At 63.4% G+C, this 54,219-nt stretch carries 57 protein-coding genes, 1 pseudogene and 1 riboswitch (1 of these 59 only partly in view); of the genes and pseudogenes, 30 read left to right on the forward strand and 28 right to left on the reverse strand.

Annotated elements, in window-relative coordinates:
- The first annotated feature begins 167 nt into the window (after window positions 1–167).
- Together NKJ26_RS25960 and NKJ26_RS25965 are read left to right on the forward strand one after the other, a co-directional pair.
- On the forward strand, window positions 168–530 hold the full coding sequence (locus tag NKJ26_RS25960; RefSeq protein WP_352698169.1) for an ArsR/SmtB family transcription factor: 363 nt from the start codon (window positions 168–170) through the stop codon (window positions 528–530).
- Window positions 527–1,012: an SRPBCC family protein gene (locus NKJ26_RS25965; protein WP_352604643.1), complete on the forward strand. Its 486-nt coding sequence runs from the start codon at window positions 527–529 to the stop codon at window positions 1,010–1,012. Before NKJ26_RS25960 ends, NKJ26_RS25965 begins: the two co-directional genes overlap by 4 nt.
- Window positions 1,013–1,037: 25 nt before the next feature.
- On the opposite strand, the gene NKJ26_RS25970 is transcribed toward NKJ26_RS25965, so the two are convergent.
- The 3 genes from NKJ26_RS25970 to rpmB form a co-directional block, all read right to left on the reverse strand.
- Window positions 1,038–1,718 carry a spermidine synthase family protein gene (locus NKJ26_RS25970; protein WP_352698080.1) on the reverse strand — a complete coding sequence of 227 codons (681 nt, stop codon included), beginning with the start codon at window positions 1,716–1,718 and terminating at the stop codon, window positions 1,038–1,040.
- A gap of 22 nt (window positions 1,719–1,740) precedes the next feature.
- Window positions 1,741–2,427, reverse strand: a complete 687-nt coding sequence (locus NKJ26_RS25975) for a queuosine precursor transporter (protein ID WP_352698082.1) — start codon at window positions 2,425–2,427, stop codon at window positions 1,741–1,743.
- A gap of 161 nt (window positions 2,428–2,588) precedes the next feature.
- A complete protein-coding gene (rpmB, locus tag NKJ26_RS25980; protein WP_027023326.1) occupies window positions 2,589–2,888 on the reverse strand; it encodes a 50S ribosomal protein L28 in 300 nt (99 codons plus the stop codon).
- 256 nt (window positions 2,889–3,144) lie between these two features.
- Between rpmB and NKJ26_RS25985 the strand changes: the two genes are divergently transcribed.
- Genes NKJ26_RS25985 through NKJ26_RS25995 form a run of 3 tightly spaced genes read left to right on the forward strand, consistent with a single transcriptional unit; the run spans window position 3,145 to window position 4,795 of the window.
- Window positions 3,145–3,933: a DUF3108 domain-containing protein gene (locus tag NKJ26_RS25985; protein ID WP_352698085.1), complete on the forward strand. Its 789-nt coding sequence runs from the start codon at window positions 3,145–3,147 to the stop codon at window positions 3,931–3,933.
- Between the two features lie 23 nt (window positions 3,934–3,956).
- Window positions 3,957–4,124, forward strand: a complete 168-nt coding sequence (locus NKJ26_RS25990; protein WP_352698087.1) for a hypothetical protein — start codon at window positions 3,957–3,959, stop codon at window positions 4,122–4,124.
- The gene (locus tag NKJ26_RS25995) at window positions 4,121–4,795 is read left to right on the forward strand and encodes a lysoplasmalogenase (RefSeq protein WP_352698088.1); all 675 of its coding nucleotides are present in this window, start codon (window positions 4,121–4,123) and stop codon (window positions 4,793–4,795) included. Before NKJ26_RS25990 ends, NKJ26_RS25995 begins: the two co-directional genes overlap by 4 nt.
- Here the strand turns inward: NKJ26_RS25995 and NKJ26_RS26000 are convergent.
- On the reverse strand, window positions 4,792–5,220 hold the full coding sequence (locus NKJ26_RS26000) for a cupin domain-containing protein (RefSeq protein WP_352698090.1): 429 nt from the start codon (window positions 5,218–5,220) through the stop codon (window positions 4,792–4,794). The genes NKJ26_RS25995 and NKJ26_RS26000 overlap by 4 nt on opposite strands.
- A 21-nt stretch (window positions 5,221–5,241) precedes the next feature.
- Entirely contained in the window at window positions 5,242–6,009 is a 768-nt protein-coding gene (gene gloB / locus NKJ26_RS26005; RefSeq protein ID WP_352698092.1) for a hydroxyacylglutathione hydrolase, read from the reverse strand.
- A 175-nt stretch (window positions 6,010–6,184) separates the two neighbouring features.
- Here gloB and NKJ26_RS26010 point away from each other — a divergent pair, with 175 nt between their 5' ends.
- The 4 genes and pseudogenes from NKJ26_RS26010 to NKJ26_RS26025 all read left to right on the forward strand — a co-directional run.
- The gene (locus NKJ26_RS26010) at window positions 6,185–6,967 is read left to right on the forward strand and encodes a class I SAM-dependent methyltransferase (RefSeq protein ID WP_352604661.1); all 783 of its coding nucleotides are present in this window, start codon (window positions 6,185–6,187) and stop codon (window positions 6,965–6,967) included.
- A 122-nt stretch (window positions 6,968–7,089) separates the two neighbouring features.
- The gene (locus NKJ26_RS26015; protein WP_352698094.1) at window positions 7,090–8,910 is read left to right on the forward strand and encodes an ABC transporter ATP-binding protein/permease; all 1,821 of its coding nucleotides are present in this window, start codon (window positions 7,090–7,092) and stop codon (window positions 8,908–8,910) included.
- 85 nt (window positions 8,911–8,995) lie between these two features.
- Window positions 8,996–9,799: a DUF1194 domain-containing protein gene (locus NKJ26_RS26020; RefSeq protein ID WP_352698096.1), complete on the forward strand. Its 804-nt coding sequence runs from the start codon at window positions 8,996–8,998 to the stop codon at window positions 9,797–9,799.
- 418 nt (window positions 9,800–10,217) lie between these two features.
- Window positions 10,218–10,355: pseudogene (locus tag NKJ26_RS26025) on the forward strand (DUF1330 domain-containing protein); the annotation flags it as partial.
- 9 nt (window positions 10,356–10,364) lie between these two features.
- Here the strand turns inward: NKJ26_RS26025 and metW are convergent.
- Window positions 10,365–10,979: a methionine biosynthesis protein MetW gene (gene metW, locus NKJ26_RS26030; protein ID WP_352604669.1), complete on the reverse strand. Its 615-nt coding sequence runs from the start codon at window positions 10,977–10,979 to the stop codon at window positions 10,365–10,367.
- Between the two features lie 58 nt (window positions 10,980–11,037).
- A complete protein-coding gene (gene metX / locus NKJ26_RS26035; protein ID WP_352698098.1) occupies window positions 11,038–12,204 on the reverse strand; it encodes a homoserine O-acetyltransferase MetX in 1,167 nt (388 codons plus the stop codon).
- A 106-nt stretch (window positions 12,205–12,310) separates the two neighbouring features.
- A riboswitch (SAM riboswitch) is annotated at window positions 12,311–12,388 on the reverse strand.
- 134 nt (window positions 12,389–12,522) lie between these two features.
- Between metX and hisC the strand changes: the two genes are divergently transcribed.
- Entirely contained in the window at window positions 12,523–13,632 is a 1,110-nt protein-coding gene (hisC, locus tag NKJ26_RS26040; RefSeq protein WP_352698100.1) for a histidinol-phosphate transaminase, read from the forward strand.
- Window positions 13,633–13,638: 6 nt separating this feature from the next.
- Window positions 13,639–14,574, forward strand: coding sequence for a prephenate/arogenate dehydrogenase family protein (locus tag NKJ26_RS26045; RefSeq protein ID WP_352698102.1), 936 nt, complete (start codon window positions 13,639–13,641; stop codon window positions 14,572–14,574).
- A gap of 114 nt (window positions 14,575–14,688) precedes the next feature.
- On the opposite strand, the gene NKJ26_RS26050 is transcribed toward NKJ26_RS26045, so the two are convergent.
- Together NKJ26_RS26050 and NKJ26_RS26055 are read right to left on the reverse strand one after the other, a co-directional pair.
- A complete protein-coding gene (locus tag NKJ26_RS26050) occupies window positions 14,689–15,615 on the reverse strand; it encodes a sugar kinase (RefSeq protein ID WP_352698104.1) in 927 nt (308 codons plus the stop codon).
- Window positions 15,616–15,622: 7 nt separating this feature from the next.
- Window positions 15,623–16,621: a DUF2125 domain-containing protein gene (locus tag NKJ26_RS26055; protein ID WP_352698106.1), complete on the reverse strand. Its 999-nt coding sequence runs from the start codon at window positions 16,619–16,621 to the stop codon at window positions 15,623–15,625.
- A 185-nt stretch (window positions 16,622–16,806) separates the two neighbouring features.
- Here NKJ26_RS26055 and NKJ26_RS26060 point away from each other — a divergent pair, with 185 nt between their 5' ends.
- On the forward strand, window positions 16,807–17,322 hold the full coding sequence (locus NKJ26_RS26060) for a gamma-glutamylcyclotransferase (protein WP_352698107.1): 516 nt from the start codon (window positions 16,807–16,809) through the stop codon (window positions 17,320–17,322).
- On the opposite strand, the gene NKJ26_RS26065 is transcribed toward NKJ26_RS26060, so the two are convergent.
- Window positions 17,312–18,292, reverse strand: coding sequence for a quinone oxidoreductase family protein (locus NKJ26_RS26065; RefSeq protein WP_352698109.1), 981 nt, complete (start codon window positions 18,290–18,292; stop codon window positions 17,312–17,314). The two genes, NKJ26_RS26060 and NKJ26_RS26065, sit on opposite strands and share 11 nt — an antisense overlap.
- A gap of 124 nt (window positions 18,293–18,416) precedes the next feature.
- Between NKJ26_RS26065 and NKJ26_RS26070 the strand changes: the two genes are divergently transcribed.
- Both NKJ26_RS26070 and NKJ26_RS26075 read left to right on the forward strand, forming a co-directional pair.
- Entirely contained in the window at window positions 18,417–19,397 is a 981-nt protein-coding gene (locus NKJ26_RS26070; RefSeq protein WP_352698113.1) for an AraC family transcriptional regulator, read from the forward strand.
- A 160-nt stretch (window positions 19,398–19,557) separates the two neighbouring features.
- Window positions 19,558–20,505: an aldo/keto reductase gene (locus NKJ26_RS26075; protein ID WP_352698115.1), complete on the forward strand. Its 948-nt coding sequence runs from the start codon at window positions 19,558–19,560 to the stop codon at window positions 20,503–20,505.
- Window positions 20,506–20,552: 47 nt separating this feature from the next.
- On the opposite strand, the gene NKJ26_RS26080 is transcribed toward NKJ26_RS26075, so the two are convergent.
- Together NKJ26_RS26080 and NKJ26_RS26085 are read right to left on the reverse strand one after the other, a co-directional pair.
- Window positions 20,553–21,341, reverse strand: a complete 789-nt coding sequence (locus NKJ26_RS26080; RefSeq protein ID WP_352604688.1) for a lysophospholipid acyltransferase family protein — start codon at window positions 21,339–21,341, stop codon at window positions 20,553–20,555.
- A gap of 118 nt (window positions 21,342–21,459) precedes the next feature.
- A complete protein-coding gene (locus NKJ26_RS26085; protein ID WP_352698117.1) occupies window positions 21,460–22,362 on the reverse strand; it encodes a LysR family transcriptional regulator in 903 nt (300 codons plus the stop codon).
- Window positions 22,363–22,478: 116 nt separating this feature from the next.
- On the opposite strand from NKJ26_RS26085, the gene NKJ26_RS26090 reads away from it, so the two are divergent.
- Together NKJ26_RS26090 and NKJ26_RS26095 are read left to right on the forward strand one after the other, a co-directional pair.
- Window positions 22,479–22,949 (forward strand): nuclear transport factor 2 family protein, encoded by a 471-nt coding sequence (locus tag NKJ26_RS26090; RefSeq protein ID WP_352698119.1) that lies wholly within the window; start codon window positions 22,479–22,481, stop codon window positions 22,947–22,949.
- 26 nt (window positions 22,950–22,975) lie between these two features.
- Complete coding sequence (locus NKJ26_RS26095) at window positions 22,976–23,608, forward strand: pyridoxamine 5'-phosphate oxidase family protein (protein ID WP_352698121.1); 633 nt, start codon at window positions 22,976–22,978, stop codon at window positions 23,606–23,608.
- An 18-nt stretch (window positions 23,609–23,626) separates the two neighbouring features.
- Here the strand turns inward: NKJ26_RS26095 and NKJ26_RS26100 are convergent, their stop codons facing one another.
- From NKJ26_RS26100 to ftsE, 3 genes are all read right to left on the reverse strand, one after another.
- The gene (locus NKJ26_RS26100) at window positions 23,627–24,349 is read right to left on the reverse strand and encodes a YdcF family protein (protein WP_352698123.1); all 723 of its coding nucleotides are present in this window, start codon (window positions 24,347–24,349) and stop codon (window positions 23,627–23,629) included.
- Between the two features lie 119 nt (window positions 24,350–24,468).
- Entirely contained in the window at window positions 24,469–25,452 is a 984-nt protein-coding gene (locus NKJ26_RS26105; RefSeq protein WP_352698124.1) for a cell division protein FtsX, read from the reverse strand.
- Window positions 25,445–26,104 carry a cell division ATP-binding protein FtsE gene (gene ftsE, locus NKJ26_RS26110; RefSeq protein ID WP_027023302.1) on the reverse strand — a complete coding sequence of 220 codons (660 nt, stop codon included), beginning with the start codon at window positions 26,102–26,104 and terminating at the stop codon, window positions 25,445–25,447. Before ftsE ends, NKJ26_RS26105 begins: the two co-directional genes overlap by 8 nt.
- A gap of 304 nt (window positions 26,105–26,408) precedes the next feature.
- On the opposite strand from ftsE, the gene NKJ26_RS26115 reads away from it, so the two are divergent.
- The 3 genes from NKJ26_RS26115 to NKJ26_RS26125 all read left to right on the forward strand — a co-directional run bounded on the left by NKJ26_RS26115 (window position 26,409) and on the right by NKJ26_RS26125 (window position 28,176).
- Window positions 26,409–27,053 carry a hypothetical protein gene (locus NKJ26_RS26115; protein ID WP_352604700.1) on the forward strand — a complete coding sequence of 215 codons (645 nt, stop codon included), beginning with the start codon at window positions 26,409–26,411 and terminating at the stop codon, window positions 27,051–27,053.
- A 134-nt stretch (window positions 27,054–27,187) separates the two neighbouring features.
- Window positions 27,188–27,730, forward strand: a complete 543-nt coding sequence (gene hpt, locus NKJ26_RS26120) for a hypoxanthine phosphoribosyltransferase (protein WP_352698126.1) — start codon at window positions 27,188–27,190, stop codon at window positions 27,728–27,730.
- Between the two features lie 74 nt (window positions 27,731–27,804).
- Window positions 27,805–28,176, forward strand: coding sequence for a response regulator (locus NKJ26_RS26125; RefSeq protein WP_352604704.1), 372 nt, complete (start codon window positions 27,805–27,807; stop codon window positions 28,174–28,176).
- On the opposite strand, the gene NKJ26_RS26130 is transcribed toward NKJ26_RS26125, so the two are convergent.
- Complete coding sequence (locus NKJ26_RS26130) at window positions 28,177–29,124, reverse strand: DMT family transporter (protein ID WP_352698128.1); 948 nt, start codon at window positions 29,122–29,124, stop codon at window positions 28,177–28,179.
- A 198-nt stretch (window positions 29,125–29,322) separates the two neighbouring features.
- On the opposite strand from NKJ26_RS26130, the gene NKJ26_RS26135 reads away from it, so the two are divergent.
- Window positions 29,323–30,186, forward strand: coding sequence for a LysR family transcriptional regulator (locus NKJ26_RS26135; protein ID WP_352604708.1), 864 nt, complete (start codon window positions 29,323–29,325; stop codon window positions 30,184–30,186).
- On the opposite strand, the gene NKJ26_RS26140 is transcribed toward NKJ26_RS26135, so the two are convergent.
- The 3 genes from NKJ26_RS26140 to NKJ26_RS26150 form a co-directional block, all read right to left on the reverse strand.
- Window positions 30,183–30,554 (reverse strand): glyoxalase superfamily protein, encoded by a 372-nt coding sequence (locus NKJ26_RS26140; RefSeq protein WP_352698131.1) that lies wholly within the window; start codon window positions 30,552–30,554, stop codon window positions 30,183–30,185. The genes NKJ26_RS26135 and NKJ26_RS26140 overlap by 4 nt on opposite strands.
- 54 nt (window positions 30,555–30,608) lie before the next feature.
- The gene (locus tag NKJ26_RS26145) at window positions 30,609–33,206 is read right to left on the reverse strand and encodes a TIGR02302 family protein (protein WP_352698133.1); all 2,598 of its coding nucleotides are present in this window, start codon (window positions 33,204–33,206) and stop codon (window positions 30,609–30,611) included.
- A gap of 116 nt (window positions 33,207–33,322) precedes the next feature.
- Window positions 33,323–34,261, reverse strand: coding sequence for a threonine/serine dehydratase (locus tag NKJ26_RS26150; RefSeq protein ID WP_352698134.1), 939 nt, complete (start codon window positions 34,259–34,261; stop codon window positions 33,323–33,325).
- 50 nt (window positions 34,262–34,311) lie between these two features.
- Here NKJ26_RS26150 and NKJ26_RS26155 point away from each other — a divergent pair, with 50 nt between their 5' ends.
- Window positions 34,312–34,614, forward strand: a complete 303-nt coding sequence (locus NKJ26_RS26155) for an ArsR/SmtB family transcription factor (protein WP_352698136.1) — start codon at window positions 34,312–34,314, stop codon at window positions 34,612–34,614.
- 52 nt (window positions 34,615–34,666) lie between these two features.
- Here NKJ26_RS26155 and NKJ26_RS33630 read toward each other — a convergent pair whose 3' ends face one another.
- The 4 genes from NKJ26_RS33630 to argH all read right to left on the reverse strand — a co-directional run bounded on the left by NKJ26_RS33630 (window position 34,667) and on the right by argH (window position 38,586).
- Complete coding sequence (locus tag NKJ26_RS33630) at window positions 34,667–35,326, reverse strand: BrnA antitoxin family protein (RefSeq protein ID WP_502903200.1); 660 nt, start codon at window positions 35,324–35,326, stop codon at window positions 34,667–34,669.
- 236 nt (window positions 35,327–35,562) lie between these two features.
- Complete coding sequence (lysA, locus tag NKJ26_RS26170) at window positions 35,563–36,831, reverse strand: diaminopimelate decarboxylase (RefSeq protein ID WP_352698138.1); 1,269 nt, start codon at window positions 36,829–36,831, stop codon at window positions 35,563–35,565.
- A gap of 54 nt (window positions 36,832–36,885) precedes the next feature.
- Complete coding sequence (locus NKJ26_RS26175) at window positions 36,886–37,092, reverse strand: lipoprotein (RefSeq protein ID WP_352604722.1); 207 nt, start codon at window positions 37,090–37,092, stop codon at window positions 36,886–36,888.
- Between the two features lie 93 nt (window positions 37,093–37,185).
- Window positions 37,186–38,586, reverse strand: a complete 1,401-nt coding sequence (gene argH, locus NKJ26_RS26180; RefSeq protein ID WP_352698140.1) for an argininosuccinate lyase — start codon at window positions 38,584–38,586, stop codon at window positions 37,186–37,188.
- A 35-nt stretch (window positions 38,587–38,621) separates the two neighbouring features.
- On the opposite strand from argH, the gene tlpA reads away from it, so the two are divergent.
- From tlpA to NKJ26_RS26210, 6 genes are all read left to right on the forward strand, one after another.
- Window positions 38,622–39,302 carry a thiol:disulfide interchange protein TlpA gene (tlpA, locus tag NKJ26_RS26185; RefSeq protein ID WP_352698141.1) on the forward strand — a complete coding sequence of 227 codons (681 nt, stop codon included), beginning with the start codon at window positions 38,622–38,624 and terminating at the stop codon, window positions 39,300–39,302.
- 348 nt (window positions 39,303–39,650) lie between these two features.
- Window positions 39,651–41,003, forward strand: a complete 1,353-nt coding sequence (locus tag NKJ26_RS26190; protein WP_352698143.1) for an extracellular solute-binding protein — start codon at window positions 39,651–39,653, stop codon at window positions 41,001–41,003.
- A 155-nt stretch (window positions 41,004–41,158) separates the two neighbouring features.
- Complete coding sequence (locus tag NKJ26_RS26195; RefSeq protein ID WP_352698145.1) at window positions 41,159–42,043, forward strand: carbohydrate ABC transporter permease; 885 nt, start codon at window positions 41,159–41,161, stop codon at window positions 42,041–42,043.
- A 7-nt stretch (window positions 42,044–42,050) separates the two neighbouring features.
- Window positions 42,051–42,965: an ABC transporter permease subunit gene (locus tag NKJ26_RS26200; protein WP_352698147.1), complete on the forward strand. Its 915-nt coding sequence runs from the start codon at window positions 42,051–42,053 to the stop codon at window positions 42,963–42,965.
- Between the two features lie 17 nt (window positions 42,966–42,982).
- Entirely contained in the window at window positions 42,983–44,083 is a 1,101-nt protein-coding gene (locus tag NKJ26_RS26205; protein ID WP_352698148.1) for a sn-glycerol-3-phosphate import ATP-binding protein UgpC, read from the forward strand.
- 63 nt (window positions 44,084–44,146) lie between these two features.
- The gene (locus tag NKJ26_RS26210; RefSeq protein ID WP_352698150.1) at window positions 44,147–44,977 is read left to right on the forward strand and encodes a phosphodiesterase; all 831 of its coding nucleotides are present in this window, start codon (window positions 44,147–44,149) and stop codon (window positions 44,975–44,977) included.
- Window positions 44,978–45,029: 52 nt separating this feature from the next.
- Here the strand turns inward: NKJ26_RS26210 and NKJ26_RS26215 are convergent, their stop codons facing one another.
- The 3 genes from NKJ26_RS26215 to NKJ26_RS26225 form a co-directional block, all read right to left on the reverse strand.
- Window positions 45,030–46,112, reverse strand: coding sequence for an ABC transporter ATP-binding protein (locus NKJ26_RS26215; protein ID WP_352698152.1), 1,083 nt, complete (start codon window positions 46,110–46,112; stop codon window positions 45,030–45,032).
- Complete coding sequence (locus NKJ26_RS26220) at window positions 46,109–47,689, reverse strand: ABC transporter permease (RefSeq protein ID WP_502903201.1); 1,581 nt, start codon at window positions 47,687–47,689, stop codon at window positions 46,109–46,111. Before NKJ26_RS26220 ends, NKJ26_RS26215 begins: the two co-directional genes overlap by 4 nt.
- A gap of 174 nt (window positions 47,690–47,863) precedes the next feature.
- Window positions 47,864–48,871: an iron ABC transporter substrate-binding protein gene (locus NKJ26_RS26225; RefSeq protein WP_352604740.1), complete on the reverse strand. Its 1,008-nt coding sequence runs from the start codon at window positions 48,869–48,871 to the stop codon at window positions 47,864–47,866.
- 304 nt (window positions 48,872–49,175) lie between these two features.
- Between NKJ26_RS26225 and NKJ26_RS26230 the strand changes: the two genes are divergently transcribed.
- The 3 genes from NKJ26_RS26230 to NKJ26_RS26240 all read left to right on the forward strand — a co-directional run bounded on the left by NKJ26_RS26230 (window position 49,176) and on the right by NKJ26_RS26240 (window position 52,499).
- Entirely contained in the window at window positions 49,176–49,712 is a 537-nt protein-coding gene (locus NKJ26_RS26230; protein WP_352604742.1) for a sigma-70 family RNA polymerase sigma factor, read from the forward strand.
- A gap of 1 nt (window position 49,713) precedes the next feature.
- Entirely contained in the window at window positions 49,714–50,352 is a 639-nt protein-coding gene (locus NKJ26_RS26235; RefSeq protein WP_352698154.1) for an NrsF family protein, read from the forward strand.
- Between the two features lie 167 nt (window positions 50,353–50,519).
- Window positions 50,520–52,499, forward strand: coding sequence for a PAS domain S-box protein (locus NKJ26_RS26240; protein WP_352698155.1), 1,980 nt, complete (start codon window positions 50,520–50,522; stop codon window positions 52,497–52,499).
- 73 nt (window positions 52,500–52,572) lie between these two features.
- Here the strand turns inward: NKJ26_RS26240 and NKJ26_RS26245 are convergent, their stop codons facing one another.
- Window positions 52,573–53,451 carry a 3-hydroxybutyryl-CoA dehydrogenase gene (locus tag NKJ26_RS26245; RefSeq protein WP_027023277.1) on the reverse strand — a complete coding sequence of 293 codons (879 nt, stop codon included), beginning with the start codon at window positions 53,449–53,451 and terminating at the stop codon, window positions 52,573–52,575.
- A gap of 117 nt (window positions 53,452–53,568) precedes the next feature.
- On the reverse strand, window positions 53,569–54,219 hold the 3' portion of the coding sequence (locus NKJ26_RS26250; protein WP_352698157.1) for an electron transfer flavoprotein subunit alpha/FixB family protein. 279 nt of this gene lie beyond the right edge of the window; the window shows 651 of its 930 coding nt (coding positions 280–930); its start codon lies off the right edge, out of view; the stop codon is at window positions 53,569–53,571.

The following is a 54,219-nucleotide window of genomic DNA, read 5'->3' on the forward strand; positions in this document are numbered from 1 at the left end:
TATCAACCCACACCCCGCCAACCAACCCCACCCCCGGTCGCGTGGGCCCGTACATGTTAAAATCACCCTGGTGTCCACCTAACCGGGACGGAGTGGGGGACGACGACTGTTCGAAATACTTTAGTGCTAACTTGACAATTCTTCTTATCGAGACAATACTCAAGCCCATGCTTAACTATTCCGAGATTGATGGCATTCTCCGTGCGCTAGTCGAGCCGACCCGTCGCCAGATCCTGGAACGGTTGAGCCGCGGACCGGCCACGGTCAGCCAGCTGGCGGAGCCGTTCGGCATGACGTTCGCGGCCGTGCTGCAGCATCTCCAGGCGCTGGAGGCCTGTGGGCTTATCCGCAGCGAAAAGACCGGGCGGGTACGCACCTGCCGGATCGACCTGGGCGGGCTCGGCCCGCTCGCCGACTGGATTGCAGAGCGCCGCATACCGGCGGAACGTCACCTCGACCGTCTCGGCCAGATCCTGGCGGAGACAGACCAATCGCCCCCGAAAAATCAGGAAAAGGACGAACAGCAATGAACCAGATCGCCCCTGTCAAAGACGAGCATTCCGTCATCCACTCCACCTTCAACATCGAGCGGATCTACCCGCAGTCGCCGGCCCGCGTTTTCCATGCCTTCGCCGACAAGGCGACGGTCCGGCGCTGGAGGATCGAAGGTGATGGCTTTGCCATCGCCGAATTCAGCTTCGATTTTCGCGTTGGCGGCGGCGAGGTGTCGCGCTTCAGCTATGGCGGTGGCCCAGAGGTCAGGCTTGATGCTCAGTTCCAGGACATCGTTGCGGACCAGCGCATCGTGTTTTCCTACAGGATGGCAATCGGATCGCAGCCGATGTCGGCATCGTTGACTACGGTTCAACTGACACCCTCGGGTGGTGGCACAAGGCTGACCTATACCGAGCAGGGCGCCTTTTTCGACGGCGTCGATTCCGCGCAGGGACGTGAGGAAGGAACCCGCGGGCTGTTGGAAGCCCTTGCGGCGGAACTCCAGAAGTCGAAGTAAACCGATCCGCTGCCCGGCTCTCCGGTCAGGATAGCGAGCCGTTGGTGGCGATCCAGATGACATGGCGCGCGCCGCGCTTGCCGTTGGCGCGCGTGTTGACCTCCTCGACTGTGAAGCCGGCCTGCTTCAGCCGCCGGGTGAAGCCGCTGTCGGGGCCTTGCGACCACACCGCCAGCATGCCGCCCGGCTTGAGGGCGGCGCGAGCGGCGCCAAGGCCGGCCAGGCTGTAGAGCGCGTCATTGGATTTGTGGACGATGCCTTCCGGGCCATTGTCGACATCGAGCAATATAGCGTCATAGCTCGATGCTTGCGACCGTATCAGCTGCCCGACATCGGTCTCCTGGATGGTGACACGCGGATCGTCGAGACAGCCGCCAAAGACATCGGCCATCGGGCCGCGCGCCCAGGCGACCACGGCTGGCACCAGCTCGGCGACCACGACGCTGGCATCACTGCCGAGTTCGGCGAGGGCGGCGCGCAAAGTAAAACCCATGCCAAGCCCGCCGATGAGAATTCTTGGCCGGCGATGGCCGGCAATCCTCAGGCAGGACAGTTTTGCCAACGCTTGCTCGGAGCCGCTGAGACGGCTGTTCATCAGCTCGTTGGTGCCCAGCATGATCGAAAATTCTGACCCGCGCCGTTTGAGGCGAAGCTCCTGCGCGCCGTCGGGCGTCTTTGCAGAGTCTAGCTGAACCCAGGGAATCATTGCCTGGTTCCCCTGTTCGGAATCACGGCGATGCGGCCAGTGCCGGCTGGCTCCAGCGGGTAGCGAGCAGCCGGTAAGGGATGAGCGCCACCACGGCGATGATCAGCTTCACGCTGAGATCGCCCAATGCCCAGGAAACCCAACGCATGGCGTCGACATTGAAAACGCCCATCAAGGGCGCAGTTTCGAGCGCGAAACTGTCGTTCGGACCAGCGAAGGCGAAAGCGGTGGAAAAAGCGACAGTAAAGAAAACGGCGGTGTCGAACACCGATCCGACCAGCGTGCCGACGATCGGCGCGCGCCACCAGCTTTGCCGGCGCAGCCGGTTGAACACGGTCACATCGAGCAATTGCGCACTGAGGAACGCCGCGCCGGATGCCGCCGCGATGCGCACCAGCCGGTCGGCGGCGGTCTCGAATTCGATGAGACCATGGCGGAACAGGAAGGGTGGGACAAGGATCGAGCAGACCACCGCCGTCATGAAGCCGACAAAGACGATCCTGCGCGCCACGGCGGGGCCGTAGCGGCGGTTGGCGAGATCGGTGACCAGGAACGAGAAAGGGTAGGTGAAGGCGCCCCAGGTCAGCAGGTCGGCCAGCGACAGGCCGCCGACCTGGCCCTGCATCGGGAACTGCACGAGAATGTTCGATGCCACGACGACAAGCGCCATGGCGGCCACGAAGGGCAGGTATCGCGAGAAGGAAGTCATTTTTTTATCCTGGGTAATGGAACCAGCGGAGCACGATGCCCATCCGGGCGATGCTCGCTTCGTATCCGGGCATCGGATTGTCGAACCTTGCGGTTGCTATCCGATGCCCACGGGCCAACAAGAAGTTGGCTAGGGCGGTCGTCCCCCGCCTTGAAAGGGTGTCAGGCTGCGACGGACTGCTCTGCGAGCTTCTTGGCGATCTGCTTCTTCAAGAGGCGCGCGCGCTGCGACAGCTCCTTGACGTCGGCCTTCGCCAGGAAGGCGTCGAGACCGCCGCGATGTTCGACCGAACGCAGCGCGTTGGCGGAAATGCGCAGACGCACATTCTGGTTCAGCGCTTCCGAGATCAGCGTCACATTGACGAGGTTGGGCAGGAAGCGACGCTTGGTCTTGTTGTTGGCGTGGCTCACATTATTGCCGGTCTGGACTGCCTTGGCAGTGAGTTCGCAGGTGCGGGACATGGTTCTACCTTCAGTTCTCTCGGCCCTGTCAAACCTTTGTGCCCACGCCGGGTGGCGCGCGGTTCTGGTCAGGCGGCCTTATGGAAAAAGTTGGCGTTCCATAGTTGCATTTCGCCAATGCGTCAAGCTCCGGCTTGCCTTCGCTTGCGACGGGCATTTCACATTAAGGCCGGATTTCATCCTATAAGCGGTCCAACAGGGACATGCCAAGCCGGAGTTGCATACCTCCGGCCGAAAATCGAGGACCGATCCCGCCATGCTTCGTTCGTCGCCTGCCCTTGTCGCCGTGCTTGCCATCGCCTTGCCATCGGCTGCGTCCGCCGCTTCGCCGCAGTCCTTCAAAGGCGAATACACCGTATCGTTTCTCGGTCTTTCGATAGCGAAATCGACCTTTTCCAGCCGTTACGAGAACGGCATCTATTCGATCGACGGAAGCGTCTCCGCGGCGGGTCTCGCCAGACTGTTCGACGATACGCGCGGCACGGTCTCGTCCAAAGGCACGATTTCGGGCCAGAAGATGGTGCCGCAGGCGTTTCGTGCCGACTACACCTCGGGCAAGAAAGCGTCCGCGATCGACATCCGCTTCGCCAATGGAAACGTGATCTCGACGCAGGTCATTCCGGCGCCTGGCAAGCGCGACCCCAAGAGCTGGGTGCCAATCAGCGCCGGCGACCTGGTATCGGTGCTAGATCCGATGGCGGCGACCGTCATCCATGCCGACAGTCTCGATAAGGTCTGCGGCCGCACGGTAAAGTTTTACGATGGCGAGATGCGCGCCGACCTGACGCTGACCTACGCCTCGAAAGGCACGATCTCGGTGCCGGGCTATAAGGGCGAGACCGTCACCTGCCGGATGGGCTTCGAGCCGGTGGCGGGCTACCGCAAGGGCCGCAAGGCGCTCAATTATCTGAAAAACCGCAGCCGCATGATGGTGACGTTTGCGCCGCTTGGCCAAACCGGCGTATATGCGCCGATCCACGCCACGGTCGGAACGCAGATCGGCACCTTGACCATTAGTGCCCGGCGTTTCGAAGCGGTACAATAAGGCCAGGCGCGCCGGAGGCGGGAATGGGGCGCGCAATGTTGATCGGCTTTTCAGCGGTCGCGGGCATGTGGGCCAAGCCTTCGCTGCGCATCCTTGCCGCCAGCATGCTCGTCGCGGGGGGCGCGGGGCTGCCGGGAAGGTCGCTGTTCCTGCGCAAGCCGGCCACGGCCGGGGACGGAGCCAAGGCATGACGATGCCGTTCGCCGGCGACATCGACGCCAATGCCAATGCGACGCTGATCTTTTCGCTTGTAGCGGCGGTGATCTACGCGTTCACCCTGGGCATGCCGCCGACGCTCGCCCGCTCGGCGGCGAAGACGCTCGCCGTAGCGATGCTTGCCGTGCTGGCGGCCCTGCAAGGCGGCCCACCGCTTTTGGTCGCAGCCCTCGCGTTCAGCGCCGTTGGCGACGCGTTCCTGTCACGTGACGGCGAAAAGGCGTTTCTCGGCGGGCTGGCCAGTTTTCTCGTCGCCCACATCGTCTATATCGCGATTTTCCTGCGCAGCGGCGGCGGGCTGGAATTGCTCGGCGCCGAATCGTGGCGTGGCGCGATCGCGCTGGCCATGGCGGTGTTTGCGGCGGTCCTGCTTACGGCGCTTTGGCGCCGCACCGGTCCCGGCCTGCGTCTTCCGATCGCCGTCTATGTCGCAGCGATCCTGGCGATGGGCATGTCGGCGCTGACGACAAGCAATCTATCGCTGATCGGCGGCGCCATCCTGTTCATGACTTCCGACGGGCTGCTCGCGACGGATAAATTCCTGGTGGCTGCCATCTCGCCGCATCGCGTCTGGATGCGCTTTGCCGTCTGGGCGTTGTACTACGCTGCTCAGCTCGCGATTACGCTTGGTTTCTTGCTGAGCTAGGATTGTTTCGGCTGCCAGCCCGGCGCGGCCAACTCGAAGGCCGCGAAATCAAAGCCCGGCGCGACGGTGCAGCCGACCAAGGTCCACTCGCCCAGGCTGCGCGCCGATTGCCACCAGCCCGCCGGCACGACGACCTGCGGCCGCTCGCCCGCTGCCAATTCGGCGCCGAGCACCTGTTCGATCACCGCACCGCCTTCATCCCATATCGACAGCGCCAGCGGGGCGCCGGTATAAAAATGCCAGACCTCGGCGGCGTCCTTGACCCGGTGCCAGGCTGAAACCTGGTGCTGCTCCAGCAGGAAATAGATGGCGGTCGAATGGCCGCGCATGCCGCCGGCTTCGTCGCGAAAGGTCTGCGTGTACCAGCCTCCCTCCGGATGCGGCTTCAGCCCAAGCGTCGCGATAATTTCGGCGGAACTGGTCATGGGTTCGACAATACCACCAGGCTAGAAATTGTCCTTGCGCTTGCGGATCTCGGCGAAGACTTCGGCATCCGAAGCTTTCTCCAGCCCAAGATGTTTGCGGATCGCCGGATCGTGCCAGCGCAGGAACGGATTGGTCGACAATTCCTCGCCGATCGTCGTGGGCAGCGTCGGCTTGTTGTCGGCGCGCAACGCCTCGATCCGGGCAGCCCGTTCCTTCAGCGCCGAATTGCTCGGGTCGACGGTCAACGCGAAACGGGCGTTGGCGAGCGTGTATTCGTGGCCGCAATAGATGACGGTCGCGGCCGGGAGTGCGGCAAGCTTCTTCAGCGAGTCGTACATCACTGGCGGCTTGCATTCGAAAAGCCGCCCGCAACCAAGCGCAAACAGCGTGTCTGCGGTGAACGCCACTTTCGATGCAGGCAGGTAGTAGGAGACATGGCCGGCGGTATGGCCGGGGGTGGCGATCACCTCTATCCGCTCGCCGCCGAGATGAAGGACCGAACCCTCTTCAACTGTCTCATCAATGCCGGGGATCTTGGTCTTTTCCGCTTCCGGGCCAACGATGCGCAGCTTGAAACGCTCCTTCAGCGCCAGATTGGCCTCGACATGGTCGATATGGTGATGCGTGGTCAGGATCATCGTCGGCGTCCAGCCGGTGCGCTTGATCGCGGCCAGGATCGGCGCCTCTTCAGGGGCATCGATGATAGCGGTCTGCCCGCTTTCCGGGTCATGCACCAGCACGCCGAAATTGTCGGTGCGGCAGGTGAATTGTTCGATTTCAACGGGCATCGCATCTCTCCATTGTCGCCGCAGACATAGGGTCCCAACGCGCCGATGTCATCACGAGAAGTCAAATGTCATCCCGGGATGTCGAACGCCGCCCCAGGGGCTCCCAAGTCATCCTGCAATGTCGGCGGCACCGGCCTTTGTTGAAACCCGCGCGCTTCACGGCTACATCCCTCACATGCATTCCGACATCGTCGATCTCCGTTCCTTCTACTCGACAACGCTCGGCAGGTTCGCCGAACGCTCGATCACCATGGCGCTATCGTCGATATGGGCCGCCGTGCCCAATGAACGGCTGGTTGGCCTCGGCTACACCTTGCCCTGGCTGGAGCGTTTCGGCACCGATGCCGAGCGAGTCTTTGCCTTTATGCCGGCGACCCAGGGCGCCGTGGTCTGGCCGGCGGTCGGCCCGACGGCGACGGCACTGGTCTTCGACGAGGAATTGCCGCTGGTCGATTCCTGCATCGACCGCATGCTGCTCGTCCATTCGCTCGAACATGTCGAGAATCCGCGCGAGACGCTGAACGAGATCTGGCGGGTGTTGTCGCCCGCCGGGCGCGTCGTCATCGTCGTGCCAAACCGGCGCGGTGTCTGGGCGCGCTTCGAGCACACGCCGTTCGGCAATGGGCGGCCTTTCTCACGCGGACAGCTCACCGAATTGCTGCGCGAGGCGAATTTTACGCCCGCGGCATGGTCCGATGCGCTGTTCTTCCCGCCATCGCGGCGGCGCTTCATGATGCGGTTCCACAACGTGCTGGAGCGGGCCGGCCGGCGGTTGTGGCCGATCTTTTCCGGCGTTATCGTCGTCGAGGCGCAGAAACGGCTTTATCAAGGCGTGCCGGTCGTCCAGCGCGCGTCTCGCCGCGTTTTCGTGCCGGTGCTGTCGCCGCATGGCGCGACACGGCTCGGCCGCCGGGCCGTGGAGACCACGCCGCCGGCTCCGCAGATGACACCTTCGTGATCATGACAGGAACTTGCGCCGCCCGGCGTTTCCCGACCTATCTGTCGCTTGCGGCTCATTGAGACCAATGCGGCCGACCATCAGCGGTTTCAGCACTCAAACTGAACGCAAGGACCTTGGGTATGGCTTACCATCCGGACAACGATGCCTCCGCCCTGCCGGTTGCGGTCGAAGCCAGCAGTCTGCGCGATCAGGTGGCGACGATCAGGCAGGCGCTGGCGGAATCGCCGGTTCGCAAGTGGCTGTTCTGGACGTCGGTCGGCATGATGGCCGTCATCGTCGCGACCTCGATCGGCCAAGTTCTGCTCAACCGCTGGAACCAGCCTTTCTACGATGCGCTCGCGCGCCGCGACATGGCTGCCTTCCTGCACCAGCTTCTCGTCTTTGCAGTCATTGCCGGCGGGTTGCTGGTGCTCAACATAGGGCAGACCTGGCTCAACCAGATGATTAGGCTGAAACTTCGCGAGGCGCTGACGCTCGATCTGATCGACCAGTGGATGCGGCCGGCGCGCGCTTTCCGCCTGGCCAATGCCGGCGCCATCGGCGTCAACCCCGACCAGCGCATGCAGCAGGACGCCGCGCACCTCACCGATCTGTCCACGGATCTCGGCGTCGGCCTGCTGCAGTCGTTGATCCTGCTGGTGTCCTTCGTCGGCGTGCTGTGGGAGCTGTCTTCGGGCTTCGTCTTCCATATCGGCGGGACCTCGCTTGCGATACCGGGCTACATGGTCTGGGCCGCCATCCTTTACGCAGGCACCGCGTCATGGCTGAGCTGGCTGGTCGGACGGCCGCTGATCCGCCTCAACAGCGACCGTTATACGCGCGAAGCCGAGTTGCGCTCCTCGATGGTGCGCGTCAACGAGAATGTCGATGCCATCGCGCTGTACCATGGCGAGGCGGATGCCAGGCGACGGCTCGGACTCGACCTCGGCACTGTGCTGGGCGCCATGCGGCGCATCTACACCGCCCAGATCAATCTGTCCTGGGTGACGGACACCTATGGCTGGATCACCGTCGTGGCCCCCATCCTCGTTGCCTCGCCGGTCTATTTTTCGGGCGACATCAGTTTTGGCGGGCTGATGATGGCGGTCGGCGCCTTCAATCAGGTGCATTCCTCATTGCGCTGGTTCATCAACAACATCGGCAGCATCGCCGACTGGCGCGCAACGCTGATGCGCGTTGCGGACTTCCGCATCGCGCTCGCTGAAACCGATGTGCTGCACGACAAGGAAAAGCGCATCGAGTTCGGCGACAACGCCAATGGCAGCCTGACTTTCGAGAAGCTCGAAGTGGCCTCGCCGGACGGATGCACCAAGCTCGCCGACCAGCATGTCGAGATACGTCCCGGCGAGCGCGTCATGATCACCGGCGATCCCGGCGCCGGCAAGACATTGTTCTTCCGCGCCATTGCCGGCCTATGGCCATGGGGCAGCGGGCGAATCGGCCTGCCCGCGGGAGAAACGCCCATCTTCGTGCCTCGCGTCCCGTATTTCCCGACCGGTACGTTGCGCGAGGTTCTCGATCACCCGAATGGACCCGACCCGGCGAGCGATGCCGAGATTTCGGCGGTTCTTGCCGAGGTCGGCCTGCAACGGCTGTCGTCCTCGCTCGACCGCTCCGCGCGCTGGGAGCGTGAGCTGGGCGATGACGAACAACGCTCGCTCGCCTTCGCCAGGCTCGCCTTGCGGCAACCAAAATGGATAATCATCGACGAAGCCCTGGATGCGTTCGACGGGCCGTCGCTGCGACGGGTGTTGTCGATGCTGGAGAAGCGTCTGCCCGGAGCCGCGGTGCTCAACATCGGACGCGGCCAGCACAACAATCATTTCTTTCCACGCGCTTTTACAATCGTGAAGGATGCCGGCGTGCCGGCGCTGAAACCGGTCCGCGTCAGGGCCGGCGCCATCGAGCCGCCCCCCGCCGCTGCCCGCCGCAAGGCGTAGCCATTGTTCCGGTCCCTGGCGCGAAGCTTTATTTTGCCGTGATCGCGAGGGAATATCCGCAGGAGAAACAACCCCGGCGTCGGCCATGCTTGATGCTCTGCGCCTGCTTGCCTGTCTTGCCTGCGCCCAGGCAGTCCCCGTTGCCTCGCCGCCGGATGCGCTGGCCGTCGATGTCGAACTGGTGCTGGCGGTCGACATCTCCCTGTCGATGGACGAGAAGGAGTTCGCCCTGCAGCGCGCCGGCTATGTCGAGGCGCTGCGGCATCCCGATTTCATCCAGGCGGTCCGCGCCGGCAAAACTGGCCGCATCGCGCTCGCCTATTTCGAATGGGCCGGCACGGTGCGCGACGACGCCGTCATCGGCTGGCAGATTGTCGACAGCGCCGACAGCGCCGGCGCCTTCGCCGACAAGGTGGCGGCGCGGCCGTTCAGGAGCTTCCGAGGCACTTCGATCTCCGGTGCGCTTGCCTTCGGCGCTAAGCTTTTCGATCGCACGGCTTTCGAGGGCGATCGCAGCGTTATCGATATTTCCGGCGACGGTCCGAACAATATCGGGCCGCCGGTCACCACGACGCGTGACGCGGCAATCGCCAAGGGCATCGTCATCAACGGCCTGCCGATCCTGGTCAATCCGTCGCCCACGTTCAGCCATCTCGATCAGTATTATGCGCAGTGCGTCACCGGCGGGCCCGGTTCCTTCGTGCTGCCGATCTACGCGGCCGCCGAATTCTCGACGGCGATCCGGCGCAAGCTGATCCTCGAAGTGAGCGGCATCCAGGACAGGGCCGGGTTCATCCCCGTGGACACCGACGCGCCCGTCGACTGCCTGCGGGGCGAGCGGGACAGGCGGTTCTTGTCCGATCCGTATTTCCCAGAACTCGACCGCTGAGCCTCTTGGCCCGACCAGCCTAGATGGGAGGTTCATTGTTTCACGGAAACGGTGAACCGCTCTAACTCTTTGTTTCAACGCAATTCCCTAGGGAAAGCGCTACGCGCTTTTCCCGGAAAAACCGTTTCACACCTTTTCCTGGACTTCCCCTTTTCTCGGCCCCTCGCCATATCCGCCTCGACGCTAAAAAATCGCCGCTCATGTCATCCGCCGCACTGCCGTCCAACCGCCGCCAAATGACGATTCCGGGGCCTAGCGCCTCAATTGCAACACCCTCGCCAATAGATGACGTCTGAACGCCATCGCGAAGCCGGCCCGGCCCTGCCTGCGATCGCATGGAATCCTACTACGTCTGGGGCAATCGCCTTGCGGCCGGCGCCGGGGCAGATTGCGCTTGCGAGGCCGGCTGAAGAGGCTTCGGCAGCATGCGCGCCGCTGGTACCATTCACCAGCCTACCAGGCGATATTATCGCTGCGGACCGATAATTCCGAGGCTGACGTGGTATTCGCCGACGGTGTCGAACATCCACACAAGGCCACGGATATCCTGGAGTAGGACTAGGCTTTATCGCTTCAGCAAAAACACTGCCTGCTGGCCGAAGAAATTCCAGAACCACCACGGCATCGACAGGCCGATCTTCTGGCCGTTGGCGTCGAGCGCGGTTGCCCTCTCCACCGTCGCGCCAAGCTCGTCGCACAGATTGACGAAGTCGCGGATGGTGCAGAAATGGATGTTGGGCGTGTCGTACCAGGAATAGGGCAGGTCCTTGGTCACCGGCATGCGGCCCTTGACGAACAGCGACAGGCGCACCCGCCAATGCCCGAAATTGGGGAAGGAAACGATGGCGCGGTTGCCGATCCTGAGCAATTCGTCGAGCACCAGTTTCGGATTGCGGGTCGCCTGCAAGGTCTGCGACAGCACGACGAAATCAAAACCCTTGTCGGGATAGAATTGGAGGTCCTTGTCGGCATCTCCCTGAATGACCGAGAGGCCGCGCGCCACGCATTCGTTGACGCCGCGCTGCGACAGTTCAAGACCGCGGCCGTCGACCTGCTTGGTGTCCTGCAGCAATTCGAGCAGCAAACCATCGCCCGAGCCGACATCGAGCACGCGGGATCGCGGCGGGATGAGGTTGGCGACGACTTCGAGGTCGACGCGCTGGTCGCGGTTGACGCTCATGGTTCTTTCCTTGGCCAGGCACATTTTCCCAATTCGGACGATGCCCGATTTTGCCGGATCATAGACTTAGCCCTCTCGCCCTCGCGGCCGAGCCGATGAAGCCGTTGATGGCGGCAAACAGTTCCGGTTCGTCGAGCAGGAAGGCGTCATGGCCGCGATCGGTCTCGATCTCGACGAAGGACACCGATGCGCCGGCGGCGTTGAGCGCATGCACGATCGAGCGGCTCTCCTCGGTCGGAAACAGCCAATCCGAGGTAAAGGACACCAGGCAGAAGCGGGTTTTCGTGCCGGCGAAGGCGTCGGCCAACAGGCCGCCATGGTCGGCGGCGAGGTCGAAATAGTCCATCGACCGCGTCATATAGAGGTAGGAGTTGGCGTCGAAACGATCGACGAAGGTCATGCCTTGGTGGCGCAGATAGCTTTCGATCTGGAAGTCGGCGTCGAAGCCGAAGGTGAGCGCCTCGCGATCCTGCAAATTGCGGCCGAATTTGCGGTGCAGGGCAGCTTCCGAAAGATAGGTGATGTGGGCGGCCATGCGCGCCACCGCCAGCCCTTTTTCCGGGCGCTTGCCGTGTTCGAAATATTTGCCGGCATGCCAGTCCGGGTCGGCCATCACGGCTTGCCGGCCGACCTCGTGGAAAGCGATGTTCTGCGAGGAATGGCGGGCGCCAGTGGCTATCGGCAGCGCCGAGAAGACGCGCTCCGGATAGCTCGACGCCCATTGCAGCACCTGCATGCCGCCCATCGAGCCGCCGAGCACGCAAAACAGCTTTTCGATGCCGAAATGGTCGATCAGCATCTGCTGCGCGCGCACCATGTCGCGGATGGTGATGACCGGCAGGTCGAGCCCGTAGGGTTTGCCGGTGACGGGGTTGGTCGAGGCCGGACCGGTGGAGCCAAGACAGCCGCCGATGACGTTGGAGCAGATGACGAAGAAGCGATTGGTGTCGATGATCTTGCCGGGGCCGATCAGCACTTCCCACCAGCCGGGTTTGCCGGTCACCGGATTGGTGCTGGCGACGTGCTGGTCGCCGGTCAGCGCATGGCAGACGAGGATGGCATTGGAGCGGGCGCCGTTCAGCGTACCGTAGGTCTGGTAGGCGATCTGGAATGGCGACAGCAGCGTGCCGGCGTCCAGCTTCAGCGGCTTGTCCGCCCCAAAGCGCAATACCGGGCTCGACGGTTGGTCGGCCTCGTTGGTCTTCCCAGCGCGCAGAGCGGCCATTCGCATCTCTCTTGCTGCACCTTGCCCTGCGAAAATCGCCGCCGATGCGTTCGTCCGGCCGGCAGCGGACAACAAAAAACCGGCATTTGCCTTCACAAAGCCGGTTACGTCCACGCAAACGGCCCTTTAGCGAATTGTTTAACGTGGCTGCAAGCCGACCGGCCAAATCACCACGGAACTGATGCTGCCCTTCTAGAACTCGCCCGCCTTGCCGTCAATGCCGAGGCTGGCCTCACCGCCAGCTCTCGACATTGCCGGTCACGGCTTGTATTTCCGCTGCGGCTTCCCTGCGGAAGCGTTCTCGACGGATTTTGCGACATGAGCCAGATACCGGACAAGGCACGTCCAACCCCGCGCGCGGGCATCATGGATATCGATGCCTATGTGCCGGGCAAAAGTGCCGCGCCCGCCGGCGTCGCCAAGGTGTACAAGCTGTCGTCGAACGAGAATCCGCTCGGGCCCTCGCCCAAGGCGATCGAAGCCGCGCGCGAGGTCGCCGGAAAGCTCGACGTCTATCCCGATGGCACCGCCCGGCGGCTACGCGAGGCGATCGCCGAGGTGCATGGCCTCAACGCGCAGAACATCATCTGTTCCAACGGTTCCGACGAGATCCTCGGCCTGCTGGCGCAGACCTATCTCTCGCCCGGCGACGAGGCGATCTTCACCGAACATGCTTTCATGGTCTACAAGATCTACATCCAGTCGGCAGGCGCCACGCCGGTCGCGGTCAAGGAGACCGACGAGCGAGCCGACATCGACGCGATGCTTGCCGCCGTCACGCCGCGCACCAAGATCGTCTTTCTCGCCAATCCCAACAATCCGACCGGCACCTATGTGCCGTTCCAGGAAGTGCGTCGCCTGCATGCGGGCCTGCCGCGCAACGTGCTTCTGGTGCTCGATGCCGCCTACGCCGAATATGTCCGCCGCAACGATTACGAGGCCGGCATCGAACTGGTCGGCAGCGCCGAAAACGTGGTGATGACCCGCACCTTCTCCAAGATCGGGCTTGGCGGCGCGCGGATCGGCTGGATGTATGCGCCGATGCGCATCGTCGACGCGATCAACCGGGTGCGCGGCCCGTTCAACGTCAACGCGACGGCGATCGAAGCCGGTATCGCGGCGATCCGCGATCGCGACCATGTCGAGCGCAGCGTCGCGCACAACGAGACCTGGCTGGCATGGCTGAGCGAGGAATTGACCAAGCTCGGATTGCGGGTGACGCCCAGCGTCGGCAATTTCATCCTCATCCATTTTCCCGACGACCAGAGGCATTCGGCAGCCGCGGCGGACGATTATCTGACGGCGCGCGGCTATATATTGCGGCGCGTTTCCGGCTATGGCTTTCCCAACGCGCTGCGCATGACCGTCGGTACCGAAGAGGCCAATCGCGGCGTTGTCGCCGCACTCACGACATTCCTGAAAAGCTAGAACGCCATGACATCACCGATGTTCGAAAAGATCGCGCTGGTAGGCATCGGCCTGATCGGCTCGTCGTTGGCCCGCGTCATCCATCGCGAGGGCCTAGCCCGCCACGTCGCCATCTCGACCCGCAGCGCCGCGACGCTGATGCGGGCGAAGGAGCTCGAGCTTGGCTCCTCCTACACCACCGATGCGAAAGAGGCGGCCCGCGACGCGGATCTGATCATCGTGTCTGTGCCAGTCGGCTCGTCCGGCGCTGTGGCGGCGGAAATCGCGCCGGAGCTGAAGCAAGGCGCGATCCTCACCGATGTCGGCTCGACCAAGGCATCGGTCATCGCGCAGATGCAGCCCTACGTGCCGGCAGGCGTCCATTTCATTCCCGGCCATCCGCTGGCGGGTACGGAGAAATCCGGTCCGGATGCCGGATTCGCCGATTTGTTCGACAATCGCTGGTGCATCTTCACGCCGTTGCCCGAGACCGACCCGGATGCGCTGGAGAAGCTGTCGGAATTCTGGCGCCGCTGTGGCGCCAATATCGACACGATGGACCCGCAGCACCATGACATGACGCTGGCCATCGTCTCGCATCTGCCGCATATCATCGCCTACAATATCGTTGGCACCGCCGACGATCTGGAATCGGTGACCAAGACTGAAGTGATCAAGTATTCCGCCTCCGGCTTTCGCGATTTCACCCGTCTCGCCGCATCCGACCCGACCATGTGGCGGGATGTATGCCTGCACAACAAGGACGCCATCCTCGAAATGCTCGCGCGGTTCTCGGAAGACCTGGCGTTCCTGCAAAGAGCAATCCGCTGGGGCGACGGCGAAAAACTCTTCGATCTGTTCACCCGCACCCGTGCCGTACGCCGTTCGATCATCGAGGCCGGCCAGGACATCGACGTGCCTGATTTCGGCCGTCAGGCGGTCGAGCATCCGGCAAAGAACTAGGTGTTCCCCGCCTAAAGCGCGTCGCGTTTGAACGGATTCATGCGACGCGCTTGGGTTCTTGTTCTAATGCATGTCGTTATCGCAAAACCGCTGCGCATTTTTGCGCGACAGGCGTTAGCTCGCTGGCCAGTGGCTTTCCATCATCGCCAGCGTCTCAGTCCGGTCTGGCGCGCCCAGCCTGCCGCCGAAGCGCAGGCATTTGAGCGCGGCGGCGGCACTGGCAAAACGCAAGGCCTGCTCCACCGGCAGGCCTTCCGCCAGCCCGACGGCAAAGGCGCCGTGAAAGACGTCCCCGGCGGCCAGCGTGTCGACTGCCTCGATCCTTGGCGCCGCGACATGACGGGACGCTCCCGCCGTTCGATCGAACCACCAGCTTCCCGCCGCGCCGCCGGTCACCGCGACAAATGCATCGGTGCGCCCGGCCAGCACCTCGCAGGTCAGGCGTGGATCGAGGTGCTGACCGCACAGAATGCGCGCCGCCGGCTCGGAGGCCACGATGTGCGATGCCAGCGGCAACAACTGCTCCAGCACATCTCGCGGCGCGGTGTCGGCATCGAGGATCGCCGGCCGGCCGATGGCGCGTGCCGCCTCCAGGGCAAGAGCAGCCGCACCCGGCCAGCGCACGTCGACCAGCACGGCATCGAATGCGGAGAGATCGGCGACCGGTAGAGCCTCGGGATCGGCCTGCGCGAGCCTGTCGTAGAAAGGCACGATGATGCGTTCGCCTTGCGCATCTACCAGGATCGAGGCCAGTGCCGAGCGGGCGCCAGGAACGCGGCGGACATGAGTGCAATCGACGCCCTCGGCCTCGATCGCGGCAACCAGATGGTCGCCGACCAGATCATCGCCGGCGCTTGCCCACAACGACACTTCGGCTCCCAGCCGATGCGCGGCGCAGGCAGCACTGGTCGCCATGCCCGAGGCGATCTGGATGCCGTCGGAGGCGATGAACTTCCCCTGATTGGCGGGCAGGGTCTCGACGCGCAAGATGGTGTCCAGCGTCAGCGCGCCAACACTCAGCAGCTTCACGGGTCTGGCCATGGCAGCGCTATTCCACCGGCTTGATCTTGCCCAGCGGGATGAAGCCGAGCGACGCCTTGCCCTTGACCACCTTCAGCGGCAACGACGGTGCGTTGCCGAGCATGGCCAATGCGGAAAAACCCTGTTCGATCGCATTCTTCTGCTCGGGTATGGCGCCAGCAAGGATCGATGCCACCGCCTTCGGATCCTTGATTCTGATCATCAGATCGGCATCGACGAGGCCCCCGGCATCGACCGACAGCGGTCCCGAAACGGTGACGCGCGCCGTGCCCGACGACAGGTCGAGGTTGCGGATCTCGATCATCTGGCCGCGCAGGCTTTGCACATGCGTGCCGATCAGAGCAACGCCGTTTTTCAGCGTGACGTCGCCGCTGGCATCGAACGGCGGCAGCACGCGTCCGCCGACGGCATCGGGATCGATCTCAAGATCGATGAAGCTGCCGAGATAATCGAGATCGCCTCCGTTCGGCTGCAATTGGCCGGCCGCCTTGCCGGCGCTGAACAGTTCCACCGGATCGGCGTCGTCAGCCGGATCGGTCTGACCGGACAGGCCCTCCGCCCGCAGCGAAATCCGCCGTGGCAGCGGCCATGACAGGTTGATATTGGCCTGCAGACTGTCCCAGTCGATCCACAGCGGCACCATGCCCGGAACCGAGGTTCTGAGCGGACCGCGCATGTCGGCCACCGGCGACAGAGGCTGGATGATTTGGGCGACGGCATGGATGGAGCCGGCGGATGCCGCGATGTTCCTGGTGTCGTCCTGATAGGCAAGGCTATCGCAGGAGACGACAAAGCTCAGGGGATAGCCGCTGACCTGGAGATTGGCGCAGCCGGCCTCGACGCCATTCTTGTTGAGCGCGGCAACTGCCTTGTCTGCTTCGCTCCTGACCCTGTCGGCCAGATAGAACCAGCCGCCGCTATAGACGGCGAACAGCACGACGATGAACGCCGCAAGCCACCACAGACGGCGACGGTTACTCGGTTGGCGCTCGTCGCTTGACGTCATGCTTTGGCTCTCATTAACGCAGGTGTTGTGAAACGTATGGGGTGTCGTGAAAACGCATGGGGGTGTTGCGGACGGATTTTCGATTCCGACGACAATAGGTAGACAGAGACGGACGGAAAAAACACCGATTCCCTTGCGGTGTTGCCATTCTTTGCAATCAGGCGCGGCGATATGGGCGTTTTTGGGTGTTTGGCTATGGTTCGCTGATATGGCGGCCGGGTTTCGCGCATGTGGAGACGCAGCGCGCGCGCCTTTACGGCCATCGACGCTCGCTTTGCGTTTATTCCTTCGTGCACCGCGGCACGCGCCGCCGCCCGGGCCTGGTGCTCGGCCTCGACTGTGGCGGCTCCTGCGTGGGCCTGGCGTTCCGCGTTCCCGGCGAACTGCGTGACGAGGTCATGGCCTACCTGCGCGAGCGCGAACTGGTCACCAGCGTCTATCTCGAACGCATGCTCAAGATCCGCCTCGACGATGCGCGCATGGTCGAGGCGGTGGCTTACATCGTCGACCGCAAGCACCAGCAATATGCGGGCGCGCTGGACGTCGCGGATGCGGCGACCGTGGTGCGCGGCGCTGTCGGCCAGTCCGGCAACAACGAGGAATACGTGCTCAGCACGCTGAAGCACCTAGAGGCGCTGGGCATCCGGGACCACTGGCTGGAAGAGGTGGCCAGGCTGGTCGCGCCCGACGCTACATGGTGAAGATCTGCTTTCCGAGGTCGGCGTGGTCCAGGCTGTTGGCGATGGCAAGCTTGAACGATGCCAGCGGATGAAGCCCGCCAACTGGAACATGAAAATCCGGTTGGCCGAAGACGTCGACAATCTCGCGCAGGGTCGGACTGTCGGCTTTCACCGGTGGCGAGAAGAAGTAGCGGTAGATATTGGCCCTGATTTCGACGCCGCTCAGCAGCACGTCGAAATTGTGCAGTTCGTAGCGTTCCGTGCTCATGCCGCCATTGATGACCATCTGACCGCCAAGCGCGAGGCTGCGGATCAGTTCGCCGCTGACAGGCCCGCCGACATTGTCGACGATGCCGTTCAATCCGGTACCGCCGGTGATGTCCAGAACCGTCTCGCGGACACCGGCCTTGAGGTCCGAGAGGTCGAGGACGGCGGTTGCTCCAAGCGTCTTCAGATCCAGGCCTTCATGGAAGCGGCGCACCACCGACAGCACGTTGATGCCGCGCCGCTGGGCGAATTGCATGACCATTGTCGATATCGACGAATAGCCGGCCGTGACGGCCAGCCACTGGCCCGGCTGGACGCGGGAATCGGCCAGCAGATCCCAAGCCGTAATCGGGTTGACCATCTGCCCGGCGCGTTCGAGCGGATAGTCGGCCGGCAATGGGATCAGCCATTCAGTCGGCACGGCGGCATACTCGGCCCAACTGTTGTAGTAGCTGAACGCGACCAGCGTGCCGGGCCGCAGGGCGACATTGGCGCCCACCCGCTCGACAATGCCGGCACCGTGGTTTCCGGCGACCTGGCGCGGAAAGAGCGGTTTCTTCGGTTCGGGGTAGAGGTTTTGAATGAACAGGAAATCGCCCGGGTTGACCGACGCCGAGACCATCCTGACCAGCACCTCATTGTCGCCGATCTGCGGGACGGGAATGTCGTCGAGATAGAGAACGTCGCGCGGGGAACCGATCCCGTCGAACACGATTGCCTTCATTTTCAGTCTCCAACGGCAAGCCCGGCGCCACACCCGCATCGGCGATGCCGGAAAGCTAGGATCGTCTCGAAGGAATTCGAATTGGCAGATTTGACAATCTATGTGCTAAAACTGTCAAATTCGTATGGTCTGCGGAGAGGAACCTGGTGGCCACTGTTCACGCCGCGATCTGGCTACCGTCGACCTTCTATTCGGCGGTCGCCGCCACTCTTGTCGAGATGTTCGATCTGGTGAACACCATCCGGGGCGAGCCGGCGATCTCCTTCGAATTCGTGGCGCGGCAGCCGGACGCCACCACCACGCCCGGGATTTCCTTTCAAACCAGGCGCGAGCCGTCCAGGCGGATGGACGTGCTGATCCTGCTCGCCATGCCCGGCATGCAGATACCCGAACTGGTGGCGTCGCTGGAGAAAGAGGCGCGCCATGCCGCGTCCATCATCGCCAGGGCGCAACGCGAGGACGCCATCATCGCCGGACACTGCGGTGCCGGCTACTTCCTCGCCGGTGCCGGTCTTCTCGACGGCAAGCGGGCGACGATCTCGTGGTGGCTGAAGACCGACGCACGTCGCCGCTTTCCGAAGGTGCGCTGGGACGCCTCCCGCGTCCTCGTCCAGGAGGGGCGCATCTACACGTGCGGCGGGGGCTTTTCCGGCCTCGAACTTGGCCGGGCCCTGCTCAGGGATCTTGGCTTTGCCGAGGAAGAACGCCTCGTGCGCAAGCTGCTGGTGCTGCCGCCGTCGCGGCAGGTGCAAACACCCTACGAGTTTCCCTGCCGGACCTGCCGTCGCGGGAACCTTTTCGCGACCGGGTCGAAGCGTTGGCGAAAAAACAACTGCGCAGGCTGGATCTCGCTCTTCTCGGCAGGGAGCTCGGCCTCGCTCCGAGGACGCTTGCCCGTCGGTTCTCCGACGAACTGCACACGACACCCGGACGCTGGATTCAGGACCAGCGCATCGACGCGGCGAAATCGCTGCTGGAAAGCACCAGGCTCGGAATTGTCGAAGTCTGCTATCAGGTCGGCTATCAGGATGCGGCGTCTTTCAGCCGGCTGTTCATGCGTGCGGTCGGGCTGTCACCCGGCGAATACCGGCGTCAGAATCAGTAACCCGAAAAATTGTCGGCGCGGCGAATGACGCCGATTTGAACCCGCCGCCAGATCGAAAAGACTGCCAGCCCTTTGATGTCGGCCAGGCAAGACCTAGGTTAGGCTCCGAACCTCAGCCGCGGGGCCGCCCCGCCCATCCCAGCAATCACGGAGATACGTCTTGCAGAAACGCCGCCTCGGTCGTACCGACCTTTCCATCGCGCCGCTGGTTCTGGGCGGCAACGTCTTCGGCTGGACCGCCGACGAGAAAACCTCGTTCGACCTGCTCGACCGCTTCGTTGGCGCCGGTCTGAACGCCGTCGACACGGCGGATGCCTATTCGCGCTGGGTGCCCGGCCACAAGGGCGGCGAATCGGAAACCATCATCGGCAAGTGGATGAAGGATCGCGGCAACCGCGATCATGTCGTGGTGGTCACCAAGGTCGGTTCGGATATGGGCCAGGGCCACAAGGACCTGTCCGCCGCCTATATCGAAAAGGCCGTCGATGCGTCGCTGAAGCGGCTGCAGACCGACTTTATCGACCTCTATCTGTCGCACTGGCCGGATCCGACGACGCCTTATGAGGAAACGCTTGGAGCTTACGAGAAGCTGCTCGCCAAGGGCAAGATCCGTTACGCCGGCTGCTCCAATCTCGACGCCAGCCAGTTGCGCGCCGCGCTTGATGTGGCGAGCCTGCGCAGCCTGCCGCGCTACGAGGTGTTGCAGCCGGAATATAATCTCTACGATCGCTCGTCCTTTGACGGGCCATTGCGCGATCTGTGCGTGGCCGAGGATATCGGCGTCATCACCTATTTCAGCCTGGCCAAGGGCTTTCTCAGCGGCAAATACCGCAGCGAGGCCGATCTCGGACAAAGTCCGCGTGGTGGCGGGGTGAAGGACTACCTCAATGCGCGCGGCATGCGGATATTGGCAGCACTCGACGCAGTGTCGGCCAGGCATGCGGCCAGGCAAGCGGAAGTGGCGCTTGCCTGGGTAATGGCGCGGCCAGGCGTCACCGCCCCGATCGCCAGTGCCACAAAGGCGAGCCAGATGGACAGCCTGATCAAGGCTGCGTCGCTGAAGCTGAGCGCCGACGACATGGCCGAGCTCGACAAGGCCAGCAGCTGAAGCGCTGGCGGTGTTTGGCTGATCGCTCTTGCAGGCGAACCTTCGCTTCAGGCTTTCGCGCCGAGCTCCCGCAACCGCTTCACCGCCGTGGCCGGAAGAGGCGGCGGGCTGGGCGCGCGGGATGCTTCGATAAGGAGTTGGTCGCAGGCAGCCTCCGTTTCACCGATCAGCCGTGCCATGAATTCGTCCTTGCCCAATCCCGGTGGTATCGGCGGCAGGAAGCGCGCCTTGATAATGCCGGGGTAACGCAGAAATTTCCGACGCGGCCAATAGAGGCCGGCGACATGGGCGACCGGCACCACCGGAACCCCAAGCTGCGAATAGATTTCGACAATGCCGTATTTGTAGGCCGGCTCGTCGCCCGGGGCCCGGCGCGTACCTTCGGGATAGATGATCAGCTGGCGCGGATTGCGCGCCATTTCCTCCCTGGTCGCGGCGACCACGGCCTTCAAGGCCTTGGAGCGGCTGCCGCGATCGACCGGGATCATGCGCATCTTCAGGATGTACCAGCCGAAGAACGGAATCCAGGTCAGCTCGCGCTTGAGGATATAGAGCGGGTCCTGGAGGTAAGGAAAAAAGGCGATAGCATCCCAGAACGACTGGTGCTTGGGCGCCAGAATGAAGGAACCCTCGGGCAGGTTTTCCTGGCCGGTGATGTCGTTACTGGTGCCGGCGATCCTGTCATAGAGCCACATCGACGTGCGCGACCAGAATTTCGGCACGAACCAGGCGCGATGACGCGGCGACAGGAAATAGTAGGGGGTCCAGAGGATCATCTGGACGATCAGATTGACGTAGAAAACGAAATTGAACGTCAGCGATCTGACATAGAGCATGGGGCAGGTCCGATGAGGAGGTGTGCGTTGGTTACACCAAGCGCGGTGAAAAAGGAAATGGCCGAAGAGCGTCCAGGCGCGCTGAAGCAAGGTTCGCCTCGGTGGACGGCCTCGGGTGCTAACTCAATTGCGCCAGCCGCTCCTTGAGACGCGGGGCGGCGAAATCGAGGAACGCACGCAGCTTGAGCGGCAGCAGTCCGTGGCCCACATGCACCAGGCTTACCGGCCATGGCTCCGGCTCGTACTCCCGCAGCAGGATGCGCAATGTGCCCGATCGCAGCGCGGCATCGACTTGGTAGGAGAGCACTTTGGTCAATCCGACGCCGGCGATCGCGGCGTCGATCGCCGCCTCGGCGGTGTTGACCTGGAGTCGGGAGCGGACCTGGATCGGAACTTCCGTCTTGCCCTGGGCGAAGCTCCAGCTAGCGGATGAGGCAAGCCCCTCGAAGGTGATGCAACTGTGCGTTTCCAGATCCGCCGGTGTGGTCGGCATGCCATGTTCGGCCAGATAGGCCGGACTGGCGCAGACAACGCGCCGGATCGAGCCGACACCAAGGGCGACCAGGCTAGAATCAGGCAATTGGCCGATCCGGATGGCGACGTCGATATGATCCTCCGCGAGCTGAATTATACGATCCGCCAGCGTCAGGCGGATGTCCACGTCGGGATAGGCGGCGAGAAAGCCGGTGACGACCGGCAGCACGTGCAGGCGGCCGAAGACGATCGGCGCGGTGATGGCCAGTTCACCGGTCGGGGCGCTGTACTCGCCGGCCGCCGCGCGTTCCGCCTCGCCGACGTCGTCCAGAATGCGACGGCAGGCGGCAAGATAGGCCTGGCCTGCATTGGTCGTCGTCAGCCGGCGAGTCGAACGGTTCAACAGCCGCGTGTTCAGATGGCGTTCCAGATCGGACACTTTGCGGCTGACCGTCGCCAGCGGAATGCCAACATTGCGGGCCGCGGCGGAAAGGCTGCCGGCCTCCACTGCGGCGACGAAGAGCGACATGGCGTCGAGACGATCCATAGCTTTTCCCATAAAGTGGAAGAATAGCTTGCAAATCTGCCATCTGCTTTTGAGGAATGGAAGGTCCTATATTGGTTTTGCCAGCCAGCCTGGCTCCGATCCGAGAAGGAGTTTCCATGTCCGACCCCCGTCCACCATTGCCGCCGTTCACCGCGCAGACCGCAGCGCAAAAAGCTCGCATGGCGGAGGATGCCTGGAACTCCCGCGATCCGGCCCGCGTCGCGCTCGCCTACACGGCGGACAGCCGTTGGCGTAACCGCGCCGAGTTCCTGCAGGGGCGTGATGCCATCCAGGATTTCCTGACGCGCAAATGGAGCCGCGAGTTCGATTATCGGCTGATCAAGGAGGTCTGGGCCTTTCGCGACAATCGCATTGCCGTGCGCTTCGCGTATGAATGGCACGATGATAGCGGCTCGTGGTTCCGCAGCTATGGCAACGAGAACTGGGAATTCGACGAACACGGGCTGATGCGCCTGCGCATCGCCAGCATCAACGACCTGCCGATCGGCGCGGCCGACCGCAAATACCACTGGCCGCTCGGCCGCCGTCCCGACGAGCATCCGTCGCTATCGGAGCTCGGGCTTTAAGATCCATTCCGGGCAAGGAGATTTTCATGAACACGCGCGCTGTCACCAGCGATGTCGCCTTCACGCCGACAGTCAAGGCCATCCAGGCCCGCAAGGGTTCGCGCCAGTCCTACGCCCGCGTCGAGGAGCGCGGTGGCTGGCAATCCGTGATCACACCAGATCTGACCGCCTTCATCGAGATGCAGACCAGCGTCTTTCTGTCAACGGCCAATGGCGATGGCCAGCCCTATATCCAGCATCGCGGCGGGCCCGCCGGCTTCCTCAAGGTGCTCGATGAAAAGACGATCGGGTTAGCGGACTTTGCCGGCAACAGGCAGTTCATCACGCAGGGCAATCTGGCCGACAATGCGCAAGCCTTCCTGTTCCTGATCGACTACATGCACCGCCAGCGCATCAAGATCTGGGGCACGGCACGGATTGTGGAAGACGATGCCGAACTGATCGCCAAGCTGATGCCGCAGGACTACAAGGCGCGGCCTGAGCAAGTCATTCTGTTCACCGTGTCGGCCTGGGATGCCAATTGCCCGCAGCATATTCCGCAGCGCTTCGAAGCCGCCGACGTGGCGGCTGCACTTGCCGAACGGGACAGACGGATCGAACGTCTCGAACAGGAAATCACGCGGCTGAAGGAAGCATCGAGAGCCACCGCCGGGGAATGACGAGCAGCCGGTTAGAATTCAACCGCCGACAGCTGTCTCGGCGACAGCAAAGCCGTCGGGAGTCGGCTTCACCGGCAGGATGCCACGCGCCAACGCCAGCAGATATTTGTTGTATTCGGTGAACAGGACGCGCAAGGCCCGGGGCTTGGTCAGCCAGCCGCCATTGTCGAGGTTGGAATTGACGACGGGATAGGGCTCGAGCTTGGCCCTGTGCAGCAGGCGGCCCATTTCGAGCAGGCTGCGCGGCATGTGATAGTTGTTGGTAACCAGGATCACTGTGCCATAAGCATGGTTTTCGACCCATTTGGCACTTTCCTCGGCATTGCCGATCGTATCCAGTGCTGCGCGGTCGATGTCGACGCAGCAGGAAAACAGCCTTTTGTCACCGCCGGTCGCGGCCTGGAGCTGGCGGCGGCTGGCGGAGGGATGCACGCCGCTGATCAACAGCCGCTCGCCCTTGCCTGATGCTAGCAACTCCATCGCTGCATCCAGGCGCGACTGGCCGCCGGTCAGCACGATGATCGCGTCGGCCTTGGTCGGGTTGGCAGGCGTGGTCAGATGGCTGACCTTGTTCACGAACCAGCCGAAGCCGCCGGCAAACAATGTAGCGATCAGGAGCAGGGACAGAGCGGAAAGGCGCAGCGCGGCTCTGAGACGACTAGCCTTGCCGTGGTCGCGCAAACGAACAACCACTGGCATCTGTCCAGCCGTCCCGGTGGAATCCCGCGCGTCCATCGTCATATGGTTAACCCCGAAATGCAGCCTTTGATAGCTGAAAGACGCACTTTGCGTTACGCCGCTTCTCCATCCGTGATCAGCCCTGCCTTATCCATGCCGCCGTCTCCACGCGCTCCCGCCCTTCATGCCTCGGGTTGGCGAACGTCGATGTCGCTGAGATAGGTGACGACGGTGGCGTGCGAGGTTGCCGCCGTGAGCGCGCCGATCACCAGCACCATGAGAACGACACCGAGATAGCCCGCCGATCCAATCGCGAAATTGCCGAACAGGGCGGTCGCCTGGTCGGCCTGGGGCGTCGCCATGTTGCGCGAGGACCACCAGGAAAAGACGATGAAGACGAGCACGGCGGCAGCGCCACCGGCGGCAGCGCCCTTCATGCCGGTGACCAGGAAGTGGCGCCGGAACTCGCGCGCGATGAAGCGGGCCTCGGCACCGACGAAATGCAGCACCTCGATGATGTGGCCATTGCCGGCCATGGCGCCGCGGGTAGCGAACACCACGGTCAGCACGGTCGCCGACAGCATCAGCGCCAGCACGGCAATGCCGATGGTCACCGTGGTGCGGGCCATGGCCACCAGCCGGTCCACCCATGTGCGGTGATCGTCAAGCGATGCGCTCGGCAGTTTCGGGGTGATCGCGGCGCGGATGGCGGCGAAATCGGGCGGGTTGTTCTCGTCGATGGTGACGATGATCAGGCGCGGCACCGGCAGTTCGTCGATATTGAGGCCCGAACCAAGCCACGGCTCGAGGAGCCTGGCGGTCGCTTCACGGTCGATTATGCGCGTCGCCTTCACGCCGGGAAATTCGCCGGCGATCTGCGAGGCCTGGGCAAGGGCCGCCTCCATGTCGAGGCCGTCCGCCGGCTTGATCTGGATCGTCGCTTCGCGCGAGATCTGGTTCTCCCAGACCGAGGCCGTGTCGCGCACCAGCGTCACCGCGCCGAAGGTCAGGCAGGACAGGAAGGTCATGATGGCAATGACTAGCACCAGCGCGCGGCCGGCAATGTTCTGGGCCGGCACGATCGGTGCCATCCGGCGCTGGGTGCGCTCTCTAGCAACGGTCGCTCCGGCATCGTCTTCACGGTGTTCGGTGGACAGCTCAGTCATAGATGTCCAGCCTTCCGCCGGCCAGGATCATGCGGCGCGCGTCGACCTGTTCCATTAGGCCGAGATCGTGGGTGGCGATCACCACGGCGGTGCCGAGCCGGTTGAGTTCGATGAACAGCCGCAGCAACCGTCGCGCCAGCGGCGGATCGACATTGCCGGTAGGCTCGTCGGCCAACAGGATCTCCGGCTGCTCGATCAGCGCGCGGGCGATCGCGGCGCGCTGCTTCTCGCCGCCCGACAGGACCGGCGGCAGCACATGCATGCGCTCGCCCAATCCAACCCATTTCAACAACTCGGTGACGTCGGTGCGGTAACTTGCTTCCTCGCGCCCGCGCACACGCAGCGGCAAGGCGACATTCTCGTAAGTGGTCATGTGATCGAGCAGACGAAAATCCTGGAACACCACGCCGATTCGGCGCCTGAGGTGCGGCAGTTCGGCTCGCGAGATGCGCGAGCGGTCCTTACCGAAGATGGTGATCAGCCCACGCGTCGGCTTCAGCGACATGAACAGGAGGCGCAGCAAGGTCGTCTTGCCGGCGCCCGAAGGCCCGCTCAGGAACTGGAACGAGCGCTCCGGGATGTGCAGGGAAATATCGCGGAGGATTTCCGGACCCATGCCATAGCGGAGGCCGACATTTTCGAAGCGAATCAATTTCGACGACCTGAAATTGTCAGAGCATGATGCCGAAAAGTGTGAAGCGGTTTTCGGGCGACATCATGCTCTGTCTCTTTGATTCAGAGGCGGATTCAGACTTCAGGTCGATTCGATCTGAAGTCATCCGACCCTGGCGGCGGCGAGCCGGCCGGTTCTGGGAAAAGACCTTCGGCCGGCATGGTTAACCGGCGGTTAATTCCAGAGTTCTTTCGGCTTGTCACGAGGGCTCCGATGGGGAAGCGTTAACCATTTGCGTTTACGCAAAAGAAACGAAAAAGCGAACGAGGGCTGCAACTAGGCCATGATGGCTGACCAGCGAACCGCGCGCCCGGTTTCCGGCGAAATCATGACCGATCCGGCGGCAATTGCCGCAACGGACCGGATCGTGCGCGGCCCGGCAGCCGATATCATCGATGCCGACTATGTGGTGATGCCGCGCACAGTCGCAGCCGGGGAAGCTGCGGCACCACAGCCGCGCGCAATCGTCACACCGTCCATCGAGGGCATGGACATGCTGCGCAAGCCCGAGACACCGCTGGAACGGCCACCGGCCTCGCGCGGCGGGCCGATCTTCTGGATTGCCGGCATCGGCGCCGCGCTTGCCGCCTTCTGGGTCTCCGGCGGACACGCGCTGGTGCGCCAGACCCCGTTGTTGTCCAGCGGGCAGGCATCGGCGCTCAGTATTTCAGGCGTGACGTCACGCGTCGACGGCTCCGGGCCGGACCCGGTGCTGTTCGTCGACGGCGAGGCCGCCAACGATGGCGCGAAGCCGGCACGGCTGCCGCCGCTCGAAATCCGGGTGACCGGCAATGACGGGCGCACAATCCGCTATACGTTGGGGACATCCGGCCGTTCACTGGCATCGGGCGAAAGATTCGGCTTTGCCAGCCGGCTCGAGGTGCCTAGAAACGGCGTAAGGACAGTGTCGGTCACCTTCGCCGAATAGGTGTAGTGATATTCAGGTGATGCCGGTCTGCAAACGGTCGCTTCGCGCCCATCTTCGACTCCGGCTCGGCTTGACCTGAATCTCAATACGCCTTGGCGCGACAGCGTGCGGGTAAACATCGTTAGGGGCAAAAAATGCCAATTGTACGCGGCAAGGACATCGAGGTCCTGTTTTCAGCATCGGCGATCGCACGGCGCAATCTGGAGCTCGCCAAGGAGATTGCCGAGCACGATTATCACGATCTTCTGGTGATTTCGGTGCTGAAGGGATCGTTCATCTTCGCCGCCGACCTCATCCGCGCCATGCATGATGTCGGTCTGTCGCCGGAAGTCGAGTTCATCTTCATTTCCAGCTACGGCGCCGGCACCACCAGCGGCGAGGTGAGGGTGCTGCGCGACATCGACAATGAGGTCGCCGGCCGCGACGTGCTGTTGATCGACGACATTCTCGAATCGGGCAAGACGCTGACATTCACCCGCGACCTGATGCTGTCGCGCGGCGCCAGAAGCTGTTCCATCGCCGTGCTGCTCGACAAGCGCATGCGCCGCCAGACCGCGCTCAACGCCGATTATGTCGGCTTCGACTGCCCCGACTATTTCGTCGTCGGCTACGGCATGGACGTCGCGCACGCCTTTCGCGAATTGCCATTCGTCGGCGTCGTAAAAGACGATGTGTGAGCGACTTCCAAAAAGTCCGCTGATCCTCTGCGCCTTCAGGAAAAGTCAACTTTTCGCGGCCAACTATGCCGGCCATGGCAAAGCTTCTGATCGTCGAGGACGATGAGTCCGTCCGCACTCTCGCAGCCCGCGCGCTCGAACGCGCCGGCCACGCAATCGATATCGCGGCGGACGGCGCGCAGGGACTGTCGCTGATCCAGGCCGCGAAAGGCGGCTACGATCTCGTCGTCTCCGACATTCGCATGCCGGAGATGGACGGCATAGAGATGGCCACCGCCGCGGCAGCCCTTTTCCCGTCGATGAAGATCATGCTGATGACCGGCTATGCCGACCAGCGCGAGCGCGCCGAGGAATTGGACGGCATCATCCTCGATGTCGTGCAGAAGCCTTTCACGCTGGCCGAAATCCGCTCGCGCGTCGAACGGGCGCTTGTCTGCTTTGCCTGATCAGGCTGGATCGGTGGCGGCGAGTGTGGGCGCGGCGGTCTTGCGGCGCCCGGTGTTGAGTGCCAGCAGACCGGCGCCAATGATGAGGGCCGCACCGATTACGGTCGTCGGCCGCGGCACTTCGGCGAAGAACAGAAATCCCCATAGCGGTGACCACAGGATGCCGGTGTATTCGAAGGTGGCGACGCGGTTGGCCGGTGCCATACGATAGGCCTGCGATAACAGGATCATGCCGGCCGAGGCGACAAAGCCGCAGGCCGCCATCTTGAGAAAATCCGGCAGCGTCGGCCACAACCAGGACCGTACCAGGAATTCCACGCTTGGGTGGACGGCGTGCGTTACGCCGGCAAGGTGAAACGCGCCGGCAACCACCGCAGCGCCGACCAGATAGGCGCCGTTCTGATAGAAAGCCATGACGGTGGACGATTCGGTATCGCCGATCTTGCGCGCCATCAGCTGCGAAAAAGCGTAGAGCGCCGCCGAACCCAGCGACAGCAGTGCGGCCCAGTCGAACAGCCCGGCACCAGGGCGTAGCATCACGAGGACGCCGAGCAGCCCGATCAGCACGGTCGCCAGCGTTCGCCAGGAGACGTGCTCGCCGAGATACGGCCCGGCCAGAGCCATGATGCACAGCGGTGTCATAAAATAGAGCGCCACCGCGTCAGCCAGCGGCAAGGCGGCGATGGCCAGATAGTACGCTGTGTAGGACGTGAACTGGATGAAGGCGCGCACCGTCAGCAGGCCGAACCGCCGCGACAGGATGGCCCGCAAGCCGACATCGGCGTGGACGAGAACGATCAGGATCGGCAGAGCGACGATCGAGCGGATCGCCATCACCTCGGTCACCGGATAGCCGCTCGACACGGCTTTGACGAGCGGGTCCTGCAACGAGAAGACCAGCACGCCCAGGCACAGGCTCAGGATGCCAAGCACCATCCTATTCTGCATGTGAATTTCGGGCTCCCTGCGGCGTAAAAAGAACCCGCCACCGTTTCGGGCAGCGGGCACGAGTGAGGACTTTTGATTGGTCCGCAGCCGATTTCGCAGCCGCATATCCAATGGGAAGGATCACTATCGTCCGACATTTGACATGTTGCAAACGAATTGGAATGATACCAGCAATCAAGTTTTCTTATGACGGATAGCATGCGCCCAACCCTCGACAGCGATCTCCTGCGCACCTTCGTGGCCATTGCCGAAGCCGGCAATTTCACCAGGGCAGCGGAGCAGGCCGGCCGCACCCAGTCGGCGGTGTCGATGCAGATGAAGAAGCTCGAGGCGCTGGTGGGCGACAGCCTGTTCGAGCGCGGGTCGCGCGGCGTTGCGCTGACACGGCGCGGCGGCGAACTTATCGTCAATGCCCGCCGCATCGTTTCGCTGCTCGACGAGACTGCCGCCTCGATGGCTGCAGCGCCGCTGGGCGGGCCCGTGCGCATCGGCATTCCGGAAGAATATGGCCATGCCATCCTGTCGCGCGCTCTCGGTGCATTCTCGAAACTTCACACCGAGGTCGAGGTCACCGTGCGCTATGCACATTCGGGGGCGCAGATCGCGGCGCTGGCTGCCGGCGAACTCGATCTGTGCGTGGTGTTCGAATGGCAGGATCCTTCCGGGGGTGAAGTGCTGATGCACGATCCGACCGTGTGGGTGACATCGAACCTGCATCACATGCATGAGGAGCACCCGGTGCCGATCGCCCTCTACAACAGGGCCGGCTGGTGCAAGGACTTCGCCATCAAATCGCTGGAGCAGAGCGGGCTTGCCTATCGTGTCGCCTATACCAGCGACACCACCGGCGGCCTGAAGCTTGCCGTCACGTCGGGGCTGGCCATCGCGCCGATTTCGCGCAGCAATATTCCGGCGGATTGTCGCGAACTCACGTCAGCGGATGGGTTCGGCGACATCGATTCCTCGAACGTGGTGATGCACCGCAACCCGAATGCGTCAGGGGAGGCGATCGACGGCATGCAAGAGGCAATTCGCGAAGCGTTCGTCAACAGACAGAGCTAACCGGTCACATCCTCGTAGAAATGCAGCCGGTTGCCGAACGGATCGGCAACCGAAATCTCGCGGGTCTTCCACGGTGTTTCTTCCAGGCCGGGCCTGGCGAAGCGGTATTTCTTGACCGTCAGTTCGCGATGCAGGGCGGCAATGTCCTCGACCTGGATGCGTACGGCAATGCCAGGCGCGCCGTCGCCGTGGTGTTCGCTGAGGTGCAGGACGCAGCCGTCGCGGCCGATCGCCATGTAGAGCGGCGCGTTGTCGTCGAAGCGATGTTCCCATTCCACGTCGAAACCGAGGAAGCCGACATAGAATTCGCGCGCCTTGGCAATGTCGAAGATGCGCAGGATGGGCGTGACGGTGCCAAGTCTAGGCATTGTGGTGCAACCGTTGCGGAAACGTTCGGGCAGGATTGAAGAGGGCGGCTACCCCTATTTCAGCTCCAGCAGCCGTTCCAGATAGCTGCGCTCGATGTCGGGGCTGAGCGCATTGCCGAGCCGCTTGCGGATCGCTTCCAGGATTTGGCGCGCGCGCTGGACGTCGATCTCGTCGGGTACTTTCACAGAATCGCCGAAATCGGGACCCTGGCTGGCGCGTGGCCGGCCGAGCGGGTCCCGATCGGCATTCTGCTGGCGGCCGCCTTGCTCGCTGCCGCCCTGGTCGCCTTGCATGGCCTGCATCTGTTTCATCATATCCTTGGCGCCCTTGCGCAACGCCTCGAGCGCGCGGCCCTGGTGGCCGACGGCCTGGTCGCCTTCACCCTCGCCAAGCGCCTGTTCGGCGTTGCCCATCGATTTGCCGGCCTCGCCAAATCCTTCATTGGGCTCCATGCCCATGCCTTCCAGGCCCTTCTTCAATTGCTCGAGGTCGCTCTTCAGCTGGCCCTGACCTTCCTGCAACTGCTTCAGCGCATCGGCGAATTCCTGCGGTGTCATCGTCTTCGGCTTGGCGGGCGGATCGCGGTCCTGGCCGGCACCCGGCTTGTCCTGGTCCTCGCCGCTGCCTTCGCCAAGCTGCTCGTCGCGGTTCTGGCCGCGCTGGCGATCGCCGCGCTGCATCTGGTCCATGCGGAACGTGTCGTTCATCATCTCCTGCTGTCGCCGCAGGATATCGCCGAGCTTGTCCATCTGCTGGCGCATCTCGCTGTCCTGCTGCCCGCCCTGCTGCTGACGGCCGGCCTGGAGATTGTTCATCATGTCCTGCAGCTGAGACAGCAATTGCTGCGCCTTGTCGCGGTCGCCGGATTTCGCCAGATTCTCGATCTGGTCCATCATGCGGTCGATGTCGCTCTGGCGCAGTTCCTGGCCGTTCTGCTGCATCTGCGGTGCGTTCGGATTCTGCTTGGCGCGTTCGGCGAATTCCTGCAGGAACTGGTTCATCGCCTCGCGCAGTTCCTTCATCGCCTTTTCGATCTCCTGGTCGCTGGCGCCGTTCTTGATGGCGTCCTCCAGCGCCTGCTGCGCCTGGCGCAACCGCTTCTCGGCGGCCGAGAGATTGCCTTCCTCGATACCGAGCGCGATTTCCCAGAGATAGGACACCTCGTTGCGCAACTCGTCATCGCTGTCGGCCTGCTTCAGCCGGCTGCGCGCGCTCATGATGGCAAGGTAGTGGGACATATTGTCGAACGTGTCTTCAGGCCTGAGCGTGATCGCATCCATCAGGTCGAGCACGCGCGGCTTGGCATTGGCATCGAGTGCCAGCAGGCGACGCTGTTCGATCACGGCCCGGGCCAGCGGGTTGGTGAACGGCCGCTGCGGCATCACAAGCGTCTTGGTCTCGCTGGTCGCCGTATGCCCGGCATCGTCGGTCGCGACGAGCGTCAGCTTGATGTTGCCGCCGGCCCAGACATGCTCGGTCAGGTCCTTCGAGGTCCTGGCGGCATTCGACTTGCCGCCGCGGCGCGGCAGTGTCAACGGCATCTCGGGCGGACCATAGAGCGGATGCGCGCCCGGCGCCTGCGGGTCGGCCAGCGCGAAAATCGCCTTGGCATTGGCGGCGCCGTAATCGTCGTCGATCTGGTAGTTGAGTTCGAAGGCGCCGTTGACGGCGCGCTTAGGCTCACCGACAAAACGGATCTGCGGCGGTTTGTCGGGCAGCACCGCGAAGGCCCAGCGGCCGAGCTCGTCCCCGCCGGACTTCAGCGTCAGCGTGCCATCGCCTGTCAGCCTATCGGTGAACTGGCGGACCTGGGAAGGCGCCGCCGGGCTTGCTGCCGGCTTGACCGTGGCGGCGAGCGGCGCGCTGGCCGGATCGATCGTGCGCGCATTGCCGTCCTTGGCGGCATAGGCAAGCGTTTCCTCGCCCGACCCGCCGGTCACGCGTAGCGAGACGTCGCTGCCTTCCGGAACGGTAAAGGTTGGCGTCGTCTGGTTGGCGCCGGCGGTCAGGAAGATCGGGGGTTTGCCGGTATAGGCCGGCGGCGTCACCCATGCATCTATGCGCGGCGGCAGTACGTCATGCGTGCCGCGGGCGCTGAACCCGTCGGAGATCCGCCCACCGCTCGGCCCGAAGGAGAAGGCAAAGGCGGTGACGAGCAGGAGTGCGGCCAGCGCGCGCAGCCCCCAGGGATCGCGCTCCGGCACGCGCGCGCGCGGCAGGTCGGAGCTAAGGCTGTCGAGCTTCCTCGCCATGCGCTTCTGGTGCTCGCGCCACAGCGCCTGCGAGAAGCTGGTTTCGCGCCCGCTCGGCCGGTCGGTCTGCACCAGCACGGGGCTGTGCAACAGTTGATTGGCCGCTTCGATCCGGCGGTCGATTTCGGCGGCGCCAGGCATGCGGAAAAAGCGCAACGGATAGAGCGCGGCCAGCGTTGCCATGCCGAATGCAGCAATCAGGCCGATACGCGCGAAATCCGGCAGCCGGGAGAAAATGCCGAGCCAGGAGATGCTGAGGAACAGGCTGGCGACAAGGATGAGCGGAAGCAGCAGCGGCCAGCCACGCTCGACCATCATCGAGACCCGCGTCGCCAGTCGGCTCAGGGCAAGGCGCCCGGCCAGGCCGCGATCGCTGCTGAAGGTGGGTCGTTCCGTCATCGGCCCTTCCTGAAGGCGGGCGGGATAGCCCTGTCCTCGCGACTCGAAGAATACCAGCAAACACGGCAAAGGCGAGGCAGTTTGCAAAAACGTGAAGCCCGCGCGGATGGTTCCCGTCAGAAATTCGCGGGATTTGTGTTTGCTCCGCAGACCAGCACGGCGACGCGCTCACCAGGTGCCGGCGCGTAGCGCCCGGACAGCACCGCAGCGAATGCCGCGGCGCCACCCGGTTCGGAGATGATGCGCGTCCGGTTCCACAGCGCTTTCTGCGCGGCTATGATCTCGTCGTCGCTGACCAGGATGGAACGCTCGACGAAAGCCTCGGCGATCGGAAACATCATTTCGCCGACGCGTTTGGGCGCCAGCGAATCGGCGGCGATGCCTTCTGCCGGCGCGTCGACCGGGCGTCCGGCCTCGAAGGCGCGATGTAGCGTCGGCGCGCCCTCGGGCTCGACGGCAATGATGCGGATGCGGCCGGCAAACCAGGCGGCGATACCGCCGATCAAGCCGCCGCCGCCGACGGCGACCAGCAACGTGTCGACCCGAGGCAAATCGCTTTCGATCTCAAGCCCGAGCGTGCCTTGGCCGATCAGCGTTTCCTCCTGGTTGAAGGCATGGATCTGCAAGGCGCCGGTCTCCTCGGCGAAGCGTTCGCTGGCGGCCAGGGCCTCGGCATAGCGGGCGCCGCCGACGACCAGTTCGGCGCCATAGCCGCGAATGCGCTCCAGCTTGGCCGGCGGGCTCACTTCGGGAACGAAGATGGTCGCCTTGTGACCCAGCCGTTTGGCGGCGTAGGCGACGGCCGCGCCATGGTTGCCGCCCGAGGCGGCGACGACGCCGGCCTTGGGAACCGGCCGTTCGAGCAGGTTGGTGAAAGCGCCGCGCGCCTTGAACGAGCCGGAATGCTGCAGGCATTCGAGCTTCAGGTCGAGCGCCAGGGGCGGGCGGTCGAAGTCGGCCATGTCGACGCGCAGCACCGGCGTGTGGCGCACATAGGGGCGGATGCGCGGTTCCATCGCGGCAATGCATTCGCGTGTGACGGTGCCCTGCGACATGATCATCTCCCTGGGATTGACAGTAATTAGTAACTTGGCAAAATGGCTAAATGCAAGAGGTCGATGTCTTCAAGGCGATCGCCAACGAACGCAGGCTGCTGGTCCTCGACTGGCTGAAGGATCCGCGGGCGCATTTCCCGCGCCAAGCGGACGGCGATCTGGTCGAGGACGGTGTTTGCGCGCTGCTGATTGCCGAAAAGCTCGGCATCACCCAGGCGACGCTCAGCGAGCATATGCGCGTGCTCACCCAGGCTGGCCTGTTGCGCGCCAAGCGCATCAAGCAATGGACATTCTACCGCCGCGACGAGGACAGGATCGCCGACATCAGGGCGCTCATCCAGAACCGGTTGTAAGCGGTCAAGGATTGCGCCGATTTCGGAGTAGGTCGCTCACCCGCAATCCCTCCTAGTCGAGATTGGCTGCCTCGCGCAACGCAGCATTCATGCGTGTCTGCCAGCCAGAACCACTCTTCTTGAAGCTCTCAACAACATCAGGGTCCAGCCTCAGCAATATCGCGATCTTCGTGTGATCCGATCGAGGCCTTCCGCGCCTTGCAGCCAGGTTTGGCTGTGCGTCGGGATCTGTTCGAGCCGCAGCGGTAATGGCTGCGTCTTCCTCGATCGTCATTTCATCCAGAGCGGCCTTGGCCCGATTCAATAGACTTACTTTTGACGGCTCGCTTTTCCCGATCAACGCAGCCTTCCTGACCCTATCCATCTCAGACCCGCCTCCAGCGAACTTCATAGGAGAGGATGCCCGCTTAGCTCTGATGTTGGCGCCACTTTTAGTAGCCGGTTTCGAGGTATTCGACATAGCTCCTGATCTCCTCTTTGGTAGCGCGGCGGAGGGAAATGACTCGAATGTTTCCGCTACGCGGAGTGTAGACGATCTGATGGATCTTGTTGCCAATGAAGCCGATCCCAATGACCTCTCCTCGTCATAATCTTCGGTCGCATCTTCGAAGATCATGGCATTGTCGAAATCGAAAATTTCGGCGAGTTCGAACGACACCCCATGTTTGGCTTTGTTCCTCCTCGCCTTTTCGTCGTCCCACTCGAACTTCATCACTGTCAGCCCCGACAATTTCTGTATATACAGAAACGCGCCTATTTTCAAGCGTTTTTGTATATACAGAAACTTTTTTTCGAGCGAAGCACCACATGCCCGCTATTGGCACTCGGCGGCGTGTTTGACGCCGTCCTGTGGGTCGCACCCAGGCAGCTAAGAATTCTTCCTTCCGCGACCGGACCGCCGAGGAACCGCTTCTTTCCTTCGTCGGAAGCGATAAGGACGACCGGCTTCTATGCCAGCCAGTCCGGTACCGAATCCAGCCCGATCAGATCGTCATAGGTCGGGCGCGGACGCACGACGTGGAAGCGGTCGGTGTCCACCAGCACCTCGGGCACCAGCAGGCGAGTGTTGTAGGTGCCGGCCTGCACGGCGCCGTAGGCTCCGGCCGTGGAAACGGCAATCAGGTCGCCCGCCTTCAGCCTGGGCAAATCGCGGTCGAGGCCGAGATAATCGCCGGTCTCGCAGACCGGGCCGACCACATCGACCATTATGCGCGGCGCGTCGGCCGGCGGCAGAACGACCGGACGGATGTCGTGGAAGGCATCGTAGAGCGTCGGCCGGATCAGATCGTTCATGGCGGCGTCGACGACCAGGAAATTCTTGGCGGCGCCTTCCTTCACGAAGATCACTTCCGAGACGAGGATGCCGGCATTGCCTGATATCAGCCGGCCCGGCTCGAACATCACCTTCAGCCCGAGATTTGTGACATGCTTCCTGACGATCTGGGCATAGGCATCAGGCAGGGGCGGCGGGTTGTTGTCGACGCGGTAGGGAATGCCGAGGCCGCCGCCGAGATCGATGTGCTCGATGGCATGGCCGTCGGTGCGCAGCGCACCGACCAGATCGACAAGCAGGGCAAAGGCGTCGTCGAAAGGCTGCAGCTCGGTGATCTGGCTGCCGATATGGGTATCGATGCCGGTGACCTTGATGCCCGGAAGCTGCGCCGCGCGGGCATAGACCTGCCGCGCCCTCTGCCACGGAATGCCGAACTTGTTCTCGGCCTTGCCGGTTGAGATCTTCTTGTGGGTCCTGGCGTCGACGTCGGGATTGATGCGCAGCGAGATCGATGCCACCTTGCCAAGGGCTACGGCGCGGGCCGACAGCAACTCCAGTTCAGGCTCGGACTCGACGTTGAAGCAGAGGATGCCGGCGTTGAGCGCGAAGTCCATTTCGCGCTTGGTCTTGCCGACGCCCGAGAACAGTATCTTGCTTGCTGGGATGCCGGCCGCAAGCGCCCGGCGCAATTCGCCTTCCGACACCACATCGGCCCCGGCGCCGAGCTTTGCCAGCGTCCGCAGCACCGCCTGGTTGGAATTGGCCTTCATGGCGTAGCAGACCAGCGCGTCGAGGCCGGAGAAGGCTTGGGCAAACACCCGGTAGTGCCTGACCAATGTGGCCGTCGAATAGCAGTAGAACGGTGTGCCGATTTGCGCGGCGATATCGGGGATCGCCACGTCCTCGGCATGCAGCACGCCGTCGCGGTAGTCGAAATGGTTCACGAGACTGGTTCCGGAAAGTTGGAGTGCGATGAGACCAGACGGTCTCATCGCACTCTAGATCAGCGGGTCGAGGATGAACTTCTTGTCCTCGACCGGTTTTTCCGGCTCCGGCGGCACAGGCTGGTGGGCTTTTGAAGCATCCTTGCGCGCTTGGACCGCTGCCTCATAGGGCGTGTCGAGACCGCCCCTCCGGCCGCAGGCCGTAACGGCCGCCATCGCCGCCAGCAGCGACAGCGTCAACAAAATCCTGCTTACCGTCATCGATCCATCCGTCCGAAGCTTTTGCCAGCCGCCGCTTTTAGCCGAGTTCGCGGGGTATTGCACCCCGGATATTGCTGGCCGCAATATCCGACATCACGCTTTCGACAATCGCTTTTTCCAGCTGCGGATCTGCTTCCTCACTTCCGATGGCGCGGTGCCGCCGAAACTGGTGCGGCTCTTGACCGAATTCTGCACCGCCAGCACCGAGAATATATCCGACGTGATGCCGGGGTCGATCGATTGCAGATCCTCCAGAGAGAGCTTCTCCAGCCCCACTTTCTTCTCTTCCGCCAGCGCCACCGCGCGGCCGGTAACGTGATGTGCCTCGCGGAACGGCAGGCCGAGCGTTCGCACCAGCCAGTCCGCCAAATCGGTCGCGGTCGCGTGGCCGGAACCGGCCGCCTTCTTCATGGCAGCGGCGTTGACAGTCATGTCCGAGACCATGCCGGTCATTGCCGCCAGCATCAGGTCGAGCGTTTCGGCGGCGTCGAACACCGATTCCTTGTCCTCCTGCATGTCCTTGCCGTAAGTCAGCGGCATGCCCTTCATCACCGTCAGCAGGCCGACCAGATGGCCGGTGACGCGGCCGGTCTTGCCGCGCACCAGTTCGGCCGCGTCCGGGTTCTTCTTCTGCGGCATGATCGAGGAACCGGTGGAGAACGAGTCCGACAACCTGACGAAGCCGAACTGCGGCGTCGACCAGATGATGATTTCTTCCGCCAGCCGCGACAGATGCGTGGCGCAGATCGCGGCCATGCCGAGGAATTCCAGTGCGAAATCGCGATCCGAAACGCTGTCCAGCGAATTGCGCATCGGCTCACGGAAGCCGAGTGCCTTGGCGGTCTTGTGGCGGTCGATCGGGAAGCTGGTGCCGGCAAGTGCTGCGGCACCGAGCGGGCTTTCGTCCATCCGTTCAATCGCGTCGCGGACCCGCGACAGGTCGCGCGAAAACATCTCGACATAGGCCATGCAGTGATGCCCGAAGGTCACCGGCTGCGCTGCCTGCATGTGGGTGAAGCCCGGCATAACCGTCGCCGCATGTTCCTCGGCCCGTGCCAGCAGCGCCTCGATCAGCCCTTTCAACGCCTCGGCGACGCGAAAGCATTCGTCCTTGACCCACAGCCTCAAATCGACCGCCACCTGGTCGTTGCGCGAGCGGGCGGTGTGCAGCCGTCCGGCCGCCGGACCAATCAGGTCGGCGAGGCGGGCCTCGATATTCATGTGGATGTCTTCCAGCCTGGTCGAGAACTCGAACGTGCCGGCCTCGATCTCTTTCAGGATCGTGTTCAGGCCGTGCGCGATTTTTTCTTGATCGGCCGCCGAAATAATGCCCGTTTGCGCCAGCATGTCGCTGTGGGCGATCGAGCCTCTTATGTCCTGCGCATAGAGTTTGCGATCGAACGAGATCGACGCGTTGATCGCTTCCATGATCGCGGCGGGACCCGAGGCAAAACGTCCGCCCCACATCTGGTTGCTGGTCTTCGTGTCGCTCATCGCTATAACCCGTGCTTCGGAGCAGTTTTGAGAAAATGGCAGACGGTAGTAGATTTTTCCCGGCCCCGCGCCTGATCCTCGCCGCCCTGGTGGCGGGAGCGCTGGCCGGTGCGGTCGCGGTATATGTCAGCGAGAGCCGGTCTGGCAACAATGCCGCGCAGCAGGCAGCGGTCGGCGACAGCAAGGACGATGTTGCCTGCGCCGCCAAGAGCGAGCGCGCCAAGAAGGTCGCGGCCGCGGCCACGGGTGAGGTTGCAGCCCTTTTGCCTGCCGATCCGCCGCAATCGATGAAGGCTCTCGCCTTCAATGGTCCGGACGGCAAGCCGATGACGATCGCCGACCAGGCGGGGAAAACGGTGCTGCTCAATCTGTGGGCCACATGGTGCGCGCCATGCCGCGCGGAAATGCCGGCCCTGGATGCGCTGCAGAGGGAGAAGGGCAGCGACGTGTTTCAGGTGGTCGCCGTCAATGTCGATGCCGGCGACGATGTGAAGCCGAAGAAGTTCCTGAAGGACACTGGCGTCGCGACGCTCGGTTACTACCGGGATTCCACCATGGCGCTGTTCAACGATCTCAAGACACGCGGCCTCGCACTCGGCCTTCCCGTCACCATGCTCATCGACGGCGAAGGCTGCCTGATCGCCCATATGAACGGCCCGGCGGAATGGTCGGGACCGGACGCCAAACGGTTGGTTGAGGCGGCACTCGGATCGTAACAACCAGGCCGAGCTATTCCACGCGAACGGTCGCCGCCTGAGCTTGATGATCGGAGGCCGGGCTGCCATCCGGCGCAGCGACGAGAACGGCAGGCGCGGTTGCAACGGGTCAGCCGCACGAACATTTTTAGCCGGATAATCATGATGGTCTTTACCCCATCGGCAACCGCCCTAGTTGCATAAGGCGCCGGCATGACATCTTCAGGCCGGGGCAACCGCCGAGGGGGAGGAAAGACGGGCTGTCCACAGGCCTGAGGGGCCACAACAGAACTGTCACATACCTTCTCTAAGAGAGCGGGCAAGGACTTGCGCAAGACCCTTGTCAACAGCCATCAAGAGGGAAGAAACATGACCATCATCAAGCGGGGCCTCGCTGCCCTTGCCGCAGGCGCGCTCAGCACGGTGCTTGCGGTTCCTGCCTTTGCGGAGCCGGTAAAGTTCGATTTCTGGTTCGGCCTGTCGGGCGATCTCGCCCGCGTCGTCGACACACTGTGCAAGAACTTCAATGCTTCGCAGTCCGATTATGAAGTCGTCTGCACCAGCCAGGGCAATTACGACGCCACGCTGCAGAATACGATCGCCGCCTTCCGCGCCGGCAAGCAGCCCGCCGTGGTTCAGGTCTACGACGTCGGCACCGCCACCATGATGCTGTCGGGGGCCTACAAGCCCGCCGACAAGCTGATGGAAGAGAACGGCTACAAGATCGACTACGCCGACTATTTCCCCGGCATCGCGCGCTACTACGCGACCTCGAAGGGCGAGATGCTGTCCTTTCCGTTCAATTCGTCGACCCCTTTGATGTACTGGAACAAGGACGCCTTCGCCAAGATCGGCAAGACCGAAGCGCCGAAGACCTGGGAAGATGTCGGCGCCGACCTCAAGGCGTTGAAGGACGCCGGCTATGATTGCCCGATGGCGATCAACATCTCGGCCAACGAAAGCTGGCAGCTGATGGAGCAGTTCTCGGCTCTCCATAACCAGCCGATCGCCACCAAGAACAATGGCTATGACGGCCTCGACGCGCGTCTCGAAGTCAACAAGACCAAGTTCGTCCAGTACGTCACCGATCTCAAGAAGTGGTATGATGCCGGCCTGATCAAGATCAAGTCCAAGGACCTCGGCCAGGACATGGTACAGGCCTTCGCCTCCGGCTCCTGCCAGGTAATCCTGACCTCGGTCGGCGACCATGGCACGGTCGGCAGGACGCAGAAGGAAGGCATGAACTGGGATGTCGCCGAACTGCCGGTCTATGCCGGCACGGAGCGCAAGAATTCGCTCGTCGGCGGCGCTTCGCTGTGGGTGCTTTCCGGCAAGTCGGATGCCGAATACAAGGGCGCTGCCGCCTTCCTCAACTTCATCCACGATCCCAAGACCGCTTTGTTCTGGTCGACCAACACCGGCTACATTCCGGTGACGAAGTCGGGCTTCGACTACATGAAAGGCCAAGGCTTCTACGACAAGGCGCCTTACAAGGGCCGTGAGGTCGCAATCGCCAGCCTGACCGCGTCCGAGCCGACGGAAATCACCCGCGGCATCCGTCTGGGCAACTTCACCCAGATCCGCGCCGAGTTCGGCACGCAGATGCAGGCGATCTTCGCCAACAAGCTCACCGTCCAGCAAGGCCTCGACACGCTGGTCAAGAATGGCGACGCCATCCTCGACCGCTTCCAGCAGACCTATCCGGGCAAGACGCTGCCCTGAGCCCTGGAATGCCAGGCTGCCCGTCGAAAACCTAGGCGTGATTTTTCGAAAACCAGTTTCCACTTTTCGGGATCATGCTCGGGTCGACGGGCGGCCGTTTCGTTATTAATCTCACTTTGCTCCAAGCTAGCTGTCAAAGCGGCGCCGGCGGACCGATGGAAAAACGCGTTACTTTCAGCAGGTGGACTATCGGCATCCTTTTCGCGGTGCCGCAGCTTCTCCTGATCTTCACCTTCTTCTACTGGCCGGCAGGCCAGGCCGTGTATTGGTCGCTGACGCTGCAACAGCCTTGGGGCGGCGGCAACATCTGGGTCGGGCTCGACAATTTTCGCTCGATCCTGTCCAACGCCGACTACTGGAATTCGATCAGCGCCAGCCTTGTCTTTGCCGCTACCAGCACCGGCCTGGCGATGCTCATCGCGCTCGTGCTCGCGGCCTTGACGGACCGGCAACTTGCCGGCTCCCGTTTCTATCGAGTGGTGCTGATCTGGCCTTATGGCATAGCAGCGCCGGCGTTGGCGCTGGCGTTCCGCTTCATCCTGGCACCGGAAGCCGGCTTCATGGCCGTCGTCAACCGGGTCTGGCCCGGCTTCTGGGATCCTGGCCTCGATGGCACGGACGCCATGGCCTCGATCATCGCGGCCTTTTCCTGGAAATATGTCGGCTATAACTTCATCTTCTTCCTTGCCGCGCTGCAGGCAATCCCGCGCTCGCTGATCGAGGCGGCGGCGATGGATGGGTCAGGCGTTCTCAGGCGCTTCTGGGATATCCAGTTCCCGCTGATCACGCCGACGATCTTCTTCCTGCTGGTCATCAACATCACCGAGAGCTTTCAGGATTCCTTTGGCATCGTCGATATCATGACTGCCGGCGGCCCGGCCAACGCGACCAATCTGATGGTCTACAAGATCTATTCCGACGGTTTCAAAGGCTTGGACTATTCGGGCGCCGCCGCGCAGAGCATCATCCTGATGCTGCTCATCATCGTGCTCACCATCTTCCAGTTCCGCTTCATCGAGCGGCGCGTGCACTACAGGTGAGGCGGACATGGTAGAGCGCACACCGTTCCTCAATTTTTTCACCCATCTGATCCTGTTCGTCGGCTTCCTCTTTTGCGTCGCGCCGTTCGTGATCGTGGCGATTGCAGCGTCGCACAATCTCAGGGATGTCAATGACGTGCCGATGTCGCTGCTGCCGGGCAGCGATTTCTGGCTAAACATCAAAACGGCATGGACGACAGCCGACCTCGGCCCCAAGCTGCTGAACAGTTTCATCATGGCTGCCGGCGTCGCGGCAGGCAAAGTGATCGTCTCGGCGCTCACCGCCTTTTCGATCGTCTATTTCCGCTACCCCGGGCGCAGCTTCATCTTCTGGCTGATCTTCGTCACCCTGATGCTGCCGCTGGAAGTGCGCATCGTGCCGACCTACGCGGTCGTCGCCGATGTGCTGTCGCCCTATCAGGCCATCCTTGATGTTACGGGCTTGAGCTGGTTGATCGAAAAGGTGTCGGGCGTGCAGGTCTCGCTCAGCCTCGGGCTGCTCAATTCCTATACCGGCCTGATTATGCCGCTGATCGCAACGGCCACCGGCACGTTTCTCTACCGGCAGTTCTTCCTGACGGTGCCGGATGAACTGACGGAGGCGGCACGCATGGATGGCGCCGGCGCGCTGCGCTTCTTCATCGATATCCTGCTGCCGCTGTCGCGCAACAATATGGCGGCGCTAGGAACCATCATGTTCCTGTGGGCGTGGAACCAATATCTGTGGCCGCTGCTCATCACCACCGATCAGTCGCATGCGACAGCCGTCACCGAACTCAAGCAGCTTATCCCCAATGTCGGCGGCGCTCCGGAATGGCATATCGCCATGGCCGGCACGCTGATCGTCATGCTGCCGCCGCTGATCGTCGTGGTCGCCATGCAGCGCTGGTTCGTGCGCGGCCTGATCGCCACCGAAAAGTGACCTGGAAAGGACAGCCCATGGCCTCCATCACCATTCGCGGCGTCAGGAAGAACTACGCCAAGACCCAGGTCGTGCACGGCGTCGACCTCGACTTCGCGTCAGGCGAATTCGTCGTCATCCTGGGACCGTCCGGCTGCGGCAAGTCCACGCTGCTGCGCATGATCGCCGGGCTGGAAGATATTTCCGAGGGCACGATCGCGATCGACGGCACCGTCGTCAACAAGCTCGAGCCGCGCGAGCGCGGCTGCGCCATGGTGTTCCAGAACTACGCGCTCTATCCGCATATGAGTGTTTCGCAGAACATCGGCTATTCGCTCAAGGTCGCCGGCGTTCCCTCTGCTGAACGCACACAGCGCATCCAGGCGGTCGCCCGCACGCTGGAGCTCGAACATCTGCTCGACCGCAAGCCGATGGCGCTTTCGGGAGGCCAGAGACAGCGCGTCGCCATGGGCCGCGCGATGATCCGCGAGCCCAAGGTGTTCCTGTTCGACGAGCCGCTTTCCAATCTCGACGCCAAGCTGCGCGTGCAGATGCGCTCGGAAATCCGCAAGCTGCATCGGCGGCTGAACGCCACATCGGTCTTCGTCACCCACGACCAGGTCGAGGCAATGACGCTCGCCGACAAGCTGGTGGTGATGAATGGCGGACGGGTCGAGCAGGTCGGCACGCCAGCCGAAGTCTACAGCCGGCCGGCCAGCCGTTTCGTCGCCACCTTCGTCGGCGCGCCGGCCATGAACATACTGGAAGGCACGGTCGAGCTCGATGGGCTTTCGCTGCTCGGCGGCAGCCGACGCCTGGCTGTTGCTCGGGCCGGCCTGCCGGTCGGCACGCGGGTCGCGATGGGCATCCGGCCGGAAGCCGTCCGGCTGGTGGCGCCCGGCACGGCGGGCGCGCTCAAGGCCACTGTGGACCTTGTCGAGGAGCTTGGCGCCGGGCGGGTCATCTATGTCGATCTCGACGGCGTGCCGTTCTCGGTGATGACGTCGGAGGCAGTCCACCCCGAGCCCGGCAGTGCGGTCGGCCTGAAGCTTTCGCCTGACGACATGCATTTCTTCTCGTTGGAAACGGGAAGCCGCCTCGATGTCTTCAAGGCTTCCGTTCGCGAACCGGCACTCTGATTCCCGAGCCCTGTTATCGGCGTGCGGCCCGGCTGCGGCTGGCCAATGTCCAGGAAATGCGCCATGAAAATCATTCAGGTCACGGATGTCCATCTCGGCCGGCAAGGCGAGCGCCATTATGGTGCCGACCTGCATCAGCGGTTGGCCTCATGCATCGCGCACGTCAATGCGCACCATGCCGACGCAGCACTTTGCGTCTTCACCGGCGACCTGACGGAAACCGGCGCGCCGGAGAGCTATGCCGATCTCAAAGCAGCTTTGAGCGGGTTGTCGGTGCCGTGGCGGCTGCTGCCGGGGAATCATGACCGACGGGCCCCTCTTGTGGCGGCGTTTCCCGAAATTGCCGTCGACGAGAACGGCTTCGTGCAGTCGGCTCACGAAACGGCCGACGAGGTGTTGTTGTTCCTCGACGGCTTGGCGGAAGGACGCATCGAGGGCGAGTTGTGCGACAGGCGGCTTGCCTGGCTCGAAGCCCGGCTCGCAGAGGCGGCCGGCAAGCCGGTCTACGTCTTCATGCACCATCCGCCGGTCCAACTCGGCCTGCCGCAGCTCGATCGGCTCGGCTTGGAGAATCCCGGGCGGTTCCTGGACCTGCTGCGGCAGCATGGCAACGTCCGCCACATCTTCTTCGGCCATGTCCATCGCGACATATCCGGCACCGTCGCCGGCATCCCGTTCTCGGCGCAGCGCGGCCTGCACGCCCGGTTCGAACTTGCGCTCGACAGATCGAGCGAGATCGTCGAGCAGGCGCCGCCCTCCTACGCCGTCATCCTCGTCGACAGCGCCAACGAGCGGCTGATTGTGCATGGCTGCGATTTTCTCGAGCGGTGGCCCGTTTATTCAGCGGAAAGCGGCACGCTCGTGACAGTGGTCGCCGGGTCGCAAACGGCCTGAAGCAAATCAACGGCGCGGCATTGGCTGAAACCAAGGGAAGCCTGTCGAACGCTCAGGCGAATACATGCGCCTTTCCCGATACGATGAGCCGCACGATCTCGCCGATCGCCGGCGCGTCCATGCCGGATTTGCGCAGGATCAGCGGCGTGTTGCCGATCGCGGCGGCGTCGGGCGGATCGGCATTGTTCAAGAGCCGCACCGCGATCGTGCACATCGAGCCGGCGAATTCCGATTCCGTGACCTCGCCGAACAGCATGTCGGGAGTGCCCGACATGCCCTCGCGCGACGTGCGTTTCAGCGCGATCTGCTCGGGCCGCAGCATGATGCGGGCGACATCGCGGCTGTCCGACGTGTCGACGGCGATGCGACCGAGCGGCGAGGTGGCGAAGCCCCCCGAGACCCTTGCCGGCAGGATGATGGCGTCGCCGAGGAACTCCGCGATCATCCTGTCCTTGGGCCTGAGATAGAGTTCGCGCGGCGTGCCGACCTGCGAGAACTTGCCATCGCGCATCACCGCCACCTGGCTGGCGAAGGACAGCGCCTCGGCCTGGTCGTGCGTCACCAGGATGGTGGTGATGCCGGCTGCCTCCAGAAGCTCGGCCACCGCCTTGCGCATCGAAGCGCGCAGGCCGGTGTCGAGCGCCGAGAACGGCTCGTCGAGGAGCATCAGCCGCGGCTTCATCGCCATGGCGCGGGCGAGCGCCACACGCTGCTGCTGGCCGCCGGAGAGTTCGTGCGGGCGGCGCTTGAGGATCGCCTTGTCGAGCCCGACGATGTAGGCGAGCTCGGTGATGCGCTCGGTGCGCTTGTCCTCGCCGCGGCGCATGCCGAAGCCGATATTGTCCGATATGGTCAGATGCGGGAACAGGGCGCCGTCCTGCGCCACCAGGCCGATGCCGCGCCGGTGCGCCGGCACGGCGGCACCGCCATTGGCCAGCACCTCGCCGTCGAGCACGATGCGGCCCTGGTCAGGCGCCTCGAAGCCGGCGATCAGCCGCAGCAAGGTCGTCTTGCCGCAACCGGACGGGCCGACGATCGCCGTGCGGCTGCCGCTGGCGACGCTCAGATCGACGCCGGCAAGGGCTGCGACCGGGCCATAATGCTTATGCAGGTCCTTGAGTTCGAGAAAGCTCATCGTCCAGCCATCCGTTTCGACTGGACATAGAGCAGCCAGGTCAGCGGCAGCGACATCGCCACCATGATGAAAGCGTAAGGCGCCGCAGAGGCGTAATCGATCTCGCCGCTATAGGACCAGAACGCCATCGCCAGCGTGCGGGTGCCGTTCGGCGCCAGCATCTGGGTCGCGGTCAGTTCGTTCATGATGCCGAGCGCCACCAGCGCCATGCCGGCAGCCGCGCCCGGCGCCGACAGGCGGATCGTTGTCGACCACAGCGCGTTGAGCGGCGGACGGCCGAGGCTGGACGCGGCGCGTTCGAGTTCGACCGGCGCCTGCGCGATCGACGCCCGCAGGCTGACCAAAGCGCGCGGCAGGAACATCAGCGCATAGGCGACGAGGATCGTGAACAAGGTCTGATAGAGCGGCAGGGCGATGCGCACCGTGATTGTGACCAGGGCCAGCGCGATCACCACCCCGGGCAGCGATCCGACGATGTAGTTGCAGCCCTCCAGCAGGCGCTGCAGCGGACCCGGCGCACGGATCGAGATCCAGGCCATCGGCATGGCGGCAAGGGTGGCGAGCAGCGCGCCGGCGAGCGCCAGGAACAGCGTCTGGCCGAGCGCCAGGCCGATCTCGTCGAAGCGCCAGACATCGGCGCCGCCGGCGACGAGCCAACGGCCGATGGTGACGAACGGTACGCCAAGCGCCAGCAGCGTGGTGACGACAAGCAAGACCAGACTTGGGACCGTGGCGCGTCCGAGGCGCGTACGTTGCTGATATCGCGCCGCGCCGGAGCCGACGCGGGCATAACGCTCCTCGCCGCGCACCAGCACTTCGAGGCCGAGCAGCACGAAGCAGCAGCTCACCAGCACGCCGGCCAGCATGTTGGCGGCCGGCCCGTTGAAAGTCGACTGGAACTGGTCGACGATCGCGGTGGTGAAGGTGTCGAAGCGGATGAAGACATAGAGGCCGTATTCGGCCAGCAGGTGCAGCCCGACCAGCAGCGAGCCGCCGCAGATGGCGAGCCGCAATTGCGGCAGCACGACGCGCCGAAACACACGCCAGGGCCCAAGGCCGAGTGCCGCCGCAGCGTCCTCCAGCGCGGGATCGAGGCGGCGCAGCGCTGCCGACACCGGCAGATAGAGAAACGGGAAATAGGCGATTACGGAGACCAGCACGCCGGCCCACAGGCCGTGCAGCCTGGGCACCATGGTGATCCAGGCGTAGCTGTGCACGAAAGCCGGAATGGCGAGCGGCGCCACGCACAGCCATGCCCAGAGCCTCGCGCCGGGCAAGTCGCTGCGTTCGGTCAGCCAAGCCAGCGCGACCGACAGCACGATAGCGATCGGCACGGTCAGCAGGACCAGCAGGCCGGTGTTGACCAGAAGTTCGCCGACACGCGCCCGGAAGACCAGCGCCGCGACCGTTTCCCAGCCGGTCTGGACCGCGATCAAGATGATGAAGGCAGGCGGCAGCAACGCCAGCAGCGACACCAGCATGGCGGCGGCGACCAACCACGGTGCCGCACGCCGCTGTGCCCTTCGACGCATCTTGGGCGGCAGGCCAGAGCGCGCCAGATCGACCGCGGGCTGCATCAGTTCAGACGCCATGCCGCTGCCGCCCGGCGGCAGCAATTGAAGGACCGCAAATCACGGCCGGGAACACAGCGTGTCGTCATCGACGAATGCCATCTCGAAAAACAAAATCACTCCCGCGGAACATCAATCCCGCGGGAGCGTGGTCGTTGTCCTTATTAGGACGAACGACGGCTAAAGCAAGCCGGCTGCCGTCATCAGGTCGGTGACCTTCTTGGAGTTCAGCGTCGCTGCGTCGATCTTCGGCGCTTGCAGATCGGCCAGCGGCACCAGCTTCGGATTGGACTCCGCACCCTTGCCGACCGCGTATTCGAAGGATGTTCCGTTCTTCAGCACGTCCTGGCCGCCTTTGGCGGTCACCCACTTCAGGAAGGCCTGAGCTTCCTTGGGATGCTTGCTGGAGGCAAGCACGCCGCCGCCTGAGATCGAGACGAAAGCGCCCGGATCCTGGTTCTTGAAATAGTGCAGCGCGACGTTCTTGCTGTTCTCGCCGGTCTTGGCCTGGTCGCCGAAATAGTAATAGTGGTAGATCACGCCGCCTTCGATCTCGCCGGCGTTGACCGCCTTCATCACTGTGCTGTTGCCCTTGTAGGCGGTGAAGTTCTCCTTCATCGCCTTCAGCCAGTCGGCCGTCGCGGGTTCACCCTTGAGCTGCAGCAGCGCGCTGACGATGGCCTGGAAATCGGCGCCCGAGGGCGAGGCGGCCCAGCGGCCTTTCCAGCTCGGATCGGCAAGGTCGAGCAGTGACTTGGGCAGTTGATCCGCCTTGAGCTTGGTCGTGTTATAGGCAAAAACGGTGCTCCGCGCGGCCACGCCGACCCATTTGCCGCTGGACGCCTGGTAGTCCTGGGGGACCTGCGCCAGAGTGTCGGCGTCAACCGGTGCGAACAGGCCGGCGCTCTCGACCAGCGCCATGGCCGGCGAATTCTCGGTCAGGAACACGTCGGCGGGCGAGGCGGCGCCCTCGGCGACGATCTGGTTGGAGAAGTCGCTGTCGCCGCCATTGCGCAAGGTGACCTTGATGCCGGTTTCCTTGGTGAACCCTTCGGCCCATTCCTTGGCCAGGCTCTCGTGCTGGGCGTTGTAGACGATGATGCCGGCATCTTCGGCCGTCGCCGGACCGGCGATCAGGCTGATTGCAAGTGCCGCGGCACCGGCAAGGGCGGAAAATGTGTATGTCATGGCATCATCCTCGGTCTCGTTGGTCGTAGCAGGCTGCACCTACCGATACCTGACACCGATAGTCAACATTGATCGCCTGCTTCAATCAGCCGCTGGTGGGTGACGGCCGCCTCCAGGAGGACAATTCCGCGTGATGGGCATGCCCGGATCGATGGCACCCGCCAGGGAGTTCCGGCAAGGCTGTCGCCCAAGCAGCGCCGCCGCCCGCGAACTTTCGTCATCTTCCGGTACTTTGGCTTGGACATTATTTCGCCAGCCACGTAACAAATCAGTGCCGAGGCGCGAAAATTGGGGGAGTACTCTTGTGACCGGCAAGGATGAGGCCGAGCTTTCCCGGCTGATACGAGCCGCGATCGCGGGAGATGAAAGGGCCTACGCCGACTTTCTCCACCGGATTGCCGCGCTGGTTCGCGGGTTTGTCAGGCGCAAGATCGTGCAGGGCGGGGTCGATCCCGAGGATGTCGTGCAGGAAACCTTGCTGGCCATTCACGTGAAAAGGCATACCTGGCGCCAGGACGCGCCGGTGTTGCCTTGGGTCTATGCGATCGCCCGCTTCAAGTTGATCGATGCGTTCCGGCGGCGCGGACGGCGCATCGAAATCGATGTCGACGATATCGCCGAGACGTTCGCCGAACCGGAAACGGAGACGGTCAGCGAGCGCGACATCAACCGGGCTCTGGACGGTCTGCCGCCGGCGCAGCGTTCCGTGGTCTCGGCCGTGTCGGTGGAAGGCCGCTCGATCGGCGAGACGGCGACAAAATTCGGCATCAGCGAGACGGCCGTGCGTGTATCGCTGCATCGGGGGCTTGCCGCCATAGCCAGGCGGTTCGGGCGGGAATGACATGAAGACGGATGACCTCATCAAGGCGCTGGACGCCGATGCAAGCAGCAAGGCGATGCCGCTGCGTTCGGCCTGGTGGCTGGCGGCCGGTGCGGCCATCGCTGTCGCGGCGGCCGTTTTCCTGCTGACGATCGGTCCACGGCCCGACTTCATGGTGGCCGCGCACACGATGCGCTTTCTTTCCAAATTCGTTTTCACCATCGTGCTGGCGGTCAGCGCCTTCGCCCTGATCCAGGCTCTGTCGACGCCCGGCGCCTCGACAGGCCGGGCGATGGCTTCGATGATCGCAGCGCCGCTGCTGGTCGCGCTGGCTGTGGTTCTGGAGCTGTTTGCCGTGCCGCGAGCCGATTGGGCAACACGCCTCGTCGGCTCCAACATGATGATCTGCATGACTTTCATCCCGCTGATCGGCATCGGCCCGCTCGCCATCTTCTTGTGGATGCTGCGCTACGGCGCGCCGACACGGCCGGTGCTTGCCGGCACGGTCGCCGGCCTGCTCGCCGGCGGGCTGGCGGCGACTTTCTACGCCGCGCACTGTTTCGATGACTCGCCGCTTTTCGTCGCCACCTGGTACACGATCGCTATTGCGGTGCTCGCGTTGCTTGGTGCGCTCGGTGGGCGGTTTTTCGTGCGCTGGTAGTAGGGCGGTGCCGGCGACCGCAACTCCTCGCATACCGATCCTTAATCATGCCGGCAATTGTTTGCCGGTTTCCAATACCGTCGGTACCCCGGGCGCAACGTTTCCTTAAAATCGATCCTTCTAAGGTTTCCAAGGGAAAAGCGATTGCCCACGGGGGTGGCTCTGTCGTGACGTTGCGAGGACTGATCGGACCGAGGTCACACAAACATGCAGCGCTGGCGCTGCTTGTGCTCGGCTTTGCCGTGGTGGTGGTTTCACTCACGCGTACGCGGCTGGACCTCGGAATCGAGGCGCTCAAGCTCTGGCTGCTGGTGTCGGTCGCGGTGGCGGTCGGCGCACTTATTCTTGCCGGCCTGTTCATCGTTCGTATCTCCGATGACCGGCGGCGGATCGCCGAAAGCGAGCAGCGTTTCCGCCGCGCCATGGAGGATTCGGCGATCGGCATCGCCGTTGTCGGGCTGGACGGGCGCATTCTTCAGACCAATCCGGTCTTCGCCACCATGCTTGGCTACAGCCGCGAGGAGATCGAGGCGCTGACCTTCTTCGAGATCACGCATCCCGACGATATGCAGATCGGACGTGAGACGATGGATGGCCTGAAGGCAGGCAAGCTCTCCTCCTTCCATTTCGAAAAGCGCTATCTCAGGAAAGACGGCACGCCGGTATGGGCTCGTCTTTCCGGTTCGGTCATCCGTGACGAGAAAAGCCGCCCGCTTTACCTGGTCTCGCAGATCGAGGACATCGACGCGCGCAAGCAGGCCGAGGCGCGCATCGCCGAAGCGGAAACACGCTGGAATTTCGCCCTGGCCGGCGGGGGCCAAGGCGTCTGGGACTTCGACATGCGCAAGGGTGGCACGACCTATTCCTCGACCTGGGTCAGGATGCTGGGCTATGCGGACGGCGAACTCGATGGCGACCCCGACCGTTGGCTGTCGATGATCCATCCTGATGATCGCGAAACCGTTGCCGAAGCGGACCGCGCCCATCTCGACGGCAAGACGCCGTTCTTCGAAGCCGAATTCAGGATGCGCCACAAGGAAGGCCACTGGGTGTGGATCCTCGACCGCGGCAAAGCCATCGAGCGCGACGCCGAGGGCAAGCTCGTCAGGGCGATCGGCAGCCTGACCGACATCACCCGGCGCAAACAGGCTGAAGAGCGCCTGACCGTATCGGCCGCAATGCTCGCCGATGAAAAGGAACGCCTCAGGGTGACGCTGCAATCGATCGGCGATGCCGTCATCTGCACCGATGCCGCGAACCGCGTCACCTTCATGAACCCGGTTGCCGAAAAGCTGACCGGCATTGCCGGCGAAGAGGCTCTCGGCAAGACACTCGGCCATGTCTATTGGGCGGTCGACGAGGAGACGGGACAGCGGATCGGCGTGACGCGGCCCACGACCGGCGGCCAGGGACCCTCCGACCAGAACAGCCGCGCGGTGCTGATCCGGCGCGACGACACCCGCTGCAGCATCCGTCAGATCGTGTCGCCCATCATGAATGAGCGCAACGAATTCTGCGGGCTGGTCATCGTCTTCCAGGACTTCACCGATGCGCGCGCCCTGCAAAGGCAGCTTGCCCACGCCGCCGCGCATGATGCGCTGACCGGCCTTGCAAACCGCTCGAGCTTCATCCGCACCATGGAGGACCTGGTCGGTCAGGCCCGCAAGGATGGCGCCATGGCGGGGAGCAGCGAGCACCAGTTCATGTTCATCGATCTCGACCATTTCAAACTTGTCAACGACACGGGCGGACACGCGGCGGGAGACGCATTGCTCAAGCGGGTCGCCGAGGCTATTCGCGGCGCGCTTGGTCCCGAAGATATCGTCGCGCGGCTTGGCGGCGACGAATTCACGGTCATCCTGAAATCGGGTTCTGCAGCCGGCGCCAACATTGCGGCGCGCTCCATCATCGGTGCGATAGCCGGTTTGGATTTCACCTGGGACGGCCGCGCGCACTCGATCGGCGCCAGCATCGGATTGGCCGCGATCGGCGCCGATTGCGGCGAAGCCGACGAGATCATCGCCAGGGCGGACGCCGCCTGCTATGCGGCCAAGGCGGCAGGCCGCGGATGCGTTCGCACGGCGCCGGGCGGAGAGGTCATCGACGACAGGTCGGAGCTGCCCGAGCCGCTTGCGGCGGCATCGTGAGGCGGCATCCGCCGGCTTCGATCAGATCGCCCCGACAAAACGCACATCGCCCGGGCGGGCGCCCGGCACGGTGTCAGCGCGTCGGAACGGGATGCTCGCCGCGATAGTCGTAGAAGCCGCGCCCGGTCTTGCGGCCGAGCCAACCAGCCTCGACATATTTCACCAGCAGCGGGCAGGGACGGTACTTCGAATCCGACAGGCCGTCATGCAACACCTGCATGATCGACAGGCAGGTGTCGAGGCCGATGAAATCGGCCAGCTGCAGCGGGCCCATCGGATGGTTGGCGCCGAGCCGCATGGCGGTATCGATGGCGTCGACCGAGCCGACGCCCTCATAGAGCGTGTAGATCGCCTCGTTGATCATCGGCAGCAGGATGCGATTGACGATGAAAGCCGGAAAATCCTCCGAGACGGTGATCGTCTTGTCGAGCTGCCTGACATAGGCCTTAGCCGCCTCGAAGGTCTGGTCCTCGGTGGCGATGCCGCGCACCAGCTCGACCAGCTTCATCAGCGGCACCGGATTCATGAAATGGATGCCGATGAAGCGCTCCGGCCGGTCGGTCTGCGCGGCAAGCCGCGTGATCGAGATCGACGAGGTGTTGGTCGCCAGGATGGCTTCGGGATTGAGCTGCGGACAAAGCTGGGCGTAGATCTTGCGCTTGACCGTCTCGTCCTCGGTTGCGGCTTCGATCACCAGATCCGCGCCGGCAAGATCCGCCATCGCCGGTGCCGAGGCAATGCGCGCCATCGCCTCGTTGCGCTCCTTCTCGTCGAGTTTGCCGGAGCCGACCTGGCGGGCCATGTTGCCGCTTATGGTGGCGATGCCCTTCTCGATGCGGTCGGGCGATATATCGTAGATCAGCACCTTGTAGCCCGAAAGCGCGGAGACATGGGCGATGCCGCCGCCCATCTGGCCCGCGCCGATGATGCCGATCGTCTCGATCTTGCTCATTACACCGATCCCGTCAAAAGGCCTTTGCAGCCTGCTTTTTGTGCGGTGCAAACTAAAAGGGCGGGGCGACTTCGTCTACCCCACCCTTGGCAATTTAATACGCTTCGGCAGAAGGCGTCAAAGCGCCTTTTGCAGTTCCGGCAGGATAACGAAGAGGTCGCCGACGAGGCCGTAGTCGGCAACCTGGAAGATCGGCGCTTCCTCGTCCTTGTTGATGGCGACGATGACCTTCGAATCCTTCATGCCGGCAAGGTGCTGGATGGCTCCGGAGATACCGACCGCAATGTAGAGGTCAGGCGCCACGACCTTGCCGGTCTGGCCGACCTGCCAGTCGTTCGGCGCATAGCCGGCATCGACGGCGGCGCGCGACGCGCCGACCGCGGCGCCGAGCTTGTCGGCGACGGGCAGGATGACCTCCTGGAACTTCTCGGAGGAGCCGAGCGCGCGGCCGCCCGAGATGATGATCTTGGCCGAGGTCAGCTCCGGACGGTCGGTTTCCGAAAGCTTGTTCTCGACGAAGGCCGAGAGGCCCGGATTGGCCGCCGCCTTGACGGTCTCGACAGCCGCCGAGCCGCCCTCGGGCGCCGCCTGGAAGGAGGCAGTGCGCACGGTGATGACCTTCTTGGGGTCGGTCGACTGCACCGTCTGGATGGCATTGCCGGCATAGATCGGGCGCTTGAAGGTGTCCGGCGAGACCACTTCGATGATCTCGGACACCTGCGCGACATCGAGCAGGGCGGCGACGCGCGGCGCGACATTCTTGCCCGA

Origin of the sequence: Mesorhizobium sp. M0152, assembly GCF_040322415.1 — a bacterium.
GTDB lineage: Bacteria > Pseudomonadota > Alphaproteobacteria > Rhizobiales > Rhizobiaceae > Mesorhizobium.

What these genes read in the sequence shown, in the direction of transcription:
- NKJ26_RS26210 (WP_352698150.1), top strand. Translation starts at nt 44,147, where the DNA reads ATGAAAATCATTCAGGTCACGGATGTCCATCTCGGCCGGCAAGGCGAG.
- NKJ26_RS26175 (WP_352604722.1), bottom strand. Translation starts at nt 37,092, where the DNA reads ATGACGGTAAGCAGGATTTTGTTGACGCTGTCGCTGCTGGCGGCGATG.
- NKJ26_RS26245 (WP_027023277.1), bottom strand. Translation starts at nt 53,451, where the DNA reads ATGAGCAAGATCGAGACGATCGGCATCATCGGCGCGGGCCAGATGGGC.
- rpmB (WP_027023326.1), bottom strand. Translation starts at nt 2,888, where the DNA reads ATGTCCCGCACCTGCGAACTCACTGCCAAGGCAGTCCAGACCGGCAAT.
- NKJ26_RS26150 (WP_352698134.1), bottom strand. Translation starts at nt 34,261, where the DNA reads ATGTCGCAGGGCACCGTCACACGCGAATGCATTGCCGCGATGGAACCG.
- NKJ26_RS26130 (WP_352698128.1), bottom strand. Translation starts at nt 29,124, where the DNA reads ATGCAGAATAGGATGGTGCTTGGCATCCTGAGCCTGTGCCTGGGCGTG.
- NKJ26_RS26145 (WP_352698133.1), bottom strand. Translation starts at nt 33,206, where the DNA reads ATGACGGAACGACCCACCTTCAGCAGCGATCGCGGCCTGGCCGGGCGC.
- NKJ26_RS26080 (WP_352604688.1), bottom strand. Translation starts at nt 21,341, where the DNA reads ATGCTCTATGTCAGATCGCTGACGTTCAATTTCGTTTTCTACGTCAAT.
- NKJ26_RS26085 (WP_352698117.1), bottom strand. Translation starts at nt 22,362, where the DNA reads ATGGATCGTCTCGACGCCATGTCGCTCTTCGTCGCCGCAGTGGAGGCC.
- NKJ26_RS26225 (WP_352604740.1), bottom strand. Translation starts at nt 48,871, where the DNA reads ATGACATACACATTTTCCGCCCTTGCCGGTGCCGCGGCACTTGCAATC.
- NKJ26_RS26140 (WP_352698131.1), bottom strand. Translation starts at nt 30,554, where the DNA reads ATGCCTAGACTTGGCACCGTCACGCCCATCCTGCGCATCTTCGACATT.
- NKJ26_RS26190 (WP_352698143.1), top strand. Translation starts at nt 39,651, where the DNA reads ATGACCATCATCAAGCGGGGCCTCGCTGCCCTTGCCGCAGGCGCGCTC.
- NKJ26_RS26010 (WP_352604661.1), top strand. Translation starts at nt 6,185, where the DNA reads ATGCATTCCGACATCGTCGATCTCCGTTCCTTCTACTCGACAACGCTC.
- NKJ26_RS26100 (WP_352698123.1), bottom strand. Translation starts at nt 24,349, where the DNA reads ATGACGATGGACGCGCGGGATTCCACCGGGACGGCTGGACAGATGCCA.
- NKJ26_RS25975 (WP_352698082.1), bottom strand. Translation starts at nt 2,427, where the DNA reads ATGACTTCCTTCTCGCGATACCTGCCCTTCGTGGCCGCCATGGCGCTT.
- argH (WP_352698140.1), bottom strand. Translation starts at nt 38,586, where the DNA reads ATGAGCGACACGAAGACCAGCAACCAGATGTGGGGCGGACGTTTTGCC.
- NKJ26_RS26155 (WP_352698136.1), top strand. Translation starts at nt 34,312, where the DNA reads ATGCAAGAGGTCGATGTCTTCAAGGCGATCGCCAACGAACGCAGGCTG.
- NKJ26_RS26015 (WP_352698094.1), top strand. Translation starts at nt 7,090, where the DNA reads ATGGCTTACCATCCGGACAACGATGCCTCCGCCCTGCCGGTTGCGGTC.
- NKJ26_RS26200 (WP_352698147.1), top strand. Translation starts at nt 42,051, where the DNA reads ATGGTAGAGCGCACACCGTTCCTCAATTTTTTCACCCATCTGATCCTG.
- metX (WP_352698098.1), bottom strand. Translation starts at nt 12,204, where the DNA reads ATGGCCGCTCTGCGCGCTGGGAAGACCAACGAGGCCGACCAACCGTCG.
- NKJ26_RS26070 (WP_352698113.1), top strand. Translation starts at nt 18,417, where the DNA reads ATGGTCTGCGGAGAGGAACCTGGTGGCCACTGTTCACGCCGCGATCTG.
- NKJ26_RS25990 (WP_352698087.1), top strand. Translation starts at nt 3,957, where the DNA reads ATGGGGCGCGCAATGTTGATCGGCTTTTCAGCGGTCGCGGGCATGTGG.
- NKJ26_RS26050 (WP_352698104.1), bottom strand. Translation starts at nt 15,615, where the DNA reads ATGGCCAGACCCGTGAAGCTGCTGAGTGTTGGCGCGCTGACGCTGGAC.
- NKJ26_RS26205 (WP_352698148.1), top strand. Translation starts at nt 42,983, where the DNA reads ATGGCCTCCATCACCATTCGCGGCGTCAGGAAGAACTACGCCAAGACC.
- NKJ26_RS26055 (WP_352698106.1), bottom strand. Translation starts at nt 16,621, where the DNA reads ATGACGTCAAGCGACGAGCGCCAACCGAGTAACCGTCGCCGTCTGTGG.
- NKJ26_RS25985 (WP_352698085.1), top strand. Translation starts at nt 3,145, where the DNA reads ATGCTTCGTTCGTCGCCTGCCCTTGTCGCCGTGCTTGCCATCGCCTTG.
- NKJ26_RS25970 (WP_352698080.1), bottom strand. Translation starts at nt 1,718, where the DNA reads ATGATTCCCTGGGTTCAGCTAGACTCTGCAAAGACGCCCGACGGCGCG.
- hisC (WP_352698100.1), top strand. Translation starts at nt 12,523, where the DNA reads ATGAGCCAGATACCGGACAAGGCACGTCCAACCCCGCGCGCGGGCATC.
- NKJ26_RS26020 (WP_352698096.1), top strand. Translation starts at nt 8,996, where the DNA reads ATGCTTGATGCTCTGCGCCTGCTTGCCTGTCTTGCCTGCGCCCAGGCA.
- NKJ26_RS26065 (WP_352698109.1), bottom strand. Translation starts at nt 18,292, where the DNA reads ATGAAGGCAATCGTGTTCGACGGGATCGGTTCCCCGCGCGACGTTCTC.
- NKJ26_RS26115 (WP_352604700.1), top strand. Translation starts at nt 26,409, where the DNA reads ATGATGGCTGACCAGCGAACCGCGCGCCCGGTTTCCGGCGAAATCATG.
- metW (WP_352604669.1), bottom strand. Translation starts at nt 10,979, where the DNA reads ATGAGCGTCAACCGCGACCAGCGCGTCGACCTCGAAGTCGTCGCCAAC.
- NKJ26_RS26215 (WP_352698152.1), bottom strand. Translation starts at nt 46,112, where the DNA reads ATGAGCTTTCTCGAACTCAAGGACCTGCATAAGCATTATGGCCCGGTC.
- NKJ26_RS26105 (WP_352698124.1), bottom strand. Translation starts at nt 25,452, where the DNA reads ATGACTGAGCTGTCCACCGAACACCGTGAAGACGATGCCGGAGCGACC.
- gloB (WP_352698092.1), bottom strand. Translation starts at nt 6,009, where the DNA reads ATGCCCGTTGAAATCGAACAATTCACCTGCCGCACCGACAATTTCGGC.
- NKJ26_RS26000 (WP_352698090.1), bottom strand. Translation starts at nt 5,220, where the DNA reads ATGACCAGTTCCGCCGAAATTATCGCGACGCTTGGGCTGAAGCCGCAT.
- NKJ26_RS26125 (WP_352604704.1), top strand. Translation starts at nt 27,805, where the DNA reads ATGGCAAAGCTTCTGATCGTCGAGGACGATGAGTCCGTCCGCACTCTC.
- NKJ26_RS26195 (WP_352698145.1), top strand. Translation starts at nt 41,159, where the DNA reads ATGGAAAAACGCGTTACTTTCAGCAGGTGGACTATCGGCATCCTTTTC.
- NKJ26_RS26220 (WP_502903201.1), bottom strand. Translation starts at nt 47,689, where the DNA reads ATGCAGCCCGCGGTCGATCTGGCGCGCTCTGGCCTGCCGCCCAAGATG.
- NKJ26_RS25965 (WP_352604643.1), top strand. Translation starts at nt 527, where the DNA reads ATGAACCAGATCGCCCCTGTCAAAGACGAGCATTCCGTCATCCACTCC.
- NKJ26_RS26090 (WP_352698119.1), top strand. Translation starts at nt 22,479, where the DNA reads ATGTCCGACCCCCGTCCACCATTGCCGCCGTTCACCGCGCAGACCGCA.
- hpt (WP_352698126.1), top strand. Translation starts at nt 27,188, where the DNA reads ATGCCAATTGTACGCGGCAAGGACATCGAGGTCCTGTTTTCAGCATCG.
- NKJ26_RS26045 (WP_352698102.1), top strand. Translation starts at nt 13,639, where the DNA reads ATGACATCACCGATGTTCGAAAAGATCGCGCTGGTAGGCATCGGCCTG.
- NKJ26_RS26235 (WP_352698154.1), top strand. Translation starts at nt 49,714, where the DNA reads ATGAAGACGGATGACCTCATCAAGGCGCTGGACGCCGATGCAAGCAGC.
- NKJ26_RS25960 (WP_352698169.1), top strand. Translation starts at nt 168, where the DNA reads ATGCTTAACTATTCCGAGATTGATGGCATTCTCCGTGCGCTAGTCGAG.
- NKJ26_RS26095 (WP_352698121.1), top strand. Translation starts at nt 22,976, where the DNA reads ATGAACACGCGCGCTGTCACCAGCGATGTCGCCTTCACGCCGACAGTC.
- NKJ26_RS26135 (WP_352604708.1), top strand. Translation starts at nt 29,323, where the DNA reads ATGCGCCCAACCCTCGACAGCGATCTCCTGCGCACCTTCGTGGCCATT.
- NKJ26_RS33630 (WP_502903200.1), bottom strand. Translation starts at nt 35,326, where the DNA reads ATGAAGTTCGAGTGGGACGACGAAAAGGCGAGGAGGAACAAAGCCAAA.
- NKJ26_RS25995 (WP_352698088.1), top strand. Translation starts at nt 4,121, where the DNA reads ATGACGATGCCGTTCGCCGGCGACATCGACGCCAATGCCAATGCGACG.
- tlpA (WP_352698141.1), top strand. Translation starts at nt 38,622, where the DNA reads ATGGCAGACGGTAGTAGATTTTTCCCGGCCCCGCGCCTGATCCTCGCC.